The sequence below is a fragment of the Acinetobacter harbinensis genome (assembly GCF_000816495.1).
GTDB lineage: Bacteria > Pseudomonadota > Gammaproteobacteria > Pseudomonadales > Moraxellaceae > Acinetobacter > Acinetobacter harbinensis.
In genome coordinates, this window is the sequence record NZ_JXBK01000001.1 from 1,101,400 (window position 1) to 1,159,070 (window position 57,671).

General features: G+C 41.8%; 54 protein-coding genes, 8 tRNA genes and 1 other RNA gene (1 of these 63 running past the window's edge). 28 read left to right on the forward strand and 35 right to left on the reverse strand.

Going from position 1 to position 57,671, the window contains the following annotated elements; all coding sequences use genetic code 11:
- From SE27_RS05105 to sdsA, 5 genes are all read right to left on the reverse strand, one after another.
- On the reverse strand, nt 1–2,294 hold a 2,294-nt coding region (locus SE27_RS05105; protein WP_455549969.1), incomplete at its 3' end, for an efflux RND transporter permease subunit.
- A 12-nt stretch (nt 2,295–2,306) separates the two neighbouring features.
- Nucleotides 2,307–3,572: an efflux RND transporter periplasmic adaptor subunit gene (locus tag SE27_RS05110; RefSeq protein WP_039621451.1), complete on the reverse strand. Its 1,266-nt coding sequence runs from the start codon at nt 3,570–3,572 to the stop codon at nt 2,307–2,309.
- Nucleotides 3,573–3,604: 32 nt separating this feature from the next.
- Nucleotides 3,605–4,210, reverse strand: a complete 606-nt coding sequence (locus SE27_RS05115; RefSeq protein WP_039621453.1) for a phosphatase PAP2 family protein — start codon at nt 4,208–4,210, stop codon at nt 3,605–3,607.
- Nucleotides 4,211–4,370: 160 nt separating this feature from the next.
- Nucleotides 4,371–6,416 (reverse strand): site-specific recombinase, encoded by a 2,046-nt coding sequence (locus SE27_RS05120; RefSeq protein ID WP_039621455.1) that lies wholly within the window; start codon nt 6,414–6,416, stop codon nt 4,371–4,373.
- Between the two features lie 34 nt (nt 6,417–6,450).
- A complete protein-coding gene (sdsA, locus tag SE27_RS05125; protein ID WP_039621457.1) occupies nt 6,451–7,428 on the reverse strand; it encodes an All-trans-nonaprenyl-diphosphate synthase in 978 nt (325 codons plus the stop codon).
- A gap of 431 nt (nt 7,429–7,859) precedes the next feature.
- Here sdsA and rplU point away from each other — a divergent pair, with 431 nt between their 5' ends.
- From rplU to SE27_RS05160, 7 genes are all read left to right on the forward strand, one after another.
- Nucleotides 7,860–8,171 (forward strand): 50S ribosomal protein L21, encoded by a 312-nt coding sequence (gene rplU / locus SE27_RS05130; RefSeq protein ID WP_039621459.1) that lies wholly within the window; start codon nt 7,860–7,862, stop codon nt 8,169–8,171.
- A gap of 18 nt (nt 8,172–8,189) precedes the next feature.
- A complete protein-coding gene (gene rpmA / locus SE27_RS05135; protein ID WP_039621461.1) occupies nt 8,190–8,447 on the forward strand; it encodes a 50S ribosomal protein L27 in 258 nt (85 codons plus the stop codon).
- Between the two features lie 218 nt (nt 8,448–8,665).
- Nucleotides 8,666–9,364, forward strand: coding sequence for an outer membrane lipoprotein chaperone LolA (gene lolA / locus SE27_RS05140; protein ID WP_039621463.1), 699 nt, complete (start codon nt 8,666–8,668; stop codon nt 9,362–9,364).
- Nucleotides 9,365–9,634: 270 nt separating this feature from the next.
- Nucleotides 9,635–10,420: an RsiV family protein gene (locus SE27_RS05145; protein WP_052251707.1), complete on the forward strand. Its 786-nt coding sequence runs from the start codon at nt 9,635–9,637 to the stop codon at nt 10,418–10,420.
- Nucleotides 10,421–10,539: 119 nt separating this feature from the next.
- On the forward strand, nt 10,540–11,811 hold the full coding sequence (gene serS / locus SE27_RS05150) for a serine--tRNA ligase (protein ID WP_039621465.1): 1,272 nt from the start codon (nt 10,540–10,542) through the stop codon (nt 11,809–11,811).
- A gap of 85 nt (nt 11,812–11,896) precedes the next feature.
- Nucleotides 11,897–13,273, forward strand: coding sequence for a siroheme synthase CysG (gene cysG, locus SE27_RS05155; RefSeq protein WP_039621467.1), 1,377 nt, complete (start codon nt 11,897–11,899; stop codon nt 13,271–13,273).
- Between the two features lie 37 nt (nt 13,274–13,310).
- Nucleotides 13,311–13,790 (forward strand): tRNA (cytidine(34)-2'-O)-methyltransferase, encoded by a 480-nt coding sequence (locus SE27_RS05160; protein ID WP_039621468.1) that lies wholly within the window; start codon nt 13,311–13,313, stop codon nt 13,788–13,790.
- Nucleotides 13,791–13,991: 201 nt separating this feature from the next.
- On the opposite strand, the gene SE27_RS05165 is transcribed toward SE27_RS05160, so the two are convergent.
- The 6 genes from SE27_RS05165 to rpoD all read right to left on the reverse strand — a co-directional run bounded on the left by SE27_RS05165 (nt 13,992) and on the right by rpoD (nt 20,543).
- Nucleotides 13,992–15,389, reverse strand: coding sequence for an APC family permease (locus SE27_RS05165; RefSeq protein ID WP_039621470.1), 1,398 nt, complete (start codon nt 15,387–15,389; stop codon nt 13,992–13,994).
- A gap of 261 nt (nt 15,390–15,650) precedes the next feature.
- On the reverse strand, nt 15,651–16,835 hold the full coding sequence (locus SE27_RS05170) for an iron-containing alcohol dehydrogenase (protein ID WP_039621472.1): 1,185 nt from the start codon (nt 16,833–16,835) through the stop codon (nt 15,651–15,653).
- Between the two features lies 1 nt (nt 16,836).
- The gene (locus SE27_RS05175) at nt 16,837–17,370 is read right to left on the reverse strand and encodes a hypothetical protein (RefSeq protein ID WP_039621474.1); all 534 of its coding nucleotides are present in this window, start codon (nt 17,368–17,370) and stop codon (nt 16,837–16,839) included.
- A gap of 76 nt (nt 17,371–17,446) precedes the next feature.
- Nucleotides 17,447–18,106: a lipoyl(octanoyl) transferase LipB gene (gene lipB, locus SE27_RS05180; RefSeq protein ID WP_039621476.1), complete on the reverse strand. Its 660-nt coding sequence runs from the start codon at nt 18,104–18,106 to the stop codon at nt 17,447–17,449.
- A gap of 158 nt (nt 18,107–18,264) precedes the next feature.
- Nucleotides 18,265–18,552, reverse strand: coding sequence for a YbeD family protein (locus SE27_RS05185; protein WP_039623820.1), 288 nt, complete (start codon nt 18,550–18,552; stop codon nt 18,265–18,267).
- A 113-nt stretch (nt 18,553–18,665) separates the two neighbouring features.
- Nucleotides 18,666–20,543, reverse strand: coding sequence for an RNA polymerase sigma factor RpoD (rpoD, locus tag SE27_RS05190; RefSeq protein WP_039621478.1), 1,878 nt, complete (start codon nt 20,541–20,543; stop codon nt 18,666–18,668).
- 360 nt (nt 20,544–20,903) lie between these two features.
- Here rpoD and SE27_RS05195 point away from each other — a divergent pair, with 360 nt between their 5' ends.
- Together SE27_RS05195 and SE27_RS05200 are read left to right on the forward strand one after the other, a co-directional pair.
- Nucleotides 20,904–21,110, forward strand: a complete 207-nt coding sequence (locus SE27_RS05195; protein WP_039621480.1) for a PA3496 family putative envelope integrity protein — start codon at nt 20,904–20,906, stop codon at nt 21,108–21,110.
- Nucleotides 21,111–21,179: 69 nt separating this feature from the next.
- A complete protein-coding gene (locus SE27_RS05200; protein WP_039621482.1) occupies nt 21,180–21,704 on the forward strand; it encodes a YecA/YgfB family protein in 525 nt (174 codons plus the stop codon).
- 50 nt (nt 21,705–21,754) lie between these two features.
- Here the strand turns inward: SE27_RS05200 and SE27_RS05205 are convergent, their stop codons facing one another.
- The 4 genes from SE27_RS05205 to trhO all read right to left on the reverse strand — a co-directional run bounded on the left by SE27_RS05205 (nt 21,755) and on the right by trhO (nt 24,319).
- On the reverse strand, nt 21,755–22,168 hold the full coding sequence (locus SE27_RS05205; RefSeq protein ID WP_039621483.1) for an ABZJ_00895 family protein: 414 nt from the start codon (nt 22,166–22,168) through the stop codon (nt 21,755–21,757).
- A gap of 35 nt (nt 22,169–22,203) precedes the next feature.
- Entirely contained in the window at nt 22,204–22,821 is a 618-nt protein-coding gene (locus tag SE27_RS05210; protein ID WP_039621485.1) for a DedA family protein, read from the reverse strand.
- Nucleotides 22,822–22,903: 82 nt separating this feature from the next.
- Nucleotides 22,904–23,191 carry a hypothetical protein gene (locus tag SE27_RS05215; protein WP_039621488.1) on the reverse strand — a complete coding sequence of 96 codons (288 nt, stop codon included), beginning with the start codon at nt 23,189–23,191 and terminating at the stop codon, nt 22,904–22,906.
- A 195-nt stretch (nt 23,192–23,386) separates the two neighbouring features.
- On the reverse strand, nt 23,387–24,319 hold the full coding sequence (gene trhO / locus SE27_RS05220; RefSeq protein WP_039621490.1) for an oxygen-dependent tRNA uridine(34) hydroxylase TrhO: 933 nt from the start codon (nt 24,317–24,319) through the stop codon (nt 23,387–23,389).
- Between the two features lie 197 nt (nt 24,320–24,516).
- Between trhO and SE27_RS05225 the strand changes: the two genes are divergently transcribed.
- Nucleotides 24,517–25,002, forward strand: a complete 486-nt coding sequence (locus SE27_RS05225; protein ID WP_039621491.1) for a DUF1289 domain-containing protein — start codon at nt 24,517–24,519, stop codon at nt 25,000–25,002.
- A gap of 207 nt (nt 25,003–25,209) precedes the next feature.
- Here the strand turns inward: SE27_RS05225 and panD are convergent, their stop codons facing one another.
- The 13 genes from panD to SE27_RS05290 all read right to left on the reverse strand — a co-directional run bounded on the left by panD (nt 25,210) and on the right by SE27_RS05290 (nt 31,612).
- Nucleotides 25,210–25,590 carry an aspartate 1-decarboxylase gene (panD, locus tag SE27_RS05230; RefSeq protein ID WP_039621494.1) on the reverse strand — a complete coding sequence of 127 codons (381 nt, stop codon included), beginning with the start codon at nt 25,588–25,590 and terminating at the stop codon, nt 25,210–25,212.
- A 143-nt stretch (nt 25,591–25,733) separates the two neighbouring features.
- Nucleotides 25,734–26,315, reverse strand: a complete 582-nt coding sequence (gene pth, locus SE27_RS05235) for an aminoacyl-tRNA hydrolase (RefSeq protein ID WP_039621496.1) — start codon at nt 26,313–26,315, stop codon at nt 25,734–25,736.
- 18 nt (nt 26,316–26,333) lie between these two features.
- Complete coding sequence (rplY, locus tag SE27_RS05240) at nt 26,334–26,630, reverse strand: 50S ribosomal protein L25 (RefSeq protein ID WP_039621497.1); 297 nt, start codon at nt 26,628–26,630, stop codon at nt 26,334–26,336.
- Nucleotides 26,631–26,727: 97 nt separating this feature from the next.
- Entirely contained in the window at nt 26,728–27,681 is a 954-nt protein-coding gene (locus SE27_RS05245) for a ribose-phosphate pyrophosphokinase (protein ID WP_039621499.1), read from the reverse strand.
- Between the two features lie 35 nt (nt 27,682–27,716).
- Nucleotides 27,717–27,791 (reverse strand) — tRNA-Gln (locus SE27_RS05250).
- Nucleotides 27,792–27,882: 91 nt separating this feature from the next.
- Nucleotides 27,883–27,957 (reverse strand) — tRNA-Gln (locus tag SE27_RS05255).
- Between the two features lie 41 nt (nt 27,958–27,998).
- A tRNA-Gln gene (locus SE27_RS05260) sits at nt 27,999–28,073 on the reverse strand.
- 41 nt (nt 28,074–28,114) lie between these two features.
- A tRNA-Gln gene (locus tag SE27_RS05265) sits at nt 28,115–28,189 on the reverse strand.
- Between the two features lie 91 nt (nt 28,190–28,280).
- Nucleotides 28,281–28,355 (reverse strand) — tRNA-Gln (locus SE27_RS05270).
- 26 nt (nt 28,356–28,381) lie between these two features.
- Nucleotides 28,382–28,456 (reverse strand) — tRNA-Gln (locus tag SE27_RS05275).
- Between the two features lies 1 nt (nt 28,457).
- A complete protein-coding gene (gene ispE / locus SE27_RS05280) occupies nt 28,458–29,288 on the reverse strand; it encodes a 4-(cytidine 5'-diphospho)-2-C-methyl-D-erythritol kinase (RefSeq protein WP_039621501.1) in 831 nt (276 codons plus the stop codon).
- 21 nt (nt 29,289–29,309) lie between these two features.
- On the reverse strand, nt 29,310–29,891 hold the full coding sequence (lolB, locus tag SE27_RS05285) for a lipoprotein insertase outer membrane protein LolB (RefSeq protein WP_039621503.1): 582 nt from the start codon (nt 29,889–29,891) through the stop codon (nt 29,310–29,312).
- Nucleotides 29,892–29,896: 5 nt separating this feature from the next.
- Complete coding sequence (locus tag SE27_RS05290) at nt 29,897–31,612, reverse strand: tetratricopeptide repeat protein (protein WP_039623822.1); 1,716 nt, start codon at nt 31,610–31,612, stop codon at nt 29,897–29,899.
- A gap of 78 nt (nt 31,613–31,690) precedes the next feature.
- Between SE27_RS05290 and hemA the strand changes: the two genes are divergently transcribed.
- Nucleotides 31,691–32,986, forward strand: coding sequence for a glutamyl-tRNA reductase (gene hemA, locus SE27_RS05295; protein ID WP_039621505.1), 1,296 nt, complete (start codon nt 31,691–31,693; stop codon nt 32,984–32,986).
- Nucleotides 32,987–33,024: 38 nt separating this feature from the next.
- Here hemA and SE27_RS05300 read toward each other — a convergent pair whose 3' ends face one another.
- Entirely contained in the window at nt 33,025–34,938 is a 1,914-nt protein-coding gene (locus tag SE27_RS05300; protein ID WP_039621508.1) for a DNA primase, read from the reverse strand.
- Between the two features lie 200 nt (nt 34,939–35,138).
- Nucleotides 35,139–36,152 carry an outer membrane protein assembly factor BamD gene (locus SE27_RS05305; protein ID WP_039621509.1) on the reverse strand — a complete coding sequence of 338 codons (1,014 nt, stop codon included), beginning with the start codon at nt 36,150–36,152 and terminating at the stop codon, nt 35,139–35,141.
- Between the two features lie 71 nt (nt 36,153–36,223).
- On the opposite strand from SE27_RS05305, the gene rluD reads away from it, so the two are divergent.
- Genes rluD through SE27_RS05320 form a run of 3 tightly spaced genes read left to right on the forward strand, consistent with a single transcriptional unit; the run spans nt 36,224 to nt 38,644 of the window.
- Nucleotides 36,224–37,276: a 23S rRNA pseudouridine(1911/1915/1917) synthase RluD gene (rluD, locus tag SE27_RS05310; protein ID WP_039621511.1), complete on the forward strand. Its 1,053-nt coding sequence runs from the start codon at nt 36,224–36,226 to the stop codon at nt 37,274–37,276.
- 37 nt (nt 37,277–37,313) lie between these two features.
- Entirely contained in the window at nt 37,314–38,054 is a 741-nt protein-coding gene (gene pgeF / locus SE27_RS05315) for a peptidoglycan editing factor PgeF (protein ID WP_039621514.1), read from the forward strand.
- A gap of 38 nt (nt 38,055–38,092) precedes the next feature.
- Nucleotides 38,093–38,644 carry a flavodoxin family protein gene (locus SE27_RS05320; protein ID WP_039621515.1) on the forward strand — a complete coding sequence of 184 codons (552 nt, stop codon included), beginning with the start codon at nt 38,093–38,095 and terminating at the stop codon, nt 38,642–38,644.
- 69 nt (nt 38,645–38,713) lie between these two features.
- Here SE27_RS05320 and smpB read toward each other — a convergent pair whose 3' ends face one another.
- On the reverse strand, nt 38,714–39,190 hold the full coding sequence (gene smpB, locus SE27_RS05325; RefSeq protein WP_039621517.1) for an SsrA-binding protein SmpB: 477 nt from the start codon (nt 39,188–39,190) through the stop codon (nt 38,714–38,716).
- A 142-nt stretch (nt 39,191–39,332) separates the two neighbouring features.
- On the opposite strand from smpB, the gene coaD reads away from it, so the two are divergent.
- From coaD to SE27_RS05345, 4 genes are all read left to right on the forward strand, one after another.
- Complete coding sequence (gene coaD, locus SE27_RS05330) at nt 39,333–39,824, forward strand: pantetheine-phosphate adenylyltransferase (protein WP_039621519.1); 492 nt, start codon at nt 39,333–39,335, stop codon at nt 39,822–39,824.
- 1 nt (nt 39,825) lies between these two features.
- Nucleotides 39,826–40,089: a YfhL family 4Fe-4S dicluster ferredoxin gene (locus SE27_RS05335; RefSeq protein ID WP_039621521.1), complete on the forward strand. Its 264-nt coding sequence runs from the start codon at nt 39,826–39,828 to the stop codon at nt 40,087–40,089.
- Between the two features lie 26 nt (nt 40,090–40,115).
- An RNA gene (gene rnpB, locus SE27_RS13555) (RNase P RNA component class A) lies at nt 40,116–40,499 on the forward strand.
- Nucleotides 40,500–40,570: 71 nt separating this feature from the next.
- Nucleotides 40,571–40,647: transfer RNA gene (locus SE27_RS05345), tRNA-Met, on the forward strand.
- 68 nt (nt 40,648–40,715) lie between these two features.
- Here SE27_RS05345 and SE27_RS05350 read toward each other — a convergent pair.
- Complete coding sequence (locus SE27_RS05350; RefSeq protein WP_039621524.1) at nt 40,716–41,123, reverse strand: hypothetical protein; 408 nt, start codon at nt 41,121–41,123, stop codon at nt 40,716–40,718.
- Nucleotides 41,124–41,621: 498 nt separating this feature from the next.
- On the opposite strand from SE27_RS05350, the gene SE27_RS05355 reads away from it, so the two are divergent.
- A tRNA-Met gene (locus SE27_RS05355) sits at nt 41,622–41,698 on the forward strand.
- A gap of 81 nt (nt 41,699–41,779) precedes the next feature.
- Here SE27_RS05355 and SE27_RS05360 read toward each other — a convergent pair.
- Both SE27_RS05360 and SE27_RS05365 read right to left on the reverse strand, forming a co-directional pair.
- Nucleotides 41,780–42,802, reverse strand: coding sequence for a hypothetical protein (locus SE27_RS05360; protein WP_227504627.1), 1,023 nt, complete (start codon nt 42,800–42,802; stop codon nt 41,780–41,782).
- Nucleotides 42,795–44,420, reverse strand: a complete 1,626-nt coding sequence (locus SE27_RS05365; protein ID WP_039621528.1) for an NAD+ synthase — start codon at nt 44,418–44,420, stop codon at nt 42,795–42,797. The genes SE27_RS05360 and SE27_RS05365 overlap by 8 nt, the downstream gene beginning before the upstream one ends.
- Nucleotides 44,421–44,686: 266 nt before the next feature.
- Here SE27_RS05365 and SE27_RS05370 point away from each other — a divergent pair, with 266 nt between their 5' ends.
- The gene (locus tag SE27_RS05370; protein WP_039621530.1) at nt 44,687–45,169 is read left to right on the forward strand and encodes a hypothetical protein; all 483 of its coding nucleotides are present in this window, start codon (nt 44,687–44,689) and stop codon (nt 45,167–45,169) included.
- A gap of 89 nt (nt 45,170–45,258) precedes the next feature.
- Here SE27_RS05370 and gltA read toward each other — a convergent pair whose 3' ends face one another.
- Nucleotides 45,259–46,536 carry a citrate synthase gene (gltA, locus tag SE27_RS05375; protein ID WP_039621531.1) on the reverse strand — a complete coding sequence of 426 codons (1,278 nt, stop codon included), beginning with the start codon at nt 46,534–46,536 and terminating at the stop codon, nt 45,259–45,261.
- A 1,023-nt stretch (nt 46,537–47,559) separates the two neighbouring features.
- On the opposite strand from gltA, the gene sdhC reads away from it, so the two are divergent.
- From sdhC to sucC, 8 genes are all read left to right on the forward strand, one after another.
- Nucleotides 47,560–47,958 carry a succinate dehydrogenase, cytochrome b556 subunit gene (gene sdhC / locus SE27_RS05380; protein WP_039621533.1) on the forward strand — a complete coding sequence of 133 codons (399 nt, stop codon included), beginning with the start codon at nt 47,560–47,562 and terminating at the stop codon, nt 47,956–47,958.
- Nucleotides 47,958–48,323: a succinate dehydrogenase, hydrophobic membrane anchor protein gene (gene sdhD, locus SE27_RS05385; RefSeq protein ID WP_039621535.1), complete on the forward strand. Its 366-nt coding sequence runs from the start codon at nt 47,958–47,960 to the stop codon at nt 48,321–48,323. The genes sdhC and sdhD overlap by 1 nt, the downstream gene beginning before the upstream one ends.
- A 12-nt stretch (nt 48,324–48,335) precedes the next feature.
- The gene (locus tag SE27_RS05390) at nt 48,336–50,234 is read left to right on the forward strand and encodes an FAD-binding protein (RefSeq protein ID WP_039621537.1); all 1,899 of its coding nucleotides are present in this window, start codon (nt 48,336–48,338) and stop codon (nt 50,232–50,234) included.
- Nucleotides 50,235–50,248: 14 nt separating this feature from the next.
- Nucleotides 50,249–50,959, forward strand: a complete 711-nt coding sequence (locus SE27_RS05395; RefSeq protein ID WP_039621539.1) for a succinate dehydrogenase iron-sulfur subunit — start codon at nt 50,249–50,251, stop codon at nt 50,957–50,959.
- 819 nt (nt 50,960–51,778) lie between these two features.
- On the forward strand, nt 51,779–54,622 hold the full coding sequence (locus SE27_RS05400) for a 2-oxoglutarate dehydrogenase E1 component (RefSeq protein ID WP_039623824.1): 2,844 nt from the start codon (nt 51,779–51,781) through the stop codon (nt 54,620–54,622).
- The gene (odhB, locus tag SE27_RS05405) at nt 54,622–55,839 is read left to right on the forward strand and encodes a 2-oxoglutarate dehydrogenase complex dihydrolipoyllysine-residue succinyltransferase (RefSeq protein ID WP_039621540.1); all 1,218 of its coding nucleotides are present in this window, start codon (nt 54,622–54,624) and stop codon (nt 55,837–55,839) included. Before SE27_RS05400 ends, odhB begins: the two co-directional genes overlap by 1 nt.
- A 62-nt stretch (nt 55,840–55,901) precedes the next feature.
- Nucleotides 55,902–57,335 carry a dihydrolipoyl dehydrogenase gene (gene lpdA / locus SE27_RS05410; RefSeq protein WP_039621542.1) on the forward strand — a complete coding sequence of 478 codons (1,434 nt, stop codon included), beginning with the start codon at nt 55,902–55,904 and terminating at the stop codon, nt 57,333–57,335.
- Between the two features lie 168 nt (nt 57,336–57,503).
- On the forward strand, nt 57,504–57,671 hold the start of the coding sequence (gene sucC / locus SE27_RS05415; RefSeq protein WP_039621544.1) for an ADP-forming succinate--CoA ligase subunit beta. 999 nt of this gene lie beyond the right edge of the window; only the first 168 of its 1,167 coding nucleotides appear in the window; the start codon lies at nt 57,504–57,506; its stop codon lies off the right edge, out of view.

The window sequence follows — 57,671 nt, forward strand, 5'->3', positions numbered from 1 at the left end:
ATGAAGTCATTAATATATGAACCACCCCAAGCAATACTCATGGTGCTGTTAATTTCAGCAATGCTCACGCCCATCGCCGTGGCTTTTTCATTATCAATATAAACTTTATATTGCGGTGTATCTTCTTGACCATTCGGACGAACGCCTGCAAGACGTTTATCTTGAGCAGCCAAACCTAAAATGGTATTACGTGCAGCAATCAGTTTTTCATGACCATTTCCTGCCGCATCTTTAAGCATAAAGTTAAAGCCTGCCGACACACCTAGTTCTGGCATTGCTGGAAGCTGTAAAGGCATCACATAAGAGGCATCTTTAGCAATCACATTGAGGGCCATACCACGTTGTATCACCGCACCAATTTGCGATTCAGGACTCGTACGCTCGCTCCAGTCTTTTAACTGAATAAACGCCAGACCTGCATTTTGACCGACGCCTGTAAATGAGAAACCTGAAACACTGAAGATCGATTCAACGTTGGCTTTTTCATTTTCCATAAAGAAACCTGTCATTTGGTCAATGACTTTATCAGTACGGTCAAGTGTGGCATTCGGTGGAAGTTGAACCAAAGTCATCACTACACCCTGATCTTCATCAGGTAGGAAAGAACTTGGTAAGTTTTTAAACAGGAATAACAAGCCCACAATCACCACGGCATAAATTGCGCCTGCGATTAATTTATGAACTAAAAGTTTACCCACCCATTTCTGATAGCCTTCAGCCATACGATCGAAACGCGTATTAAATCCACGAAAGAAACGAGCAAAGAAGCCGTTATTCTGTTCTTTGTTTTTATCATGCTGTTTCAACAAGGTTGCACAAAGCGCAGGTGTAAAAGTCAAGGCCACAATCAAGGACAAAACCATGGCCGTGACAAGCGTAATGGAGAACTGGCGGTAAATTACGCCTGTGGTTCCACTAAAAAATGCCATCGGAACAAATACTGCGGTTAAGACCGTCGTGATACCGATCAACGCACCTGAAATCTGTTTCATAGATTTTTCGGTTGCTTCGACAGGTTCAAGATGTTCTTCTACCATCACCCGTTCAACGTTTTCGACCACGACAATCGCATCATCGACCAAAAGACCAATCGCAAGCACCATGGCAAACATAGTGAGGGTATTGATTGAGAAGCCGAAAACATTAATTACCGCAAATGTACCCAACACGACAACAGGAACTGCCAATGTTGGAATAATGGTTGCACGCCAGTTCTGTAAGAATAAGAACATGACAATGAAAACCAAAATAACTGCTTCAACTAAGGTGTGAACAACGCTTTCAATTGAAAGTTTGATAAATGGCGTAGTATCAAATGCTAATTTGTCTTTTAAACCGGCTGGATAGTTTTTACGTAATTGTTCTAAACGCTCTTCAACCGCAGTTGCTGTATCTAAAGCATTCGCACCTGTTGCAAGTTTAATTGCTACACCACCAGCAGGCTTACCATTAAATTTAGAGGTAAACTGATAATTGTCCGAGCCTAACTCAACCTTGGCAACATCTTTTAAGGTTACTTTTGCTCCAGAACCCATACTTTTTAGAAAAATATTTTGGAACTGCTCAGGTGTTTGTAGAAGGCTTTGTGCATTTACCGTTGCATTCAGAACTTGACCTTCAACTGATGGTGCACCACCCAATTGACCCACTGCAACTTGTGCATTTTGGGTACGTAACGCAGCGACAACATCACTTGGTGTAAGTTGGTAGCTGCTTAATTTCGCAGGGTCCAACCAAATACGCATGGCATATGAACCACCAAAGACTTGAACTTCACCTACACCTGCAACACGACTAAGCGGTTCAGAAATGTTTGAGTTTACATAATCTTTAATGTCGGCATCGGTTAACTCACCATTCGGTGAATAAAACGCCAAAACTTGCAAGAAGCTTGCACCAGATTTAGTGACTCTTAACCCTTGACGTTGTACATCTTCAGGTAAAAGCGCCGTGGCCGATTGCAATTTGTTTTGTACTTGAACTTGGGCAATATCAGGATCAATCCCTTGTTCAAAGTTTAAAGCAATAGAAGCCTGTCCGTTACCTGCACTATTTGAAGAAATATAGCGCAAGCCATCTAGGCCATTCATTTGTTGTTCGATAATTTGCGTGACTGTATTTTCTACAGTTTCAGCAGATGCACCAGGATAAGTCGCAGAAATGCTGACCGTGGGCGGTGCAATGGTTGGATATTGTGCAATCGGCATTTTGCTGAGGGTTAAAATACCCGCCAGCATAATCACCAATGCAATCACCCAAGCGAAAATGGGGCGATGAATAAAAAAATGAGCCATTAAATCTACCCCTTATACACTTGAAGTAGCTTTTTGTTCGGTTTTAGCAGCTGCCGGTGCAGCAGGTTTCTCTGCTGTATTGGCATTGCTAGCGGGTGCTGCACCTTGTGGTGTTGCAGCTTGTGGCTGGTAAGGCTTGGCTTTGACAGTCGCGCCATCTTTCACTTTAGCCACACCTTCAACAATCACTTTATCGCCAGTTTTTAAACCGCTGGTGACAATCCAGTCTTTTCCTTCAACACCGGCAGTATCAACCTGACGGGTTTCTACTACACCTTTTTCGTTTACGATCATGGCCACAGCCTGACCGGTCGGAGTGCGGGTAATGGCTGCTTGTGGAATCAAGATGGCATTTGGAATGATGGCTTGCACAATTTGCGCCGTAGCATACATGCCCGGTAACAACAAATGATTCGGGTTAGGGAAGACTGCACGTAAAGTGACTGTGCCGGTGTCTGGATTCACGCTGGCATCCGAGAACGCCAAACGACCTTCAACCGGATAATAACTGCCATCTTCAAGTTTGATTTTGACTTTGGTGTTGTTGCTGCTGTCTAAACTACCTTGGCTTAATTTTTGACGTAAACGTAATAATTCAGCACTAGATTGATTCATATCTACATAAATCGGATCTAAACGTTGAACCGTCACCAATGGATCAGCTTGACTGGCCGTAACTAAAGCACCAACCGTAACCGTTGAACGGTTGGTTTGCCCAGAGATGGGTGCGCGAACGGTTGAATAGCCCAAGTTAATTTGGGTATTTTTAAGTTCAGCTTGGGTTGCCGCTAAATCAGCCTCAGCCAATTTTACTTGTGCATTGATGTCGTCATATTCTTGCTTGGAAATGGCGTTGCTGCCGACCAGTTGACGATAACGGCCTTCTTTCACGCGTAATACATTTAAGTTGGCTTGTTGGCGTGTGAGTGCAGCACGTGCGCTATCAACGCTGGCACGATTCGTACGATCGTCAATTTCATACAACGCCTGACCTTTACGTACATAACTGCCTTCGGTAAAGAGTCGTTTTAAAATCACACCACTGGTTTGGGGGCGGACTTCGGAAATCTCAAAGGCCGTGGCACGACCTGAAAGTTCTACCGATTGCTCAACACTTTGCGGTTGGGCAACAATAATACCTACTTCTGTCGGCGGCATTTTTTGGGCTGCTGCAGCTTGCTGCGCATCCTTTGGATCTTTGCTACAACCAACAAGAGCAATACTTGTTGCTAATGCGCAAGCGGTTAGGGCGGGAGCCCATAGCTTTGCAGACATCATTATTCCACCTCGATTAGATTCTTATCTAAAAATTAATTTGTCTTCGCTCTACTGAACTTGGCATACCCTAAATACAGCAGCGAGATCCAAATAAAACTTATGCTCCAACCTGCTAATACATCAGAGGGAAAATGTACGCCAAGATAGACTCTTGACAGTCCCATGATCACTAGCCACAGCACAGCACAAAACCAGATGATGTGATGCTGGGGATGTTTTTGACTAAGATAAATAGCAAGACAACCCAAAGTAGCTGCATACATACTGTGCGCACTAGGAAATGAAGCACCATAGCTTTCAACCAGATGATACATTTCAGGGGGACGAGGTCTTGAAACTAGATATTTAAGTAGCCAAACAATGGCAATACTCCCTACCAGCCCTAAAGCAATAAAAACCACACGCTGATATTTTTTATACCAAACTTGATATAAACACCAGATTGTGGTTAAAAATAGCACAAATAGCATGCCACCTACAGTAGATAAGGTACTAGAAATTATATTTAAAGTGCTACTGCGTTGCTGACTCATCCAAACCACAATCTGTAGATCGAGTTGACTTAAGGCCGGAACAAAAAGCATTAATACACTGAAAATAAATAATAAAAATCCTATACCAAGCAAGAAGTAGGGCATGTCATAGACCTGTATAATATGAGCAGATTAGAGCATATGACTCATGATTGGGTAAAGTGTACTCATCAGTACACTTTAATTCAAGTCTGTGAAATAACGCTCATTTCCTTTTGTACTGAGTTTTTAAGCACAAGTAAAACAAAATAACCCACTCTTTAGATCAAGATTTTGGCGATGAAGAACCATCTTCAACTTCCAATGGGGTTTTGGGTGGCCAAAAAAAGTCGCTGGGACGGGTTAAAAAATGTGTGAGTACCAGTTTGGCCAGCGGTTTCCATTGTTCAAAGCGAACGCGCCGTGCGCGTAAAGCCACAATAATGGTTAAAGTGAAACTTACAAATAAGTTGGTTAAACCAATTAACAACACCCCAAGAAAGGAGACAAAAATCAGACCAAGCTCAGGCGTATCATTGAGATTGATTAAACCTTGAATAAAGTTGGCCGAGGCAAAAGCAATATGGCGAATATCCAGCGGTAAACCTAAAATAAAGCCAATCGTGCCCATACTGCCCAGCATAATACCGAATAAGAAATTCCCTGCCAGTGCCCCTAAATTACCTTCAATATAAACCGCAAATCGGTTCAGTCGCTCTTGACCTAAAACCTGTTTAAGTTTGGCATGCGCTTTTAAGCGTAAGCCAACTTTGCGATAAATGGCCATATTGTCAAAATAACCAGCAATTAAGCCGGAAAAAAACAAACAGATGCCTGCAATCGCGGCATGCGGAATGGCCAATGAAGTAAAAGGATTTAGAGAGTGTAGCGTGTGACTGGCTTTGGTGTGAGTCAGTAATGGCTCGTGCAGACCGTATTCCCACAATAAAGTAATAATAGCCGCCACTGGAATGGCAATTGAGATGTTGCCTAAAATAGCAATAAATTGGGTACGAATAATATTAATAATCAATGCCGCAAGTTCAGCAATTTGTGCCGTTTTAGAGCCTTTACGCTGCTGTACCGTGGCTGCCAATGCTGCAGCCGTCATGGCCGGTTGTTTGGTGGCTACGGTAAAATGTAGCACATGAATCAGCATAAAACCAAAAGAGTAATTCATGCTAAAGACAAATGCCTGCATCATCGGTGCCAGCACCAACCGTGCAGATAAAATCTTTAAGGTGGCCATAATGGCAATAATCACCCCAGCACCCGCCGCCGATTTGTACATCGACCAAAAACCTTGCTTATCGGTACTTACATAATGACCACCGGTTTTACTGGCATTTTCAGTCACTTGTAGAGCAATTAATTCACTGTTGGTAGCCAGTAGTGAACGCACGCTACGTTCGCTATAAATGGCCGTGGTGATATCCACCATCAGTAAGCCTAACGATTCATAACGAACTTGATCTTCATCGACAATCAGGCTGAGCAATAACTCAATCCGATCAAGACACTGTTCCAGTAAAGACAATAAATAGGTCAGACTTAAACTCACACCAATTCTTTTGGTGGCACGGCGGATTTTTAACACCACATCGCGGCACTGTTCCATCATCACCAAAGCTTGTGCAGCATCAGGCGGGACAATCACAGCCATCGGGTCAGTATTGTGTTCGAGTTTTTTGTGCGCTTGAATAAATTCGACAATTTCGCGATTCTGCACCAAAAATGGCGATTCATATTCAGTTAAATTGGGCTGAGCATCAATAAATTCAGGATGCAGACCAATGCCACTAATGCGATAAGACAAGACCGTGATGGCTTTAATCAGCTCACTTTTGATTTTTTGTTTTTCGTTTTGATTGCTGTGACCTTGGTTGATTAAAGCAAATAATTTTTGCCAATCCGCTTCATCAATGCTGTCGAGCCAATATTTATCACTACGTTGATGAAACACGCGCCGTACTAAATCTTGCAGTTGGCTTTCATCATTAATCAGTGGCAAAAAATGTGCGCCGAGACGCTGCGAAAGCTGATTCCAAAAACCATCGAGCGATAAAATGCCCGTATCGGCATATAAACTGGTTTGTTTGTACTGATTGATGAGCTTTAACACGAAATTTTGCAAAGTAATTGCAGCGTTTGGTGTGATCAGTAAAGATTGCACGAAAGCTTGAAATTTTTGATCAATTTCTTCGTTATTACTGGCATCTTCAGGACGAATGCGCTGTACCAATTCAATCAGTAATGCACCTTCTAAAACAGCCTGATCTGCATCAAGCTGTTGCTGCATACGCAAAAATAGATCGTTAAAATTTATATACATAAGAGCGTGATGAAGCTATTTGCGGAGGCTTTCATTATTGAATCCGGTTTAAGGCAAGTTGGGTTAAATTAATCAAGGCTTGGCGATATTCACTCTCAGGCAGATGTGCTAAAGCCTGTAAGGCTGCTTCAGTTTCTTGCAAGGCGCGTTGGCGACAATAATCCAGTGCACCACAGTTTTGTACAATACTGACCACACGATCCAGCTGTGCTGTACCGCCAGTGGCAATACTGGAGCGAACAATTTGATGCTCTTCACCTGAGGTTTTTTGCAAGGCTGAAATTAACGGTAAGGTCGGTTTGCCTTCCATCAGGTCATCGCCAATATTTTTGCCTAAGGTTTCAGCATCCGAGGTGTAATCTAAAATATCATCAATAATTTGAAAGGCATTCCCAAAATGACCGGCAAAGGTGCGCAGTGGTTCGCGGTACTGCGGTGTACCGGCTAAAATGGCTGCACCTTCGGTTGCCAGTTCAAACAAGCGTGAGGTTTTGCCGTGAATAATATCGAGATAGGTTTGTTCTGTAGTATCGGGTTGATGCTGTGCTTGTAATTGCAGTACTTCACCTTCAGCAATTTCACAAGTGCCGGTGGAGAAGTCTTTGAGCAAGGTCATGTTGTTTAAATCAACCAGCAAGTCGAAGGCACGAGAAATTAAAAAGTCTCCGACCAAAACAGCGGTTTGGTTATTCCATGTGGCGTTGGCCGTTGGACGACCACGGCGTAAGCCAGATTCATCCACCACATCATCATGCACCAAAGTGGCGGTATGTAGCATTTCAATGATCGCGGCAAGCTTACGATGAGACTCTAAGTCGGTTGCACCGCAAGCCTTGGCAGCCAATAAACACATAATCGGACGCATCCGTTTGCCGCCAGCTTCAACCACATGCTTACTAACAGCCATGACTAAGGCAATTTTTGAGGTAATGCCTTCATTAATAAATGTGTCCATCGCAGCAAAATCTGAAGCAACAGGAGCGAGAATGTCTTGCTTAAAGTCGATGGCCATACCCAGAGGAACCCTTATAAAATTGAATTGCTTATTATATCGTGGCGCAATTATAGCAAGTGATAAAGCCAAGATCTGAATTTGGCTGGTTAAATCTATACTCAGCAGAAATTTATCAGCAGTGTATCCATCTATAATTCGCTAAATAGCTGATTGCGCGAGCATTGCCAGTCTATACTAGCGAATTGATTTTAAAAATCTATTTCATTTTATAAAATTAAGAACTCAAGATGTATAAAATATTTATTTTTTGAACATTTAAGTGAAGATAAAATAAACAATATTGAAAAGCGAAAAAACACTAAAATGGCTTGTTGTTTGATTTATTATCACTTAATATGTTTGCCCTTATAGATACCCCAGTGGCGTCCGTCTTAAGAGCGGTATATTCCAGTACCGACACGACGACACGGGCATGTTTGGAGTACATTATGTACGCAGTAATCCAAAGCGGTGGTAAACAGCACCGTGTGATCGAGGGTGAAACCCTTAAAGTAGAATTGTTGAAAGCTGAAACTGGCGCAACCATTACGTTTGATGACGTATTGATGCTTGTAAACGGCGACAGCATTCAAATTGGTGCTCCAGTTGTTGCTGGTGCTACAGTAACTGCTGAAGTAGTTAGCCACGGTCGTCACGACAAAATTCGTATTATCAAAATGCGTCGTCGTAAACATTACCGTAAACAACAAGGTCACCGTCAATGGTTTACCGAGTTGAAAATTACTGCTATTTCAGGCTAATTACGAGGAGTAATAAACATGGCTCACAAAAAAGCCGGTGGTTCGACACGTAACGGTCGTGATTCAAACCCTAAAATGTTAGGCGTTAAAATGTTTGGTGGTCAATCTGTGACTGCAGGTAACATCATCGTTCGTCAACGTGGTACAGAATTCCACGCGGGTACAAACGTTGGTATGGGTCGTGACCATACTTTATTTGCAACCGCTGATGGCGTGATCAAATTTGAAGTGAAAGGTCAGTTTGGCCGTCGCTACGTAAGAGTTGAAGCTGTATAAGCTTTAATTTTTAAGAAAAAACCCACATTTAATGTGGGTTTTTTTATGCCAATTGTTTGATTAACACAATGATTCAATCTTCATCATGATGAAGAAATCCCTACAATCCATATTAATAACCATACAAAACTTCTTATTTTCTCAATTATTAGCGCTAAAAATTGGTTTAAGATAAAAGCTTAAAGAAATTGCGCTCTAGCAAATAAAAAGGTGATGATATGAAAATGCTTCGTAAAACTCTATGTGCGATAACCTTTGGGGCAGCCACACTGGCACCCGTCATCAGTACTACTGTTTTCGCTGCGCCTGTTGCAGCATCGGAGCAACAAGCCACCACGAATTTGGTTAAACAGCTGAGTGATATTCGTAGTTTGTCAGCAAATTTTGAACAAACCACCAAAGCCACTTCGGGTGCAAAAGCGCCACAGAAAAAAGGACTGACTGGACAACATATGAATCAGACCTTTACTGGAGTGATGAAAGTTGCACGTCCGGGGAAATTCTTCTGGGAAACCAGCAGTCCATCGAAACAGACCATTGTTGCTTCAGGCAAAACCGTCTGGATTTATGATCCAGATTTACAACAAGCCGTTCGTCAAAGTTTAGATGATCAAGTTGCCAATACACCGGCACTGTTGTTGTCGGGTGACACCAGTCAGATTATGAAAGCTTATCGTGTTACGCAGCCCGATAAAGGCAAAACCTATTACACCTTGCTGCCTAAAGATCAAGATGGTGCATTTCAAAGTTTAACCATTAGTTTTGGTGCCAATAAAGCCCCGACTTTAATGATTTTACAAGATTCCTTGGGTCAAACCACGCATGTGAAGTTTAACAATGTCAAAGTAAATCCAAGTATTCCGGCCTCAACCTTTAATTTTACCCCGCCAAAAGGCACCGATATTATTGACCAATAAGCTGTACCTATTCAAACCACCTTCGGGTGGTTTTTTTATTGTTTTTTTACGATCACATGCATAAATCGACAAAAGATAAAATGCAGAGTCTTGGTTTAATTGATGCTTTAGGCTGATGATTGTACGGCTTTATTTTTGAATAAAGTCATCTCATTTAAAGCGCTACACAACACGACTGAATATTAGGTTGCTACATTTCTGTAATTTTATCGCGATCGCATTATTCGTATAGTGGCAGTATTCATTTTAAGTACAGGATACGGTCGCCGGATGAAATCCACTGCATTAAAATCTTGGTTAATCAGCAGTTCACTGCTGCTGAGCGCCGTAGCACTCAGCGCATGTCAGCCCAAAGGTGAAGGGACTGCCGATAGCGCCAAGCCACAACAGGTTCAAGAAAATACGATAATGGCCATTCAAGCCAAAGTGGTTCCGGTAAAATTGACCAAGTCTGAAGCCTGTGATGCTGAAGGTTGTATGCAATATGATATACAGACCATTCAAAGTAACCTGAAATGGATTGATGATTATTTTATCGACCGGATTCAAAAAGCCGATCCGATTGCTTTTTCAACCGCGCCAAACGAAAAAATAAATACTGCTGAAGGTGCGGTGCCGAATTTAAGTCAAAGTTCCACTTATGTGCGCTTTGTGGATCAAAATTATAATCGAGCGACTTTTGCGCTGCAAAGTTACAGCTATTCAGCAGGTGCTGCGCATGGGATGCATCACCAAGAATTCGTTAATTTTGATTTAAAAAGTAAAAAACGCTTGGCTTTACAGGATGTCTTGGTTAAAGGTGCCGAGCAATCTGTATTGGATGCTGTATATGATGCCAATACAATTTGGTTAGAGGAACATAAGATTGAGCGCAGTAAGCTGAACTTAAGTGATAATTTCTATTATGGGGCCAATGGTATTGTCTTTGTTTATCCATTGTATGAGCTAGCCTCTTATGCAGAAGGCATGAGTGAATTGACCTTGCCGTATGTGGCGGCGCAAAAATTGATTAAAGCTGAATATCTGCCCAGTTTACCCAGCTATCCCAACTCTTAAGTTTAAATAAATGCGAGGAAATTTGCGCTAATAAGCCGCAGCTAGACAGGTGATTACTGTCTTTTTTGCGCTTTAGCGCTTACACTATAGCCAGTTTTTTTCTTTGTAAAAGATTGGCGATGATCGACCCAAAATTAATCCGAAATAATATTGAGGCTGTAAATTTAGCCTTAGCAAAACGTGGTGTTCAGCTGAATGTAGCGGAGTGGGCTTCACTCGAAGCGCGGCGTAAAGAGCTTCAGTCTAGAACTGAAGCTTTACAAGCTGAACGTAATGCAGGTGCTAAGCAAGTCGGCCAAATTAAAAAATCCGGTGGTGATGCCACTGAAATTATGGCGCGTATGTCTGCCATTGGCGATGAAATTAAAGCTGCTGAAGTTGCACTGACTGAGCTACAAGCCGAAATTGAAAACAAATCTTTAACCATTCCCAATATGCCGCATGAGTCTGTACCTGAAGGGAAAGATGAAGATGACAATGTTGAAGTTTTAACTTGGGGCACACCGCGCCAGTTTGATTTTGAAATTAAAGATCATACTGACTTAGGTGAATGGATGGGCGGTTTGGAGTTTGAAACTGCGACTAAATTGACCGGCACGCGCTTTAGTGTGCTGAAAGGGCCATTGGCGCGTCTACAACGTGCGCTCACCCAATTTATGCTTGATACTCACACGCTCAAAAATGGCTATACCGAAGCCTATGTGCCGTATTTGGTGAATGCGGAATCTTTGCGCGGTACAGGTCAACTGCCTAAATTTGAAGAAGATTTATTTAAACTGCAAGGTGAAAAAGAATATTATCTAATTCCAACTGCTGAAGTGCCAGTGACCAATTTTGTACGTGATGAAATTGTTGATCCAGAGCGTCTACCGCTTAAATATGCTGCGCATACGCCTTGTTTTCGCAGTGAAGCAGGTTCTTACGGCCGTGATACGCGTGGTTTAATTCGTCAACACCAATTTGATAAAGTTGAAATGGTGCAAATTGTTAAACCTGAAGATTCAATGCAGGCGTTAGAAGAATTAACCGGTCACGCTGAAGGCATCTTACAAGCACTGGGTCTGCCATATCGTAAAATTATTCTCTGTGGTGGTGATATGGGTTTTGGCGCGATTAAAACCTATGACTTAGAAGTTTGGGTGCCGAGTCAAAATAGCTATCGTGAAATTTCAAGTTGTTCATGTATGGGCGACTTCCAAGCACGTCGCATGAAAGCACGTTATCGTGTCGATCAAAAGAAAACTGAATTTTTGCATACCTTAAATGGTTCGGGTTTAGCGGTTGGACGTACTTTACTGGCGGTGATGGAAAACTATCAACGTGCCGATGGTTCTATTGAAATTCCAGTGGCACTGCGTCCGTATATGGGCGGTACAGAATTCATTAATTAATGAATCGATTAAGCGTAAAACTTATGCTGTACAGCACGCTTATTTCAGCCTGAAGACCATCAGATTTAAACTATTGAGGTAGTGTGTGGATATTTTTCCAATCTCTTTGAAGTTGCAACAGCAACCGTGTCTGATTGTCGGAGGCGGTGCGATTGCCTATCGTAAAGCGGTACTTTTGGCCAAAGCCGGCGCAATTATTCATGTGGTTGCACCTGCGATTGAAGCCAAGTTATTGCAGTTGGTACACAGCACGCAAGGGCAGTATCTGCAAGCGCCGTTTAGCCTAGATATGCCGCTGCGGCATTATCGATTGGTTATTGCGGCCACCAACGACAAAATGGTCAATATCCAAGTCTTTGAATGCTGCGAAGCGGAAAATATTTTGGTCAATAGTGTGGATGATCTGCCGCATTGCCGTTTTATGGTGCCTGCGATTGTGGATCGTTCTCCGTTGGTGCTGTCGATTGCCAGTAATGGCACATCGCCAGTGTTATCGCGGCAAATCCGAACCCAGCTCGAATCTATTATTCCGCATGGCATGGGCAAACTGGCAGAATTTTCCGGTAAATGGCGCGCTGCGGTGAAAGTTAAAATTGTTAATCCGGATGAGCGCCGTATTTTTTGGGAAGATTTATACGCCAGTCCGTTAAAAGAGCAAGTGTTTAATGACAATATGGCAGAAGCTGATCGTCTTATTGAACAGGCTCTAATGCAGTGGCAAAAGCCCAAAGGTGAAGTGTATTTGGTGGGTGCAGGGCCGGGTGATCCGGAATTACTTACCTTAAAAGCATTACGCTTGATGCAACAGGCCGATGTGGTGATTTATGATCGTTTGGTTTCGCCTGCAATTTTAGAGTTGTGCCGCCGTGATGCCGATAAAGTTTATGTTGGCAAAGCGCGTTCCAATCATAGTGTGCCACAAGAGGGCATTAACGCATTATTGGTTGAATATGCCGGAAAAGGTAAACGTGTTTGCCGCTTAAAAGGCGGTGATCCATTTATTTTTGGGCGGGGTGGTGAAGAAATTCAAGAACTGTTTGCTGCTGGCGTGACTTTTCAAGTGGTGCCGGGCATTACCGCAGCGTCGGGTTGTGCTGCATATGCCGGTATTCCTTTAACGCATCGTGACTATGCACAAAGTGTGCGTTTTCTAACCGGTCATTTAAAAGAAGGTTCACCCGAGTTGCCGTGGCAGGAATTGGTTTATCCCAATCAAACCTTGGTGTTGTATATGGGTCTAGTGGGTTTAGAAAAAATTTGCGCCCAGTTAATTGCCCATGGTCAACGCTCAGATATGCCCGTGGCACTGATTTCTAAAGGCACCACCCCTGAGCAAAAAGTGGTGGTTGGAACCTTGGCGGATATAGCTGACAAAGTGACTCAGCATCATATTCAAGCGCCGACTTTAACCATTATTGGTGAAGTGGTCAGTTTGCGCGATCAATTACAATGGCAAGGCTAAGACTGGCCTTGTACTATTCATCCAGTCGAGAAAATTTGTGATTCATGTTGTTTTGTATGAGCCTGAAATTCCAAGTAACACTGGGAATATCATTCGTTTATGTGCCAATACTGGTGCGCAATTACATTTGGTTAAACCGCTCGGTTTTGAACTGGATGATAAAAAGCTCAGACGTGCGGGTTTAGATTATCATGAATGGGCGCATATGAAAGTGTGGGAAAACCTTGCAGAATGTCTGGCTTATTTACAAGAACAGGGCATTGACAGTGATGCGATTTATCCGCTTACCACCAAAGGTGCCCAAACACCGCATACCTCTGATTTAAATCGTCCAGTGGCCTTGTTAATGGGGCCAGAGACGCGCGGTTTGCCTGAATCGGTACGTATGCTGTTTCCAGAACAACATTGGATTCGTTTACCGATGGCGCCGACGTCACGCAGTTTGAATCTCTCCAATGCAACGGCTGTGATTTTATATGAAGCATGGCGTCAGCAAGATTTTAAAGTCTTGCTCTAAAATTTAAGCCTAAAAAAGGCTGCCTTAAAGTGGTCTTTTTTAGGCTTAAAATGTTTTGGCATCATAAATATTTGGCTATTTTAACTTGTATGATTTGATACTTTAGCTTTATGTTTGAGTTGCATGCTGAGTCAAAAATAGGCATTTAAGATATAAAAAAGACGCAATTGAGCGTCTTTTTTATATGCATGAATCGACAGATTAATGAGAGTCATCAAACTCATTGTGTTGTGGTGCAGGATGTTTAAAGCCTTTGGTTTTATAACCCAAGTATAAAACACCAAACATGGCCCACCATAAACCAAATTTAAGTGAGGTTTCTTCAATTTCTAGCCACAGTGCAAATACACTAATGAAACCGAGAAGCGGTACAACCACAAAGTTTACAATGTCTTTAACGTTTTTGGTGCGTCCATCACGTAATGCATAACGTGAAATGACCGACAGGTTAACAAAGGTAAAGGCCGTGAGTGCACCAAAACTAATCAATGAAATTACCGTGTCTAAACTCATAAAGCCAGCAGTTAAAGCCACCAAGCCCACAATTAAAATATTGTAAGATGGGGTTAAACTTTTCGGACTAATATGACCAAAAATTTTCTTATTAATTACGCCATCACGGCCCATTGCAAACATTAAGCGTGAGACACCAGCGTGTGCTGAAATTCCAGACGCCATCACTGTCACAATTGCAAAAGCCAATACATAAGATTGGAACAGCGAACCACCAACCAACATTAAAATATCTGGTTGTGTTGCAGCGACATCGGCAAAGTAACTTTTTGGATCATTTGGAAAGTAGATTTGCATGAAGTAGGCACTGATAATAAAGATCACACCGGCAATTAAAGCAGTCAGAAAAATTGCTTTAGGCAAGGTCTTTTCAGTGTCTTTAGTTTCTTCAGCCAATGAGCTTAATGAATCAAAACCGGTGAAAGAGAAACACAGTAAAGTGGCACCCGTCACCAATGCACCCACTGAGGTGATCTCATTCCAAAAAGGCTCAAGACTCCACAATTGATAACGCTGATCTGCTGAAATCGGACCATCAGCATTAAAGCCCGCTTGTAATTTGCTGTAGACCAAATAGGTGAATACTGCAATCACAATCAATTGAATCAGTACAATTAAACTATTAAAGTTGGCAACGAAGCGCGCCCCTTTTAAGTTTACCGCGGTCATAAATGCGGTCAGAATCACCACCCACATCCAGTGATTAACCCCTGGAAATAAAGCTTCAAGGTAAATCACAGCCAAAATAATATTGACCATTGGCGACAATAAATAATCGAGCCAAGAGGACCAACCGACCATAAAGCCGATATTGGGATGAATTGATTTTTGCGCATAAGTATAGGCCGAACCCGAAGACGGATAGCGGCGAATCATATGACCGTAACTCAAGGAGGTTAATAAAATTGCAATCAGTGCAAATATATAGGATGTCGGTACGTGAAAATGACTTTCTTCTGATACTAAACCGAAAGTATCAAACAACGTCATCGGCTGTATATAGGCTAAACCGATAATAATAATGTGCCAGAGTCCCAGCGTTTTTTGCAGTTTAGCTGCCGATGGAGTCCCAGAGATATTTGTCAACGGCGTTATCCTCTTAATCGTTGATCAAGGATCAGTCATATTTATAAGGATCGTTTGAGACCAACGATCCTCCCGAGATGAATAAAATAAAAGTGCGCCAATCTACCCCAGTTTGAGCGCTTTTGCCAATCCCTTTCGCATTTTTATGGTGAAAAGTCACGTATCGAGTAAAAATGCTGTATTTCATGGCTGCAAACAAAAGCCCGATGTTTTTAAAACATCAGGCTAATGGGTGAGCAAGAGCAAGCTATTGATTAAGCATTACCATGCTTGTTTTAAGATCGCCTTTAAATCATTTAGATTGGCTTCTTTTGGATTATAAATAATAGAGCCATCATTTAAGGCCTTTTCCGCCACTTCATCGAGTTGTGCTTCGGAGACCTTGCCCGTTTCACGCAAGGTGCGCGGCAATTTCGTTAATACATATAAACGATCACGCATGGTTAGAATGGTCGCAATGGCTTTATCGGCACGTAAATGAGCAGGAGTCTGCGCGTAAATATCGGCACCAGCTAAAGGCAGCAACAGTTCCGCAATTTTATCGCCATTCACTTCTTTGTTGTATTCCAGCACATAAGGCAAGAACAGGTTCATGCATAAGCCATGCGGCAAGTGTGCTACTGCACCTAAAGCGTGGCCCAATGAATGTACTAAGCCGACCATTGAGTTAGAAAAGGCAATACCGGCCATGGTCGAGGCTTGCGCCAATTCCAGACGACCAAATTCTTCGCTCGGGTTATCGAGCACATTAAATAAGCTGGTGCTGACTTTTTTAATGGCCGCTGTAGCATAGGCATCACTAATCGGATTGGCCGCCATACAAGTATAGGCTTCGACTGCATGTGTCAGTGCGTCCATTGCGGTCATTGCGGTTAAGTGTGGCGGTAAGGTTTGCGTCATGCGTGGATCAAGAATGGCAGCATGCGGCATTAAATAATAAGAGGCAAAAGCCATTTTGACATTTTTTTCAAGGTCAGACACCACCGCAACCATGGTCACTTCAGAGCCGGTGCCTGATGTCGTGGGAATCACAAAAAATGGTTTGAGTGGTTTTGGCAGGTTATGCGCGCCTGAGAATTTCAGTAAGTCATCGCCGCCTTCGCTCACCAAAATATTGGTGGCTTTGGAGGTGTCAATCACAGAACCACCACCGACAGCAATAATGGCATCACAGTTATGCTCGCGATAAGCTTTTGCCGCCAGACGAACGGTTTCGACACTGGAGTCAGGTGGAACATCATCAAAGATATAACCAATCACCGCATCGGTAGATTCAAATGCAGCTTCAATTGGATTTAATAAGTTGTTAGCGCGCACGCCTTTATCGGTAATAATCAGCGGACGTTTGGCACCTAATGTGGCAAGTTCAAACGGAATGTGTTCTAACGCGGCATGACCTGCGATGATTTTTACTGGACAGAAAAATTCGTAATAAGGCTTAGCCATGTTATGCACTCCGTTTAAAATATGATTGGGCGAGTTTTAAATAAATGTGGGCAGCGCCAGTAAGTTTTTCTTTTAGGCCCAATTCATGTGGATATTGTTTAACAGCCAGTTCAGCAAGCAGTTTAGGTAAAATCAGCGCTTCCATTTTATTTAAGCAACGTACCAAACGAATGGCATAGCCGACATCGCCATCTGCAATCATACGGTCATGGGCAAAAGCTTGCGCAGTACTTTCTTGAAATGAAAATACTAAAAATGCATGACTGAGATGCTTAAAGGTAATGGTCAGGTCAGGCTTATTTTCGACACTGTGCAACAGTTCTAATTGATGATCGGGCGTGACTTTGGCAATAAAAGCGGGCCCATGTGGAAATACATTCATCGACAGAACGAATCCTACAGGAAATTTAGCCACTTCTTGTTTTACTTCTTCATCGACTTGACTCGCCATGACTAAGCCTCTGCCAATCACATCCATCATGAGTTTGACATAGACCAGTTGTAAAGCGGGCTTGACGGATTTGGTTGAAATCACTCGCGCATCCCTTATCTAAAAATATTCTATTAATTTAGAGTAAATACTCTAATTTATTTTAATGTTAAAAGCAAAGTTATTGTTGCTTAACTTGAACTTCATTAAAGTAACCGCTGTGATTTAAAGTTTCAATCATATCGCAACATAAATCCTTAAACTGTGGATAGGGGTGTACCAAGTCCATCATGCGAATCATTTCCAGTCCTGCATAGCCACACGGGTTAATGGTGTGAAAGCCGGAGAGGTCACAATCAATATTCAGTGCAAAGCCGTGATAGCTGCGTCCTTTACGAATTTTAAAACCGAGTGAACCAATTTTTCGATCCGCAACATATACCCCCGGTGCATCGGGCTTTGCATAGGCGTCAATGTCATACTTTTTTAAAAGTTCAATCATTAAATTTTCAGTATACGACACTAAGCTGCGCACATTCCAACCTAAGCGGTTCAAATCAAACATAAAGTAGGCCACAAGCTGTCCTGGGCCATGCCAAGTGACTTGACCGCCGCGATCGGTTTGCACCACCGGAATATCACTGGGCAGTAAGATGTGTTCAGCTTTCCCGGCTTGTCCTTGCGTCAGTACCTCAAGATGCTGCAAAATCCACAGCTCATCAGCCGTATTTTCATCGCGGTTTTCAGTGAAACTTTTCATGTGCTGAAAACGATCGAGATAGGGCGTAAGTTGATTAAATTGGCGAATAATTAAACTGGGTTTGAGAACAGCATCCGTCATGTGCAGCGCGTCCTTAAATTTGAGTAAGATGAGTAATTATAATCAAGTCAGCACTAGATGGCAGTCAAAAGTATTATTAGAATTCATTTTTATTTTTAAAGATACAATCATGTGGTTATAAAAGAAAAAACACGCCAATCAGCGTGTTTTTTATACTATTAAAGTGCGGTCTTAATCAAAGGACAGGCCGCTAAATCGGCATACAACGCATGCACTTGTTCAAGTTCAATAAACACAAGTTGCGCAGTCAAAGAGTGATATTTACCAGTGCGCGATGGCTGCACTTTCAGGCTTGAGCGATCAAATTCAGGGAAATGTTTCACTAAAATTTCGACCACTGCAACGTGTAAATCGTCGCCTGCTTCGCCAATCAGTTTAATAGGATAATCCATTGGGAAAACCCAAAGATCTTCTCGTAGTTCACGAGACGGTGTACGGTCTAACATGGTCATAGTCGACCCCTTTATCTGAAACGCCTGCTGATGCAGGCGTTGTGTGTCTTGAATAATAAATGGGGTTCATGAATAACTTTTCAAGTCCCCATGGCTATTCTTAAAAATTAGTCATTTTCTAAGAATGAGCGTAAATGCTCCGAACGCGATGGATGACGCAATTTACGTAATGCTTTGGCTTCAATTTGACGAATACGTTCACGCGTTACATCAAATTGTTTACCGACTTCTTCCAAGGTATGATCGGTTGGCATATCAATACCAAAACGCATTTTCAATACTTTGGCTTCACGTTCAGTTAAGTTTTCAAGCACTTCACGTGTGGCTTCTTTTAAGCCTTCTGAGGTCGCTGCATCAATTGGAGAGGTGATATTACCATCTTCAATAAAGTCACCCAAATGCGAATCTTCATCATCACCAATTGGAGTTTCCATCGAAATCGGTTCTTTGGCAATTTTAAGTACTTTACGTACTTTAACTTCATCCATTTCCAGACGTTCGCCTAATTCTTCAGGGGTTGGCTCACGGCCCATTTCTTGAAGAAGTTGACGTGACACACGGTTGATTTTGTTAATGGTCTCAATCATGTGTACTGGAATACGAATGGTGCGTGCTTGGTCGGCGATTGAACGGGTAATTGCCTGACGAATCCACCATGTCGCATAGGTTGAGAATTTATAACCACGACGGTATTCAAACTTATCCACGGCTTTCATCAAACCGATGTTGCCTTCTTGAATCAAGTCGAGGAACTGTAAACCACGGTTGGTGTATTTTTTCGCAATTGAAATGACCAAACGTAAGTTGGCTTCCACCATCTCTTTCTTCGCACGACGCGCTTTGGCTTCACCGACTGCCATACGTTTCGAGATTTCTTTAATATCTTTAACGGTTAGACCCAAGTCTTTTTCAATATCGGCAATCTTTTGTTGGAACGCCAAGACATCAGGACGTACTTTTTCTAAATAAACTTTTTGCTCAGCAGGTGCTTTGGCAATTTGTTCGTCTAACCATGCTGGGTTGGATTCTTGATCGGGGAACGAGGTACGGAATTGGGTGCGATCCATACGACCACGACGTACAGCATAACGCATCACTTCACGTTCAGAAGTACGAATTTGTTCGTGCGTGCCGCGAATCATTTCAGCCACAATATCAAATAAACGTGGGGTAAATTTAAACATCATAAACACAGATGCCATTGCTTCAAGTGCTTCTTCTGCTTGCTTGCTGTTGCGACCATGTTTTTCAATCGCGGCTTTGGTGACTTTCCAGGTATCTTCTAACTGGGTAAAACGCATACGGGCAATTTCTGGATCAGGACCTGATTCGCCTTCCGTTTCATCTTCCGTTTCAGCTTCTTCTTCTTCGTCATCATCGAGTTTAACGTCTTTGGTGGCTTTTTCGTCTTTTTTGACGATTTCAACTTCTTCTTCGATAACTTCTGGAATAACTTCATCAGATTCTGGGTCTAAATAACCCGATAAGATATCAGCAAGACGACGCTCACCTAGGCTGACATCATTATATTCTTTAAGCACCACTTCAACCGCATTCGGCCAATAGGCAATAGAATGCAGAACGTCACGAATACCTTCTTCAATACGTTTGGCAATACTAATTTCGCCTTCACGTGTTAAAAGTTCGACCGTACCCATTTCACGCATATACATGCGCACAGGATCGGTTGTACGACCTGGCTCACTTTCAACAGAGGCAAGAACAGCAGCAGCTTCTTCTTCAGCAACTTCATCAGTGGCTTCGGTATTGTTACCGTCGAACATGGTGTCATCAGCTTCTGGTGCACGTTCGTGTACCGGAATGCCGACGTCTTGAAGCATTTGAATAATGTCTTCAATCTGTTCGCTTTCAGTGATCGAGGCTGGGAGATGATCGTTAACCTCAGCGTAAGTTAAGTAACCTTGCTCTTTGCCTCGGCTAATCAGAGCCGCTACTTGCGAAGTAGGGGAAGTTTTATCGCTCATCTTTGCTTACTCTTCGTTGAATCTGGGGCAGTGAAAAACCGTGCATGATAGCACAATCCGCTTAAAATAGTCTTGGCCATTGCTTGCTCAAGTGTCGTATTGAAAATATGACTTTGATTTAATAGCTATTCTCGATATTGGGTTGGATTTTTCTTTTTCAAGCCCTATCCGCACAATCTCTTTAAAATACAATTAATTTAAAGCAATTTTGAACACTTATCAATACAGCATATTCCGGGCTTAAAACCGGCATAAATTGAATTTATAGGCTAAAAAATTAAAAAAAACTTGACAAGAATTCCGAACAGAGATAAATAGCGCCTAGACCCATTTACTTTTTTTCACCATGAGGTGGTTTTAGTGTCTTCTACAGATTTTGAACTAGAGGAAAGCTTCAGTGAAGATGAAGTTAGCTTTGATGAAGTTTCGAGCAAAATTACAGCCAAAGAGTCTTTAGAGAAGCGTCGACTGATTGACGATCTACTTGCACAACGTCGTTTAGAGCGCCAACTGAAAGATTTTGATTACGATTTAGATGATGACGATTTTGACGATGAAGAAGACTAAATTGTGATTTAGCATAGCCCGTTAAAATGTTATGCTAGGCGCAGTTATTTTATTGAATTTGGATTTTAAATGAGTGCTTTAAATTTAGACCTATTGAGCGAATATCTAGATGGCGACCAAAATGAGCATGGTCTAGATTTTGCAGCCACTCATGGTTTTTTATGTGCAATTGCCGTTGGCCCAACTTTTGATAAATGGCTCGATGAACTTTTCGATAATAATCAAAAGAAAGTTCCTGCAGAGATGTTGGCACAAGTGCACGCATGGTTAGAGGCTATTCGTCAAAATTTAGCCAATGAAGAAGGCATTGCTTTTCCTTTTGAAATTGAAGAAGCATCTGTTGAATCAAGCTTAGGTGATTGGAGTGTTGGCTTTGTTGACGCAATGTTCCTAAACGAAGATGCATGGTTCACGCCTGAATATGAAGAACAGTTGGTTGATTTAACCCTGCCAATGATGGTCTTTAGTGGTGTAGATGATGAAGATCCACAAATGGAATCTTTCCGTCGCAATGGCGAATTGATGGATGAAATTGCTGAAGAAATTCCAGACAATTTAAATGAAATTTATTTGATGTATCACACACCTGCTTAATTTATTGCCATAAAAAAACACCTCAATCGAGGTGTTTTTTTATGGCTTATTTATACATTTAGCTTTTGTGCACAGCGATTGGCATACCAACCAAAGCTGACAAAAAATACCGCTGCATGAACCAAAATAAGCAGCAGCATCATTATGGCAATCAAAATAATATTGGTGCTTTTAACCACATTTAGAATATTGGAGGTAGCAGGACTCAGTAAGCTGTAGAAGAACAATACCAGACTGGTAATAATCAAAGACGTGATAGTACAACTCCAAATCAGTTGAATTCTTTCATCATCACTTGGACGTCGTTGTTCGCGTTTAACAAAATGGCCGGCCGTGATAAATCCAGCAGCAATCAGCGTGGGTATACTGATTGAGGTATTTAAGTTTAATAAGCTAAATAAAATACCCAGCAGCAGCAATGCAAAACTGTAAACAGCAGCAAAATAAACCAGATAATGTTTCATGAATCTAAAGCCCCAAACCAAATTTAATGAAAATATTAAAACGACTTTCTTTTATGACGATATCGGCGATAAGCAAGCCACAGTAGAAAAATTGCCAAAAGGCTCAAGATGATATAGCTGGCTTGACTAAAAATTTGCTGCATCAGAATTTGGTTTTCACCAAAATAAAAACCTACGCTGGCCAAGAATGTGGTCCAAATAATGGTACCTAAACTGCTATAGAACATGAATTTCCAAAAAGGCATGTGGCTCATGCCGGCAGGAATACTAATCAAGGAGCGTACAGCAGGAATCATGCGTCCAAAAAATACAATCCGATGGCCGTACTGTTCAAACCAGTCGAGTGATTTTTTGACATCCACCGATTTTAAAAATAAGAATTTTCCATAGCGATCTACAAAACGAAAAATACGCTCATGATTGAAGGTATAACCCACCCAATACAACAATGCAGCAGCAATAAGTGAGCCGATGCAACCGGCAATCACGACACCCACCAACAATAACTGGCCTTGTGAGGCAGTGTATCCGGCCGATGGCATAATAATTTCAGATGGAATGGGAGGGAAGATATTATCCAGAAACATCAACAGGGCAATCCCGAAGTAGCCCAATTGTTCCATAATGGATGTAATCCACTGGGTTAGATTCATGTGGTTATACAATGATAAAGGTATCTAACCTATCCTAAAGACTATTTAGAGTGTGGTAAACGTCAATCTAAAATTAAACCGTTTATTCTTGGCTATGTACCAACGTATGGATATAGACTTTTCTTAAGCTATAAGACAACGCCAAAGGAATAATGCTGAGTAAAGCATAAATTCCTAGATTAATTTCTGTCAGATGATAGGCAATAAACAAAGAAAAAATTGTGCCAATTATTGCACCTAAAGTCACAATAAATAAATGTGATTCTTGATTTAAACTATTTTTGAGTTGTTGTATTTTTTGATTATTTTCATCATGTACACGCGAGGACGATCTCATATTCTCAGCTGAATTAGATATTGTTTTGAGCATGATTTAATTCCTTTTTCACGTTATATATTAATAAGTTAGTTTTTATTTGTGATTTAAGTCACACATTAGCAAATTATTAAGCGCTTGGTATACATTAATAGTGAGAATTGGTAATATTTTTTATCTATTGTTGTTTTTAGGTAAACAAAAAAAGCCCTCTATAAGGGCTTTGTTAGCAAGAGCGAATTTCGAGGCTTAGAGACGTTTACGTTTAGCCGCAGTAATTTGCGACTGACGCATGCGAAAACCTTCTTTTTGTTTCTCGCTGGTTTTTTCAATACAGTGCTTGCACGAAACTCCATGCTCATAGCTGGTAAGCTGTACTTCTTCAGGCAATAAAGGCCAACCACAGGCATGACATTTAATGTTTTGACCTTCTTCAACCCCGTGAGTGACCGCAGTACGACCATCAAACACGAAACATTCACCTTCCCACATACTCTCAGCGGCTGGTGTTTCTTCTAAGTATTTTAAAATCCCACCTTTTAAGTGATAGACCTCTTCAAAACCTTCTTGTAACAGCAATGAGGTCGATTTTTCACAGCGGATGCCACCGGTACAAAACATGGCAATCTTTTTATCTTTATGTTGCTCAAGATTTTGTTTTACATATTCAGGGAATTCACGAAAGCTTTCTGTTTTAGGATCGAGCGCACCTTTAAAGGTGCCGGCTTTATATTCGTAATCGTTGCGCGTATCAATTAAAATCACATCATCGCGGGCAATTAAATCATTCCACTCTTTGGCATCTAAATAGTGACCGACCAAATCGCGTGGTTTAACTTCAACGCCTAAAGTGACAATTTCACTTTTAAGCTTAATTTTCATTTTACGAAAAGGCTTTTCATCACTATGAGATTCTTTGTACTCTAGGCTATTAAAGCCTTCATTGAGCAAAAATTGATGAATTTGATCGATTGCATCGCGATCACCCGCCACAGTACCATTAATGCCTTCACCGGCTACAATCAGAGTTCCACACAAATTAATGCTGTTGACCAAGTCTAAAAGACGTTGTTGAAGATCGGTAGGATCTTGAACTTCTTTAAATTGATATAGCGCGGCAACAACCCAACTTGTGGTCGCTTGCTGTTCTACAGGTGCAAGCTGTTCTACAGTAGCGTTCATGGAGACTCCAAATGTATTATGATAGGACAAAATTCAAGGCGCGTATTTTAACGTGAATTGTATGAATAAGCGAGAAAACCATAACGAATATATGGTTTTTAAGTCCGACATAAACATGAGCGATTCGTGGTGAATTTTAGCTTTAATCTGATTTGATAGGATGATTTTGGTCATGGTGTACATAATGGGAGCGCAAGGTGAGTACTGAGCGTCGAATTGCCTCGTTAACCCCTTGTGTCGGACGCTGTTCGACAGTCTTTGGTGATGCTGTTTGTCGTGGCTGCCGGCGTTTTAATCATGAAGTGATTCAGTGGAATACCTATACCATAGAGCAGCACAGCGTGGTGTGGCTGCGGTTAGATGCACAGCTTGATCAAATTTTAATCCCGATGTTGCCTTTGGCTGATTTGCGTCATGTACACGGTTTTATTTTATCAAAGCGGGTTCGTTTTCGTGAGGATGCATCGAAGGGGCGTAAGCTCTATCATGCGCTTAAACTGTGTGAAAAGAATAAACATCTTGCCGAAGAAAGTGGCTTGGGTATTCATAGTCAGCAAGTAAAAGGCATTTGGCAAGAGTTCGAGCGCCGCGTACTGGCCTTGGCGACAGCAAGTTACGATTTCGCTTTTTTACGTGCAGATGGCATTCATCATAATCTACGGCATATGCTCGAAGAGGATTAAAATACTTTATGCTGTTTTTGAGCTATTACGCTAAATAAAGCACTGAACTGGGTATGTGAATCGCATGAAAAGCAGATAAAGACCCAATGCTGTTAAAGCAAGAAGAATGAATTATCTTAATTTTTATGTTCTTTGCAGCATATTTTAATGATTTAACCTACATAAAAAAGCCCGCCAAGTGCGAGCTTTTTGAATCTGTTGATTGCTTTAAGCGACTTGAACCGGAATACAGTTTGCGGTATGGCTGACGGTATTGTTCGGGTTGGCATAGACCAAACGTGGTTTATGCGCATCTGCTTCAGCTGGGGTAAAATCACCAAAAGTCGCAATAATTAATAAGTCATTTACATCAGCTTGATGAGCTGCGCCACCATTCACTGAAATAATACCGGATTTTTCTTCACCACGAATGGCGTAGGTGGTAAAACGTTTACCATTGGTGACATTCCAAACATGAATTTCTTCGTATTCACGGATACCAGCTAAATCCAATAAAACGCCATCAATAGCACATGAACCTTCATAATGAAGTTCTGCATGGGTCACTACTGCACGGTGAATTTTTGCTTTTAATAAACGAGATAGCATAGCTGGCGTCTCCTTAGTCGACCTAAGATTTTATCTTATGGTTAAATCAATTACTTATTACGGGGTAGCTAATCCACAGAAAACGCATTTTGCTCTGAAAAAAGCAGCATGGCAAGTAGGATTATTGAATAATTGTAGAATGATCAGTTTGGTTTGTAGGCGTTGATTTGATTCATAGCCTGTTGTATTTCACCGCTAACCAGTAATTTAATGCGCGATAAAGCGTGATGAATCGCATCATCCATTAAATTTTGTTCACTGCTTGGGGCTTTGCTGAGCACATGACCGGACACGCGTTCTTTTGAACCAGGATGACCAATACCAACACGTAGGCGATGGAAGTTGGCACCCAGATGCGGCACAATATCGCGTAAACCGTTATGTCCACCGTGACCACCGCCTGTTTTTAGGCGAATGACACCTGGATCCATATCCAGTTCATCGTGTGCAATTAACATGGCTTCAGGGTTAACTTGATAGAATTTTGCGAAGGGGACAACACTTTTACCAGAGGCATTCATAAAGGTTGTAGGTAACAAAAGACGAACGTCTTGACCTTCAATATTACCTCGACCACTGATTCCGTAGAATTTAGGATCGGCTTTAAGGGCAATGCCATATTGTTCTGCTAGGCGTTCAACGAACCAAGCGCCTGCATTATGGCGGGTCTGGGCATATTCCTTACCAGGATTGCCCAAACCAACAATTAGCGAAAGTTTTGACACTAATTATACCGTCAACACTTATGCGCGTTTAAAGTCAGCGTGCATAGGCGTATTTTTAGCTGGGTGACGTTGTAAAGCTTGGATTTTAACGCTTTCAACTTTGTCGCCCACTTGGATTTCGATAACTTCTTCAAAGAATTTGTTATCTTCAAGTGCTTTAACAAGTTGACGAAGTTCTAAAGTTACAGTTACTGGAGCAGCTTCGCCGCCATAGATGATTGCTGGAACTTTAGCTTGAAGACGAAGGCGGCGGCTCGAACCTTTCCCTTGTACTGATTCGTCACGAGCTACTGCATTTAATACGAAGTTTGCCATGATGACATTTCCTCATTGAGTTTAATTGACTGAACCTTCGACCAGTTCAGTGATAGAAAGCTCTGCGTTTAACGGCAGAGCTTTAAAAATTTTGCGCTTATAGATAACTATCGAACATTGCGCTAATAGATTCTTCGTTGTTAATACGACGAATTGTTTCGGCAACCATACTGGCCACTGAAACTTGGCGAATCTTGCCAATTTCTAATGCTTCTTGAGAAAGTGGAATAGTATCTGTCACGACCAATTCATCGAGTACAGAATTTTTCAAATTCTCTAGTGCTTTACCAGAAAGTACAGGGTGTGTTGCATAAGCAACGACACGGCGAGCACCGAATTGTTTCAATGCTTCAGCAGCTTTACACAAAGTACCGGCAGTATCGACCATGTCATCCACAATCACACAATCACGATCTTTGACATCACCAATCAAATGCATCACTTGTGATTCATTCGCTTTTTGACGACGTTTATCAATGATTGCAAGATCGATATCACCCATTTGTTTAGCCACAGCGCGCGCACGTACTACACCGCCAACGTCAGGAGAAACAACCATAAGATTATGGTGTTGCTGTTGACGTAAATCAGCAAGTAACGCAGGAGTACCGTAGATATTGTCTACAGGAATATCGAAGAAACCTTGGATTTGGTCAGCATGAAGGTCGATCATCACAACGCGGTCAATTCCTACCGTTGTAAGCATATCTGCTACAACTTTGGCAGTAATGGGCACGCGGCTTGAACGAGGACGACGATCTTGACGAGCATATCCGAAGTAAGGGATGACAGCAGTAATACGACCTGCACTTGCACGACGTAATGCATCAGCCATAACGAGGACTTCCATAAGGTTGTCATTCGTTGGTGCACAAGTTGGCTGAACAAGAAATACGTCTTTACCACGAACATTTTCAGTAATTTCGACAGCAATTTCACCGTCAGAAAAATGACCTACAGATGCTGCACCTAAAGGAATGTGCAGGTGGCTTACAACTTTTTGAGCGAATTGTGGATGTGCGGTTCCACTAAAAACGACAAGATTGGGCATGAAGCACCCTTGGCGGTTGGAATGTTTGGAATAGATGGTAGGGGCGGCTGGATTCGAACCAACGGATGCCGAGATCAAAACCCGGTGCCTTACCACTTGGCGACGCCCCTAATGCGGCAGAACTTTAATATTTTTAATGCTCTATGTCAAGGTATATTAACAAATCAAGCCTTAAAATTTGTTCTATCTTTTTTGAGAAAATGGCAGGGGTAGCTGGATTCGAACCAACGGATGCCGAGATCAAAACCCGGTGCCTTACCACTTGGCGATACCCCTAAATTTGATCACTGTAATTTTTACTTAAACACTTGTTTAAATGGCAGGGGTAGCTGGATTCGAACCAACGGATGCCGAGATCAAAACCCGGTGCCTTACCACTTGGCGATACCCCTAAATTTGATCACTGTAATTTTTACTTAAACTCTTGTTTAAATGGCAGGGGAAGCTGGATTCGAACCAACGGATGCCGGGATCAAAACCCGGTGCCTTGCCACTTGGCGACGCCCCTAATGCGGCAGAACTTTAATATTTTTAATGCTCTATGTCAGGGTATATTAACAAATCAAGCCTTAAAATTTGTTCTATCTTTTTTGAGAAAATGGCAGGGGTAGCTGGATTCGAACCAACGGATGCCGAGATCAAAACCCGGTGCCTTACCACTTGGCGATACCCCTAATACAGTAATCTACAGATGTAATAATGGTAGGGGCGGCTGGATTCGAACCAACGGATGCCGAGATCAAAACCCGGTGCCTTACCACTTGGCGACGCCCCTATCACATAACTTGTAAATGACGTAATGGTGATTCATCTAGACTATTAACCAAGTAAGCTTTACAAGGTGAATGGGCTAAAATCTCATCAATTTTCATATTACGCGTTACTTCAGCAAAAACACAAGCACCTGTACCTGTAAGTTTTGCAGTCCCAAATTGATTGAGATACTGCAGAGCTTCATTTACTTCTGGATATAAACTTGCCGCCAAAGCGGTAAAATTATTTCCAAAGTTAAAAGGCTTTAACTGATAGGCGCAAAATGTAGATGGCTTCGTGTTTCTTGTCAATGTTTTTTGTGAAAAAAGCAATTGAGTGCTGATAAAACAGTCAGGTTTTAGCACAATGTATTGTTTTTGATCTAAGTCTATGAATGTTAATTGTTCACCAATGCCTTCTGCCCATGCATTGCGGCCATATACAAAAACCGGCACATCCGCGCCAAGTTGTAGCCCTAATACTGCCAACTGTTCAGTAGTTAACCCACATTGCCACAGTTGATTGACCACAATTAAGGTACTGGCGGCATTAGATGAGCCGCCGCCGAGTCCTGCACCCATTGGAATATTCTTTTCTATAGCAATGAGCAGTCCGCTTATTTTCTGTGCGTAGGGCTTTAACAGGTTGATGGCTTTGTAGATCAGATTGTGCTCTAAATCGACGCTGTCTAACCCCGCAATTGAAATATCTAAATCTACTGTTTGGGTGAATTGCAACCAGTCGGTTAAATCAATCAATTGAAAGATACTTTGCAATTCATGGTAGCCGTCCTCACGACGACCAGTGATATGCAAAAACAGATTAAGCTTGGCAGGAGAGGGAACACGGATCATAGGATTTTAAACTTTTAAAAATTAACGATTTTGGATCACCATGGTAATACGGTTTTCCTGACCTGATTCAAGCGCTTGCTTTAAAATTAGCTTATTGGGTAATTTCGCTTGATCGTTATAACTTAAATCCACCGTCCAGCCTGCTTCTAAAAACTGAGTGGGACGATTATGGGTATCTTTACTAATTTTCGCCTGACTTGTCGCGGGTTTGGCCTGAATCCAGTCGACTAAATGGGTAATGGGTGCTTGCCAGCCGGTTGCACGTTCTAATAGTTCTTCTGGCGTGGTTGCTTCAATTAAGCCAGTTTTGGCACTGTTTAAGCTGACTTCGCCGGGTTTGCCGGTAATTTGCGTTTTACCGACGCCTAAAATGCCACTTAACTCAATATCAAATTCTTGTTGTTGCTGTACCCAAGTAAAAAAAGCGCTACCAGATTGCGCCGGCGTTTTAACTCCAATTTTACCTTGAAGATTAAAACTATTCGGCGCTTCTGGAATCTGAGCGATATTTTGAGATTGTGGCTGAGTATACGGCTGACAGCCACTTAAGATCAGGGTGCTGGTTGCAATTACAGTTAAACTGATTTTTGAAAAAATACGCATAAAGGTCAGGAGTTCTTTTTTAGGTGAGGGGTTAACAATAATGATTTTAATTGCTCTAATTGCGGATCATTGGGATGTTTTGTTTGCAATTGTTGTAACACCGTACTGAATTTGGTTAAATCACCTTGCATATACAGCGCTTTGGCATAGCGCACGCCAATTTGAATACTGTGACTACTGTCATAGGCTTTTTCCAATACCCGTGCTGCGGTTTTAAAATCATTTTGTAAAAAGCTAATATAGCCCAAAGTATCTAAAATAGAAGCTTGTTCAGGTGCCAGTTCTAAAGCATGTTCCACGTATTGCCGCGCTTCATCTAAACGTCTATTTTGCAAGGCCAAGGTATAGGCATAGGCATTGAGATAAGTGGGGCTGTTCGGTTCAATCTCGAGAAGTTTTTTTAATAATTTATCCAGTTTATCTCTGTCTTGATAAGCATCCAGCAATAAAACTTCTGAGTAAATTAGCTCGGGATCATCTGAAATATTTTTAATGGCTTCATCTAATAGGCGCATAGCAGCTTTTTTATTGCCCATTCGCTTTAAAATATCGGCTTGCGCTTGATACAGAAAACTGGCCTGTTGCGGATAATTAACACGTTCTTGGGTTAAAAAACGCAGGGCATCACTGAGTTTATCTTGTTCTGCAAAAATATTAATCATATTGCGGCGCGAGACCGTATATAAGCTGCCATCCACCAAACGATAATAGGCTTTTGCAGTTTCAAAGTGCTGCTTTCGCTCTGCATTGACTGCTAGATAATAATAAGCTTCGTTCTGATATTGATTTGAGTAACGCAGTTCAACTAAAAAGCGTTCTGCCTTTTCATATTCTTCTAAGTCAATACTGGTTAGACCGGCAATAAATAGCGCTTCATCTTCTTGTGGCCATTTTTTTAAAATATCTTCTAGTTTATCTAATGCGAGTTTGGACTGATTGATTTTAATTAAATATTTAACCTCAGCTAAACGCACCTCTAAGTTACTCTTGTGCTTATAGCTGGATCTTGCATACCATTTTAAGGTGTCTTTTTCATTGCCCATGGCGGCCAATAAGTTGGCTTTCATGAGGATGAAACCTGTAACTTTTGGCCGTTTTTTCAGTGCACGATTGACTGTGACAAGTGCTTGCTCGAATTGTCCATTTTGCGCCTCTATCCCCGCAATAAGTAACAATACCGAAGGATTATTCCGCTGCTTGCTGGCGTGTAAGGCGGCAAGCAAAAAATCACGGTCATCCGCTTGTTCAGGGGTAATTCCTGCCAGAATTTTTTCTAAATCTGCATCAGGATCAATTTTTAAAATTTTATCTAAAGTCTCTGAGGCCAGTTCATATTCATGGGCTTTTAAGGCAATATGCGATAGATAAAATAAAGCCGGTACATCGGTAGGTTCTTGCACCACCCAATGGGTGGCAATGTCGAGCGCCGCTTTTAAGTCATTTTGTTCTAAGGCAATATTGAGTGCGCGCTGCTTGACCATGGTGGAGTTGCTTTTAATTGCCAGCACGGTGTAGTTGTGTAATGCTGTAGCAACATCATGGTTGGTCAGGGCAAATTCTGCGACCATGCTTTGCTGTATAGCATTATAGTTTGAATTGGCATGGTAAATATCTCCAGATGCTCTAATATGAACACTAGTAGCCATGCTCCCCACAAGTAAGAATGTGGTAGAATATTGCTTAATTGTCGCGCCGCTTATTCGGCTATTTGTTTGACGCAATTTTTCTTGATCCAAGTAATGCTTTTTATGACACCAATATTGCACAATAGCATAAATTTAGCGAAATGATGATCTGATATGTCTTTCTTTGCATTGGGTGTCAACCATCAAACCGCTTCTGTAGAACTACGTGAGCAAATTGCCTTTAACCCTGAAAAGTTAACGCAACTGCTTGCCAAGCAAAGCCAGCATCATGAATTGAATGATATGGTCGTGGTCTCTACATGTAACCGAACTGAAGTCTATGCCATATCTGATGATGCAGACATGGTAATGAATTGGCTCGCCCAAGCAAATGGTTTAGATGTTAAACAATTGTTTAATCATGTATATCGTTATGAAAATGCACAGGCCATGACGCATCTGATGCGTGTGGCCAGTGGATTGGATTCACTGATGTTAGGTGAGCCGCAAATTTTAGGGCAAGTTAAATCTGCGTTGGTGCTGGCCAAAGAGGCACAGACGGTGTCGAGTGATTTAAACCGCATTTTTGAATATGCTTTTTATGCCGCCAAACGGGTGCGCTCTGAAACGGCAGTGGGTAGTCATGCCGTTTCCATGGGGTATGCTGTGGCACAGCTTGCGCTACAAGTGTTTAGTCAACCTGAAAAATTGACGGTCATGGTGGTGGCTGCAGGCGAGATGAATAGCCTCGTAGCCAAACATTTGGCTGAAATGGGTGTGGGCAAGGTGCTGATTTGTAACCGTACTTCTGCACGTGCCGAGCGTTTAGCCGCTGATATTGCCCATCAAGTGGATGTCGAAATTATTCCATTTGCAGCGTTGGCCGAAAATTTATATCGCGCCGATGTGATTTGTAGCTGTACCGGAAGTTTGCATCAAGTTATTTCGTATGTAGATGTTAAAAAGGCTTTAAAAAAACGCCGCTACCAACAAATGTTATTGGTGGATTTGGCTGTACCGCGTGATATTGAACCTAAAGTTGAATCACTCGATGGCGTCTATTTGTATGGCGTGGATGATTTACAAAGTGTCATTAACGATAACTTGGCGCAGCGTCGTCAGGCAGCGGTTGAAGCTGAAGTCATGGTCAATCAATTGGCCACTGAATTGGTGACGCAGCAAAAAGTCAAACATGCCGGCAGCACCATCCATGCCTATCGTGAACAAGGCGAAGCCTTACGCCAAGAAGAACAGCAATTGGCTATGCAGCGAATGAGTCAGGGTGAAGATCCGCAACAAGTGCTACAAGAATTTTCCTATCGTTTAACACAAAAATTATTGCATCCCACCTCGATTTTACTGCGCCAAGCGGCTAAAGCTGAAGACCCGAGTTATTTTGAATCGATGCGCGATGATTTGGGTGAAATATTGACTAAGCGCCGTAAAATCAAACATGGCCATAATGACTAAGGTTTAAAGCAGAAGATTTTTTTCTAGCAAGCTTTTGATTATTCTTCTAATAAGCTGAGTGAACGTTTACAGTCAATTTCATAAATACGTTGTTTCAGATTGCGCATTTCAGCAATGCTGGTAAATTTCTTCGATTTAATTTTTTGCTGTAAACACTGGTATTGCAATTTAATTGAAAAATCTTCTGCCAGTTTGTCTGCTTGTTCAGGTGATGCTGTGTAATCACTGATTTGCGTATTTAATAAAATATGCTGTAAGTCATGATGATGATTGGCACAAGCGCCCAAAATATAATATTGAGAAAGCTCTGGATCATCCGGTAAGTCATCAAAAATACAATTAAAAATATTTAGAATCTTAAACAACAATTGATCGTGAGAAATTAAGGCGCGTAGCGGTTCAAAATGAATATATAGATACGGATGATTCATTAAAATGGCAATCACGTATTGTTCGGCATCAATTTTGGTGCTGAAACTTAAAGAGGCATCATTGTTGACTTGCGGTTGCCATTTGCGATTAAACCCTAATTTTTCCCTAAAAAATTGCTGCAATAAGTAGCGATATGAGCCGTGTTTTGGTAGCAACTCTGTCAATTGGCGTAATTCGCCCATCACCTGACTTTTACCTTCGGGCTTGCTGACATCATGATTTTGACTGAGGTGAGCAAAAACAAAGTCGGACAACAGCGGTGCTTGTTGTAGCAGGCGATTAAAATTTTCAAGCCCTTCACGGCGGATTAAAGAGTCTGGATCTTGATCATCCGGCAGGACAAAAAACTTCAACTCACGGCCATCACTGAGTAACGGCAGTGCAATCTCTAAGGTACGTCTGGCGGCTTTTTGTCCAGCGGCATCGCCATCAAAGGCAATGGTAATTCGGCTATTTTGTTTAAATAAAATGGTTAAATGATCGGTGTTACTGGCTGTGCCCAATGTTGCGACAGCCCCATAGATGCCGGCTTGCTGTAATGCAATCACATCCATATAGCCTTCGACCATTAACCAGTCTTGTGCTTTTTGCTTGCGACCTTCATAGAGTCCATACAACAATTGATTCTTATGGAAAACTTCAGAATCGGGCGAGTTAATATATTTGGGTTTAATCTCGTCATTGAGCGCACGTCCACCAAAACCGACTACACGACCTTTGGCATCGCGAATAGGGAAAATGACCCGATCTCGCAGCAAGTTAAAATCACGGCCATTGTCACTGGTGCGAATTAAGCCCAGTTGTCTGAGGCCTTCAATATCGTAGGGAAACGCTTTTTCTAGATGCTGCCAATCTTCCGGCGCATAGCCTAAACGCCAGTATTGAATGGTCTCAATGCTTAAACCACGTTGTCTAAAATACTGCTGCGCCGTTTGGCTGCGTGGTAATTGCTGCTGATAATACAGTGCAATATTTTCCAGTAAGTCGTATAGATTGCCGTCTTGTGTACTGTTTTGCTCAGCTTGTTCAAAGGCAATAAATGGATCGTGAGGATTAAATTCACTGTCTAGATGACTATTGTGTTGAAGCTCTTCAAACGGATCATGTTGGGCCACTATCGGCGGCTGATCGCTGCTGTTGTTTTCAGGCGCCGTGGCTGTCTTTTTAGGCGCTATAGCCGTCGGTTTAATTTCACGCTTATAAGAGAGGCGCTTGGTGTCTTGATTGTCTTTGGGAAGTTCAATACCACTTTGACTGGACAAGTCTTTCATCACATCGACAAAATTACGCCCATCAATGTCCATTAAAAAGCGAATGGCGTTACCGTTGGCTTGGCAGCCAAAGCAATGAAAATATTGTTTATCCCGATAAACATGAAACGAAGGTGACTTTTCCTGATGAAACGGACAGCAGCCAGAATAGGTGCGACCCGTTTTCTTAAGTTTCACGCGTTGACCAATCACATCGACAATATCGGTGCGATCTAATATTTGATCAATCGTGTGTTGAGGAATAGCCATACGTATGTTATCGAGTCGTGATTGATGGGATAAATAACTGACCTAAACTTAAATCAGGATTATATTTTAGCTAAAAGCAGGAAGATGTTTAAAATGAACTTGTATACCTTTTAGACACAAGGGTCAAGTTGAGCACTTAAAACAATAAAAGGGCAAGTATGATAACTTGCCCTTCATGAAAATGCGACTGCTAAGCGTGTTTATTCAGCGTTTGCTTTGGACTCATTTTCGGCTTTTGGTGCAGGAATATTGCTTTGACTTTCTGGGCGATCCAGCAATCCAAAACTTAAACGATTGGTCAGACTGCGTTTTTCAGTGGTCTGCATCTCTTGCTCTTGGTCCATGCTATTCGAGGTCTGTGCTTCGCGGCCTAAAATACCCAAGGTGGCGCGGTTAATCCAACTGCCTTCACTGCGTGCTGCACGTAGGTTGACGCTGCCATCGGCTTTCACTAAATTTGGATAATTCAGTTTAAGCACGTCAATATACTGTTGAGCGGTTTGCGTGTCACCGAGTTTTTCATAGCCATAGGCAATGGTTGCCAGTGCTTCAGGAACTTGTGGGGTTTGTGGGAAGTGCTCAACCACCCAATGCGAACGCTCAATAGCAGCCAACCATGCTTTACGTTTAATATTAAAACGTGCCGCATTCATTTCACTTTCAGCCAATTCATTGCCAATAAACTTCATGCGCTGCGCAGCATCTACTGCATAGGTACTAGAGGGGAAACGGCGGATGAAATCGACAAAATTTTGATAGGCAACTTTTAAATAACTAACATCACGGTGCGATTGTTTTAATGAGGTATAACGCAGTAAACCATCATAATTTTGTTCCATATTGGCCACACCACGAACATAGTAGGCGTAGTCCACATTTGGATGTTGCGGATTTAAACGGATAAAACGCTCAGCTAGGGTAATGGCTGTTTCATAATCTTTTTGTTGGAACTTCACATACAACAACTCTAATTGCGCTTGCTGCGTATAGTCACCGGTAGGATAGTAGGTGTCTAGGGCTTCAAGCTGCTTGGCTGCTTCAGTATATTGGCCACGTTCAAGGGCTTTTTCCGCTTTTTGAATATAAACTTGCTCGCTAGATTGCGGTCCTGTATCGACCACTTCTTTCTTTGGATTACTGCTACAGCCCACGATTGCCGTTGCAACGCCTAAAGATAAAGCAAGCATTGTCATTTTATAACGTGGTAACGACATAAAAATTCCTCTGTTAGTACTGGCAATGAGCTACAATTGCACCATTAAACCACTTTTGTCTGAATGAGCAAATGAGTCAAGCACAATCTTCTAATCCTGATTTACCTGAAACTGATTTTAATTTACTTGATGATTCTGAGGATGCAGATAACCATACTTCAGACTCAACTGCAACACGTTTATCGTTGCAATTTCAACTGGATGAAAGCTATTTAGGGCAACGTATTGATCAAGTCGCCGCACTGGTTTGGAATGATTTTTCACGTGAAAAACTGAAACAGTGGCTCAAAGACGGCCATTTGTTGGTAAATGGTAACGTTGTCAAGCCAAAATATAAATGTGAAGGCAATGAGTTACTTAGCCTTGATGTTGAGCTTGAGGTGCAAACCAAAAGTCTGCCAGAAAATATTCCATTAAATATTGTCTACGAAGATGACGACATTATCGTGGTGAACAAACCCGTCGGTATGGTTGTCCATCCGGGTGCGGGCAATGGTTCGGGCACATTGGTCAATGCTTTACTGTATCACTATCCAAAATCGGCAGAGCTGACGCGTGCTGGTTTGGTGCATCGTATTGATAAAGACACCAGTGGCTTACTGGTCATCGCTAAAAATCTTGAATCGCAGTTTGCTTTAAGTAAGCAATTGGCTAAGAAAACCGTGTACCGCGTTTATGATTTAGTGGTCTACGGTAATATTATTGCCGGCGGTACTATTGATGAGCCGATTAAACGCCATCCGGTCGATCGTATTAAAATGAGTATTTTACCGGGTGGTAAAAATGCAGTTACGCATTACAACGTGAAAGAGCGCTTCCAGAACTTCACACGCGTACAAGCTCGTTTAGAAACAGGACGTACCCATCAAATTCGTGTGCACTTTAGTTATCTAGGTTTTGGCTTAGTGGGTGATCCGGTGTATATGAATCGCGTTCGTGTCCCTGCAGGTGCATCTGAACTATTGACCGATACCTTGCGTGGTTTTAAGCGTCAAGCCTTACATGCGGTGAAACTCGGTTTGGTTCATCCACGTTCAGGTGAAGAAATGATGTTTGAAGCGCCATGGGCGGAAGACTTTAACCAATTGGTTGAAGTGTTGCGTAGCGAAAATAAAGCCTATTAAGTTATTTTTGCTTACTGCTTAAAATAAGGACACAGACATGCAATTTGTTCAAGGGCTTCCATTGGGTGTATATGTTGGGCAGACGCAAGTTGAGCATGCGCAGACTCAGCCAACTGCGCGCGTTGAACTGACTGGATTTAACTTGGCCTTGCATGTCGGCGATGATGTAAAGCGCGTGCAACAGCACCGCATGGCATTGTTGCAACAGTTCGCTGTATTTGGTGTTGATAAGCTTACATGGTTGAGTCAAACCCACAGTACGCTGTGTCACAGGATTGACGATGTGCTTTGTTTTGATGCATTAGAAGGCGATGGTTTAATTACCCAGCGTAAAGCTCATGCCTTAATGATGATGACCGCAGATTGCTTGCCAATCGTCTTGGGCAATGCCGCAGGCACAGAAGTGGCGAATGTGCATGCGGGTTGGCGCGGGCTAGCACAAGGCATTGTTGAACAGACCATTTCGGATATGCACACTCAGCCGACGTGGGCATGGTTGGGTGCAGCCATTAGCGAAGCGCATTTTGAAGTGGGTACAGAGGTTAAACTGGCTTTTTGTACTCAATATCCTGCACTACAATCGGCTTTTAAAGCAGGTATTACAGACAGTAAATTTTATGCAGATCTATATGCCATCGCACGCTATATCTTGCAGCAACATGGGGTTGAAACGGTGTTGGGCGGTGAGCAATGTACTTATTTACAAGTAGACGATTATTTTTCTTATCGCCGAACAGCGCAAACAGGACGTATGGCAACATTCGTGTTTATGACTTGAAACTGTTAAACTGAACGAAAATTTACTGCCCTTATTCTATGTCCTTATCTTCGAAATCTCTCGCAATCGTTTATCACAGTGCCTATGGGCATACTGCAAAGGTTGCCTCTGTTATTGCTCAGGGTGCCCAAAAAACGGGTATTCAAGTGCATCTTATGGATGTTGAACACGTAGATTGGGATGTGCTAGATCAAGCGGATGCACTTATTTTTGGCTGTCCGACCTATATGGGCAGCATAAGCTCTGCTTTAAAGCTATTTATGGAGCAATCCTCTAAGCGTTGGTTGGCGCGTACTTGGCAAGGGAAATTGGCTGCCGGCTTTACCAATGGCGGTGGGCTCAGTGGCGATAAACTTGCGGTATTACAGCAAATTAATTTATTCGCGATGCAACATGGCATGCTCTGGTCAGGCTTACCTTTTATGCCGACAGGACGCAGTTCACAAGATATTAATCGTATGTCGAGTTTTTTGGGTTTGATGACGCAGTCTGATAATGCCTCGGCTGAAATCACCCCACCGGAAGGTGATTTGGAAACAGCGGCTAAATTTGGTGCGCATGTGGCCTTGTTGGTGGCGCGTTTAAACTGATTTTAAACTATCTAGATGTATATTAAAAAACCTCCAAATGGAGGTTTTTTGTTTGTTATGGCTTAAAAATTATTTATGGAAAATACGCGCCTTATCACGTTGCCAATCGCGATCTTTTTCTGTGGCCCGTTTGTCATGCATTTGCTTACCTTTTACCAAAGCAATTTCAATTTTGGCTAAGCGACCTTTCCAATAACAAGCAAGGGGTACGCAGGAATAACCTTTTTGATTGATTGCACCCATGAGCTTTTCAAGTTCACGCCGTGACAAAAGCAACTTACGTGTACGCGTCGCTTCAGCCACCACATGCGTGGATGCAGACAATAGCGGTTGAATCTGTGCGCCAAACAAAAAGGCTTCATTGTCTCTAAACAGAATATAGCTTTCTGTAATGGTCATACGACCCGCGCGTAAAGATTTGACTTCCCAGCCTTGTAATGAAAGACCCGCCTCGAACTTCTCTTCAATAAAATAATCGTGACGTGCGCGTTTATTCTGCGCGATCGTGCCACCATTATTTTTTTTAACTACGATTGATTTCGACATAATACTAATATTCCAAGATTAACCACATTTTGCCTTAAACTGGCCCTAAGGTGAAGTTTTTTCAAATTTAAGGAGATTCTTCACTAAAAAAACAAGTTTTTGTTAAAATGAACATCTACCTAATAAACTAGAGTACAAATGGATGTCTAAAACTCGCGTCATTTATCCGGGCACCTTCGATCCTATCACCAATGGTCACATTGATTTGGTGTCACGTGCAGCGAAAATGTTTGATGAAGTGGTGGTGGCCATTGCCATTGGTCATCATAAAAATCCAGTCTTTAGTTTAGAAGAGCGCGTCGATTTAGCCCAGCACTCATTAAGTCATTTGGCCAATGTCGAGTTCGTTGGTTTTGATGGTTTGTTGGTGAATTTTTTTCATGAACAAAAAGCAACAGCTGTATTACGCGGTTTACGTGCAGTATCGGACTTTGAATATGAGTTTCAATTGGCCAATATGAATCGTCGACTTGATTCAAGTTTTGAAGCGGTGTTCTTAACTCCTTCAGAACAATATTCCTTTATTTCATCGACCTTGGTCCGTGAAATAGCCCGTTTAAATGGTGATGTGACCCAGTTTGTACCTCAAGCCGTGGTTGAAGCCTTTAAGCGTAAAAAACAGCAAGGTTGGTAACGTGTCGTTATATATCACCGATGAATGCATCAATTGCGATGTATGCGAGCCGGTCTGTCCCAATGAGGCCATTTATATGGGGGAATTGATTTATGAGATTCACCCCAATTTATGTACCGAATGTGTCGGACATTTTGATGAGCCGCAGTGTCAATTATTCTGTCCAGTGGATTGTATTCCTCTTGATCCTGCGCATGCAGAATCACAAGAACAATTGCTGGAAAAATATAAAAAACTAATTGCGCAAAAAAACCTCAGCAATTAGTGCAGAACTTTGATAAGATTCGCCCCGAAGTGAGCTAGACGATCGCTGCTGTGTAGATCTTCGTGATTGAAACAGGGGAGGAAAGTCCGGGCTTCATAGGGCAGGGTGCCAGGTAACGCCTGGGCGGCGAAAGCCGACGGCAAGTGCAGCAGAGAGTAGACCGCCATCTTTGCAATCTCCTTTTTAAGGAGACCTAGAGAGATGGTAAGGGTGAAAGGGTGCGGTAAGAGCGCACCGCGTGTCTGGCAACAGTTCACGGCAAGGTAAACCCCACCAGAAGCAAGACCAAATAGGAATCCTGAGGCACGGCCCGTGCTGGATTCGGGTAGGTCGCTTGAGCGTACGAGTGATTGTACGCCTAGAGGAATGATCGTTCACGACAGAACCCGGCTTATCGGCTCACTTCACTAATTTTTTACAATTATTGTGTGATAATACTTGACTTGCTACTTGTTAGTGAAGATAATACGCGCACAGTTTTGGCTATGTAGCTCAGCTGGTTAGAGCACAGCACTCATAATGCTGGGGTCACAGGTTCAAATCCCGTCATAGCCACCATTTTCATAGGCCACGTTTTCTAAAAGACGTGGCCTTTTTTTATCTTTAGAATTTGTGGTGCTGCTAATTTATTCACATTGAATTGCACTGGCGGCTAATTTTACTTTGGGAAATTGCTGATCATACTGCTGTAAAATAGTGTGCTTTTTATCTGCACCAAAGATCAGCTCTTGCAATTGATTGATCTTATTTTCGCTGAGGTATTGGTGTGCGCAGTGCAGCGCAATTTGGTTTTGTGTGGCAAGCGCTAATTTTTGCTCTACTGGGATTTTGTCGATGTAATACAGTTGTTGTTGGGCTTTGCTGAGTTGCACCAAGCTTCTTTTTTGTTGCATGCTCAGCAGTTGCTGATGATTGATCCATTTGGCCACATCACGACGTACACCATTGTAATCGACAAACAGTGGTGAGATGACTTGACAGCCTGCACTGATACTTATAATTAGTCCCAGTGTGATTAATTTAAATGAGTTCATATTTGCTCGATTTCTTAAGATTTTTATGACTGCGATATTTAGAAAATATCATAGAGAGTAAATGCTGCAGTTAGGCTTGTGTTAATGCTTGTGTTAATGCTTGTGTTAATGCTTGTGCTATGGCGCTTGATAAAAGCAAAAGCAAAAGCAAAAGCAAAAGCAAAGCAAAAGTGGTTGTGGTGTGGTCTATTGTGGATTGTCATCAATTTTTAATTGAGTATAGCCAATGATAAAGCCATGAGCGTGAGACTCTTTATCAGCTCGTTTTTTTAAAATAAGATTAATGATCTCAATCATTTGAAATTTTGTTTTAAAAGTGGTTTATGTGAGTTTTTTATCCAGATCCTAATCAGTACCAAGACTTAATTTGCTGTGGTTGTTGCTAGATAAATCTTAAATATTCGGTAAAATCTTTATAATTGCTTAAACTCTGAACGTTCGACAGCCAAAGGGCTTGACGCTACGGGGTTAAATTTAGATAATGCGCACACTGTTTATGGCTATGTAGCTCAGCTGGTTAGAGCACAGCACTCATAATGCTGGGGTCACAGGTTCAAATCCCGTCATAGCCACCATTTTTATAGACCACGTTTTCTAAAAGACGTGGTCTTTTTTTTATGCTTTATATTTTATTAAATGAAAAACTTTAGGAATCACTATTGATCTTGCATGTATTGAGCGATGAATTGGTGGGTGCTAGCGCTGTAATAAAAAGGTGCGATGAGTCGTTTGAGAATATCATCTAATACACCCTGTTTTTCTAAGCTCTGTAAGGTATACGGTAAAAAACGCTGTGCTTCTTGTTGCAGGTCTTGTTCAGTAAGTCCGACTGATTGCAATAATTCTTGTAGTGGATAATCAGCAAAATAAGCATAAAACTCTGCTGCTACATCTAAAATTAGTTGCTGTAAATATTCACCTTGTCTTAACTGGCGCCATGTTTCATAGACCAGTACAAAGAATTCTTCAAAATCGATGGCTTGAAACTGAGAAAATATTTCTTGAAGTGTTTTGTGTTTAATATCGAGCCAAAGCTGCAGGATAATTTCAGTTAATTCAAGGTTGGGAAGTAAAATCAGTTGACCCAATTGTTTAATGAGGGCGTGCGCCAGTTGTTGTTCAAGTTTAAGTTCAATATTTTGCTGTTGATCTTGAATGAAGCTCAAAATTTGAGCCGCTATTCCACTGTGCGGTGTTTTTAATTTACGTAAGTGATCCAGCCAAGGCGTGTTGCTTTCTAGAATTTGATTGGCCAGTTGTAAGCTTATATAGTTAATGTGCGGATTGTGCGCTAAATTGGTTTGAATATAATGACGTAATTGATCTAATTCAACAATCTTGGAGAGCCATAATTCAAAAGACTCATCCGAGAACACTTGATTGATTTGCGTATCACTATTCACCGTGAGCTGATGAATCTTTTGTGCGCTCACGCCGATAAACTCTAAAAGTCCTGCACCTAGGTTTAATTCAAAAGCATATTTTTGAATGACTTGTTGTAATGCTGGAAGCTGAATAAAGTCTTTAAGTAAAATTTGATCTGAATAGAGATAAAGTTGATGAATAAACTGGTGTAAATAAGGATTGTTTGGCTCTGCCAATAATTGTTGTTTGATAAAGCGAGTTTGCTCAAGCATAAGCGCTTGAGCAAACTGTTGAGCAAGCTCGGCTTTAGACACCTGCAATCCAACCATTCATGATTGGGTAGCGACGTTCACGGGTAAAGGCGCGTGAACTAATACGTGGGCCAATGGCACCTTGACGACGTTTATATTCGTTGCGGTCTACCAGTTGAATCACTTTGGTTACCACATCTTTATCAAAGCCTTTGGCGATGATGTCATCTTGGCTCAGTTCTTCTTCAATATACAAATAAAGAATACCATCCAATACATCATACGCAGGTAAAGAGTCTTGGTCTTTCTGATCTGGACGCAGTTCAGCCGAAGGTGGGCGCGTAATCACACGTTCAGGAATGACAGGTGTTTCTGAGATGCTGTTACGATATTTTGCCAATTCAAAAACAATGGTTTTATACACATCTTTTAAGACGGCATAGCCACCAACCATATCGCCATACAGGGTGCAATAACCCACAGAAAGCTCTGATTTATTACCGGTTGAGAGAACCAAATTGCCAAATTTATTGGATAAGCCCATTAAAAGCGTACCGCGTGTGCGCGCTTGTAAGTTTTCTTCTGTGCTGTCTGCTGGACTATTGCCAAAGAAGGGATATAGGGTTTGCATGAAGCTGTTAACAATAGGATTAATTTCAGCAATACCAAAAGTGACGCCCATATTCTTGGCTTGAGCGGCAGCATCTTCAACACTGATTTGTGCAGTATAGGTATACGGCATCATGACAGCTTGAACTTTGTCTGCACCAATGGCATCTACCGCAATGGCCAGTGTTAATGCAGAGTCGATTCCACCGGATAAACCCAAAATCACGCCAGGGAAACCACAACCTTGGATGTAATCACGTGTCGCCATAACCAAAGCTTGATAAATTTCAGCCATGGTGTCTAATACTGGTGTAATTTCAGCCGTTTTATAATGCTTTTGAGTGGCATCATAATCGACGTAGTAGCTGCCTTCTTTAAAGCTGGGTGCTTGCAGGGCAACTTGGCCATCATTATTAATAACGAAACTGGTGCCATCAAAAATCAAATCATCTTGACCGCCGACTTGATTGACATACACCAAGCTGATATTAAGTTGCTTAGCTAGCTCGCTCATGGTGGTTACGCGGTGCTGCGGTTTGCCGACTTCGTAAGGCGAAGCGTTTAATACTAAAATAGTTTCAACATTAAGTTGAGAGAGCTGCTGTGCTGTGCTTAATGACCAGACATCTTCACAGATCAGTACACCAAATTTATGCCCTAAATATTCAAAAATCAGATGTTGATGACCTTCGCTAAAGTAGCGTTTTTCATCAAACACACTGTGATTAGGCAGGTTTTGTTTGTTATAAATACCCAGTACTTGTCCGTCTTTCATGACTGCTGCGGAGTTGTAGCGCTGAGCATCTTCAGTTTGATGAACAAAGCCAAAAACCAAAACAATATCTTTAACCGCGCTTAGGGCTTTAAAGGCTTGTTCCATGCGTTTGTTGAGGCTTGGGCGCAACAACAAATCTTCTGCAGGGTAGCCTAAAGTTGAAAGCTCGGGGAAGATAATTAAATCAGCTTTTTGTTGTTTAGCTTGATTGATTTGCTCAAGCATTTTTTGCACATTTACTTCGATATTGCCAATCTGCGGAGAGAGCTGCGCAAGAGCAATTTTAAAACTTTTCATTCCAACTTAATCCTATACCTATAGGGACATACACAGACTTCTGATTTATTATGGCTATCGGCTCAACGCTGTGTACGTAACGACAAACAAATAGAAATATTAATAAATAATTAGCAATTCAGTACTATATACGAATTGCAGCATCTGTTGAGAGAAAAACAGAAAAAAATCCAGATTTAGGCAAGACTTAAGCAAGAGCACAATGGAAATCGAGACCAATAAATGCTAAAAATAAAGCGTGCTTGCAGCGTAACAGGACAGGGTTAATGAAGTGGATTGCTCGGAGTTTAAGTCATGTATTTGAAGTACACAGTCGCCAATTAACTTTGGGCGAAAAGCAGCTGGCTGAGTCTGTTTTTGGTACCCATTTGCAACTGGATAAGATTAAAATTATTGCGCATCGTTTGGTGCTTAAAAATTATGCCATTAGTCCAAACGGTAATATTTATTTTCATCCTGCCAGTTGGAGCAAGGATTTTTCAAAACTGTCTTTGGTTAAGCAAGCTTGGTTGATTCACGAGTTGACCCATGTCTGGCAACTTCAGCAAGGATTGGCTGTGGTGCGTAAAGCATTGTTTGATCGTCAATATCATTACGTGATGCAGCAAGGCAAGTTATTTTTGCATTATGGCATTGAGCAGCAGGCACAAATGGTACAAGACTATTTTATTAGGAAGTCACAGGGTCAGCAGTGTCAGGCCTATGAAGCCTGTATTCCATTTTTAGCTCAAAAACAGCAGCGAACGTAGAATAATTATGCATACTAAGCCTTACTTGTTTTAAGAATAAAAAACCACCTTAAAAGGTGGTTTTTTTATTGACGTTATTGCGTGAGCAATTAACGACCTTGGATGTCACGTTGCACTTCACCTGTGTAAAGTTGGCGTGGACGACCAATTTTGTAAGGACCGCTGTGCATTTCTAACCAATGGCTGATCCAGCCCACGGTACGTGCAAGTGCGAAAATTACAGTAAACATTTCAGTCGGAATACCAATCGCTTTAAGAATGATACCTGAGTAGAAATCTACGTTTGGATAAAGATTGCGCTTAATGAAGTATTCGTCAGACAACGCAATACGTTCAAGTTCCATCGCCAATGCAAGTTGTGGATCGTCGATGCCAAGTGCAGCAAGAACTTCATCACAGGTTTCTTTCATGACTTTAGCGCGTGGATCGAAGTTTTTATAAACACGATGACCGAAGCCCATCAGTTTAACTTCTTTAGTTTTTACTTTTTCCATGAACTCAGCAACATTTTCTACAGAGCCGATTTCATCGAGCATCTTCAGAACAGCTTCGTTCGCGCCGCCGTGAGCAGGGCCCCAAAGTGCAGAAATACCCGCAGCAATACATGCATAAGGATTTGCACCAGTAGAACCCGCTAAGCGTACTGTTGACGTAGACGCATTTTGTTCATGGTCAGCATGTAGCGTAAAGATACGATCCATTGCTTTAGCAAGAATTGGGTCAACTTTATAATCTTTGTCTGCAGGAGTTGCAAACATCATATATAGGAAGTTTTCAGCGTAGCTTAAATCGTTACGTGGATAAACGAAAGGTTGACCCACGGTGTATTTATAGCTCCACGCAGCAAGCGTAGGAACTTTAGCAATTAAGCGAATTGCTGTAATTTCACGATGATTGACATCTTCGATATCAAGATTGTTGTGATAGAACGCAGAAAGTGCGCCAACCACACCCACCATGATGGCCATTGGATGCGCATCACGACGGAAACCATTAAAGAAGCGACTGACTTGATCGTGAACCATGGTGTGGTTACGAACTTTAGCATCAAATTCTGTTTTTTGTTCAGCAGTTGGAAGTTCGCCATTTAGCAATAAATAGCAAGTTTCTAAATAATCTGCTTTGGTTGCAAGTTGGTCGATCGGATAACCGCGATGTAAAAGAACACCTTTATTACCATCGATGAATGTGATTTTTGATTCACATGCAGCCGTTGCCATAAAACCCGGATCAAAAGTAAAGTGACCTGCGGCCAATATATCTTTAACGTCGATTACATCTGGGCCCAATGTGCCGCTGTGAATTGGTAATTCAATTTCTTTGCCATCAAGCTGTAAAACGGCTTTTTTGCCAGTTGCTTCAGACATTCAATAGATCTCCTGTCCCGGTGAATGTTTTATCCGACTCGTGGTACTCATCTTTTAAGCGCGAATCAGACAGATCAAAAATTTGCTATAAGATTAGTAAGTACTGAAATTTTGTCAATTATACTTATGGATAAAATGACACTTGCGCAGAGCTTGGGTCAAGAATACTCCAATATGTAAGTTAAGGATAATTGCAGCACCGACACCGTATAATAAGACATATTGTTGTGAAGTGGCAGAAAAAAATATACCTACGCTTATAATTATAAGCAAACTTTAACGGTTAAAAGCTCTGTCACTTGCGTATTTCTTAATTGAGCGGGTGCAGTAAATTATTATAATCGCTATGGCTTGTAAGGGTTCTATTTTTTATCTGCGACTTTGGTATTCAGGATTAAAAGCAAAAACCCGATCATAAAAGTAGTGCTGTTTGGTTAAAAATTAATTCATTCATCTGAGCTGCGGTGTTGGTTTTTTAAGCTTTTTGCCATGAGAGGGTAGTGTTTAAGGTTATTAATTTTCCTGAGTGATTTTTCTCAAAGCGTTTTTTGTTCGCTAAGTGGTTATTTCATTTCATGATATTGGTCTGATTTATCTTGAATAAATACTGTATATTTATTTAAAAAATAATGAATCATATTTTTGTTTGTACTAAATCAAGAAAATCAATAATTAACAGTTAATAAAGCAGAATTATTTATCTTTAGTCTAAATAAATAAATTTAATTATTGCGATGGAAAAAAGCCCATCTGATTCTCTTTTTATCAATATAAAACAAGGTGCTGTGCTGCTTTATTACAATGCCTTTTAAGTGTTAAAACCTGTGCTTTTGCTTGAATGATTCTCATTTGATGGTTTTTTATTAAAAAGCTAAATGTGATTGTTTGTGTTTTAATAATTAGCGTTTTATAATTCATTGTCGTTTTAATTTTAGACAGTGCTAGATATAGCAACGGCCTAAAAATGCTAGCTTTCCTTCGAATTAATTCCAACAAACTCCGGATGGAGTTTTTACTTACAGGATGCCCGCTGTGAAAAGCAACAGACCTGTCAATTTGTCCATGGGTCAAGTTTTAGAAGTAAACTTAAAATCCCCTGTGGCTATTGCATCAATTCTACACCGTCTATCTGGTGTCATCGTATTTTTACTCGTACCGGTACTTTTGTGGCTTTTAGACAAATCCTTGTCTTCTGCGGAAGGTTTTGCACAAGTGCAAGCCATCTTTGGTAGCTTCATCGTGCGCTTTATCGTATGGGTATTTGTAGCTGGCTTAATTTTCCACTTTATCGCAGGTGTTAGACATTTAATTGCTGACATGGGCGTGGCAGAAGAGCTACAAAGTGGTCGAATCGCAGCTACTATTTCATTGATCTTGTCTGCAATCGGTATTATTGCAGCATTTGTATGGATTGTTCTCTAATGAAAAGTGCTACAGGTTTAACGGGTTCAGGTACTCGCGATTGGTTCCTCCAACGCGTGAGCGCTGTGATCCTTGCTGTTTATACTGTTGTGGTCTTTGGTTGGATTCTTCTTAATGGTGGATTTAACTATGAACAGTGGTTTGGCTTTATGATGACATTACCAATGAAGGTTTTATCTTTATTGGCGGTCTTATCTCTTGTTGCACACGCGTGGATTGGCATGTGGCAAGTATTCACAGATTATGTGACTACACGTCAAATGGGTCCTTCGGCTTCAGGCTTACGTTTGGTGCTAACATCAGCAGTCATTATTGCTGTATTTGCATATGCAATCTGGGCAATCCAGATTTTTTGGGCGAATTGATAGGAAAATATCATGGGCGCAATAACCCCTAAAGAAGATTATACAAACATTGAACACCTCACTTTTGATGCAGTTATCGTCGGTGGTGGTGGTTCGGGTATGCGTGCTTCATATCAACTTGCTCAAGCAGGTTTGAATGTTGCAGTGCTTACCAAAGTATTTCCAACACGTTCGCACACTGTGGCGGCGCAAGGTGGTATCGGTGCATCGCTTGGTAATATGCAAGAAGATAACTGGCACTACCATTTTTATGACACAGTAAAAGGCGGTGACTGGTTAAGTGATCAGGACGCTTGTGAATTTATGTGTCGTGAAGCACCAAAAGTGGTGTATGAATTAGAACACATGGGTATGCCGTTTGACCGTAACGCCGATGGTACAATTTACCAACGTCCGTTTGGTGGTCACTCTGCAAACTATGGTGAAAAACCAGTTCCACGTGCATGTGCTGCAGCCGACCGTACAGGTCATGCTTTACTGCATACGCTATATCAAAGTAACGTGAAAATGGGTACCCAGTTTTACGTAGAATGGATCGCACTTGATCTTATTCGTGACGAAAATGGTGATGTGCTGGGTGTAACCGCAATTGACCAAGAAACCGGTAAAATTGCAGTATTCCAAGCCAAAGCAACTTTGTTTGCAACTGGCGGTGCGGGTCGTGTTTACCGTGCATCAACCAATGCCTATATCAATACTGGTGACGGTTTGGGTATGGCGGCGCGTTCAGGTATTCCATTACAAGATATGGAATTCTGGCAGTTCCACCCAACAGGTGTGGCTGGCGCTGGAGTATTGTTAACCGAAGGTTGTCGTGGTGAGGGTGCAATCCTTCGCAACAAAGATGGCGAACCATTCATGGAACGCTATGCACCAACCTTAAAAGACTTGGCGCCACGTGATTTCGTATCACGTTCAATGGACCAAGAAATTAAAGAAGGTCGTGGTTGTGGCCCTAAAGGTGATCATATCTTATTAGATATGACGCATTTGGGTGCAGATACCATTATGAAGCGTTTGCCTTCAGTGTTTGAAATTGGTAAAAAATTCGCCAACGTCGATATCACCAAAGAGCCAATTCCAGTGGTACCAACCATTCATTATCAAATGGGTGGTATTCCGACCAATATTCATGGTCAAGTGGTTGTGCCTGCAACAGCAGAAACCATTCCTTTACAAGCAGGTTATGATCCAGTAACGGATACGTATACCACCAACAATACCGATCGTGATTATGTAAAACCAGTTAAAGGGTTTTATGCAATTGGCGAGTGTTCTTGTGTATCTGTTCATGGTGCAAACCGTTTAGGGACCAACTCCTTGCTTGACTTGGTGGTATTTGGTAAAGCTGCCGGTGAACACATCATTGATTATGTGACTAAACATCACGGTGATGACTATACCCCAGTTCCACATAATGCCTTGGTCAACACCATGAAGCGTATGAATCATTTAGATGATTCAACTTCGGGTGAAAATGCACAAGATGTTGCTGATGCCATTCGTGACATCGTTCAAGACCATGCGGGTGTATTCCGTACACAAGCATTGTTGGATGAAGGTGTAAAACAAATTCTTGCCATTGAACCGCGTGTTCGTAACATTCATTTAAAAGACAAATCTAAAGTCTTTAATACCGCGCGTATTGAAGCGTTAGAAGTAGAAAATCTATATGAAGTGGCTAAAGCGACTTTGATTTCTGCTGCTGCACGTAAAGAATGTCGTGGTGCGCATACTGTAGTTGACTATGAGTTGCCTGCAGATCATCCGACATACTCGTATGGTCGTCGTGATGATGAATGGATGAAGCATACGTTGTGGTATTCATCAGACAATCGTCTTGAATATAAGCCAGTACGTTACAGACCATTGACTGTAGACGCTATTGAACCTAAACCACGCACATTCTAATTGGGAGACTTAAGATGAGTAGAGGTATCCGTACATTTCATATCTACCGCTATGATCCTGATAAGGATAAAGCACCGTACATGCAGACGTTTAAACTAGAGTTAAACGATAAGCATCGTATGTTGCTTGATGCGTTGTTGGCATTAAAACTTCAAGATGAAACTTTGACGTTCCGCCGTTCATGTCGTGAAGGGATTTGTGGTTCGGATGGGGTGAACATTAACGGTAAAAATGGTTTGGCATGTTTGTGGAATCTCAACGATTTACCAAACGAGATTACCATTCGTCCGTTACCTGGTTTACCTGTGGTCAGAGACTTGGTTGTAGATATGAATCAGTTCTACGATCAATACTATAAAATTCAACCATTCTTGATTAATAATCAGCCAGCGCCTGCTAAGGAACGTTTACAGTCTCCTGAAGAGCGTGAGCACTTAAATGGTCTGTATGAGTGTATTTTATGTGCATGTTGTTCAACATCATGCCCATCATTTTGGTGGAATCCAGATAAATTCTTGGGTCCAGCGGCATTGTTAAACTCATATCGCTTTATTATTGACTCGCGTGACACCGCCACACAAGATCGTTTATCACGTTTAGATGATCCGTTCTCCTTATTCCGTTGTAAAGGAATTATGAACTGTGTTGCAGTATGTCCTAAAGGTCTTAATCCAACAAAAGCAATCGGTCACATCCGTAATTTGTTGTTAGATCAAGCTGGTTAATCTTATTTTTTCAAAAAAAGCCTGCCAAATGTGGTGGGCTTTTTTTATGCCTTAGTTTATTGGATGGTGATTTTTAACCATAAAGCCGAGTATAGCGTAACGAGATAAATTTGAATTTTTGATCAAAAGTAGAAAAAGTGTGCGAGTGCAAATTGCAGAGCGCTTTATATTGTTGTGTTGTTGTTTTATTTCTTAAATTCAGCGGTTAATCAGCGGACTGAGTCTGCAAGGCTGGCATTAAAATGTTATCATGTAACACGAATGAAGGGGGCCAGTTTAAATATTGCGCTCTCTTTTATTGTATGTGCGGTGCAGGGTGTAGGACTATGGTCTACATTGAATCTGAATTGCAGATAAAGCACCATAGCTGAAGTGGAAATCTTATCTATGTATTTCGCTGGTTTATAGGAGGTATGTGTCAAAAAAATCAAGTGTAACAAAAGAACATGTTACGATTTAACACAGTGTTATATGTAGAAAAACTATTGGTTTGCGTACAATTTTTCAACATTTGGCTGCTGTAGAAGGTTTATAAATAGGAAAGAAGTCGTTTTAGTAAAATTAATGCATCGCGTTGTTTTTTCTAAGTCGATTTTGCAAAAAATTGCTCGATTTGGGTCGAGTATTTTAATGAATGGTGATGCCGCTGAGGGGCGTTATGATTCATTGTTCACATTGGGTTCGTCCTGATGTAGTGATAACGCCCGCTGGCTTATGCCTTATGGGGGATTAGTGTCATATTACCAATTTGACATTATTAATCATGGGTTCGCTTAACAAGCATCCTGAAATGTTTTGCAATAGGAAATGGGTCCACAAATGCAAGAAGTTGCTGACGCACTGCGTCTTGACACTGAACTTTCCGCTGACAGTGCAGCGTATATTGAAGAACTTTATGAGCATTATTTGACGTCACCAGATTCTGTAGGATCAGACTGGCGCGAATATTTCGATAAATTCCCTAAAGGTGATCAACCACATAGCAATGTACGTGAGCAATTCCTTTTATTAGGTCGCAATTCAAGCCGCGTTCAATCTGTTGTTCAAAGTAGCGTAAGTTCTGAACATGGACGTCGTCAAATTGGCGTTTTACAGCTGATTGCTGCTTATCGTAATCGTGGTCATCAAAAAGCAAAATTAGATCCATTGGGTTTGGCTAAACGTGAAGACGTGCCAGATTTAGATCTTGCTTCACACGGTTTGACCAAATCGGATTTAGACACGGTATTTAATGCCGGTAATCTAGCGCTGGGTAAAACGGATGCGACTTTAGGCGAAATGGTTGATGCCATGGAAGCAACGTATTGTGCTTCGATTGGTGTTGAGTACATGCATATTGTTGATACCAAAGAAAAACGTTGGATTCAGCAGCGCCTAGAAGGAACGCGTGGTCAGTTTGGCTTTACCGCTGAACAAAAGAAACATGTCTTAGAGCGCTTAACCGCAGCTGAAGGTCTAGAAAAATTCCTTGGCAATAAGTATGTAGGTGCAAAGCGTTTTGGTGTGGAAGGCGGTGAGTCTTTCATTCCAATGGTCAACGAACTGATTCAACGTGCAGGTTCTGTGGGTTGTAAAGAAGTTGTGATTGGCATGCCACACCGTGGCCGTTTAAATTTACTTGTAAACATTATGGGCAAAAACCCAGCTGATTTATTCGGTGAGTTTGAAGGTAAGTCAATTCATAAAAAAGGCTCTGGTGACGTTAAGTATCATCAAGGTTTTTCTTCAAACGTTATGACACCGGGTGGCGAAGTACACTTGGCATTGGCGTTTAATCCATCACATTTAGAAATTGTTGGACCGGTTGTTGAAGGTTCGGTACGTGCACGCCAAGTTCGTCGTAAAGACATCGGTGGTGATGACGTATTGCCAATTATCGTACATGGTGATGCCGCATTTGCAGGGCAAGGCGTAAACCAAGAAACCTTCCAAATGTCACAAACACGTGGTTATACGGTAGGTGGTACAGTTCATATTGTGGTGAATAACCAAGTTGGTTTTACCACTTCTGATCCGCGTGATGCGCGCTCTACTGAATACTGTACTGATATTGCAAAAATGATTCAGGCGCCTATCTTCCATGTCAATGGTGATGATCCTGAAGCGGTATTGTTTGTATCACAGTTGGCACATGATTTCCGCCATACCTTCCGTAAAGATGTCGTGATTGATATGTTCTGCTATCGTCGCCGTGGTCATAACGAAGCGGATGAGCCAGCAGCAACACAGCCTATGATGTATCAAGTGATCAACAAAAAAGCCACGACTCGTACGCTTTATGCCGATCAATTGATTCAACAGAAAGTATTAGATCGTTCTTCAGCTGATGCCATGGTTGAAAATTACCGTGCCGATCTAGAAGCCGGTAAACACGTGGCCAATGCTTTGGTGCTTGAACCAAACGAAAAAATGTTTGTCGATTGGAAGCCTTATTTAGGTCATGACTATACCGATATTTGGGATACTACTTTCCCGATTGAGCGCTTAAAAGAACTGGGCACGAAAATGCGTCAGCTTCCTGAAGGCTTTGTGATGCAGCGTCAGGTCTCTAAAGTGATTGATGATCGCTTGAAAATGCAGACTGGTGAAATGCCACTTAACTGGGGTGCTGCAGAAGTTTTAGCCTATGCCACCATTCTGGATGAGGGTTATTTGGTTCGCTTAACTGGTGAAGATGTCGGTCGTGGTACGTTCTCACATCGTCATGCCAAACTGCACAATCAAGTGGATGGTTCTGTTTATATTCCACTGTGTCATATTAAAGAAAATCAACCACGTACTGCAATTTATGACTCATTGTTGTCAGAGATGGCTGTGTTGGCCTTTGAATATGGTTATGCCACAACTTTACCAAAAAGCTTAATTATTTGGGAAGCTCAATTCGGTGATTTCGCCAACTGTGCGCAAGTGGTGATTGATCAGTTCATCGCATCAGGCGAAACCAAATGGGAGCGCGTATGTGGTTTAACCATGTTGCTTCCACATGGTTATGAAGGTCAAGGCCCTGAACATTCATCTGCACGTTTAGAACGTTTCTTACAGCTGTGTGCTGAAGACAATATGCAAGTGATTACACCGACCACGCCAGCGCAAATTTTCCATGCGATGCGTCGTCAAGCGATTCGTCCAATTCGTAAGCCAATGATCATCACTTCGCCGAAGTCGTTACTTCGTCACAAACTTGCAACCTCTACATTAGAAGAACTTGCAACCGGTACATTCCAGACCGTGATTGATGAAGTGGATCAAATCAACAAAGCTGACGTTACGCGTCTGGTGCTTTGTGGTGGTAAAGTTTATTACGATTTGCTTGAAAAACGTCGCGCAGAAGAACTCAATAACACTGCTGTAGTTCGTATTGAACAGTTATATCCGTACCCAGAACAACGTATTGCTGAAGTACTTGCTTCTTATCCAAATGTAAAAGAAATTGTTTGGGCACAAGAAGAGCCGAAAAACCAAGGGGCTTGGTTATTTATCGCACCACGTTTATATGACGATGTGATGAAAGCGGCGAAACAAGTTCGTATCAGTTACGCAGGTCGTCCAGCTTCTGCTGCACCGGCTTGTGGTTCACCTTATTTGCATGCAAAACAACAGGCTCAGCTCGTCAATGACGCATTAGCGATTGCAGCTGAACAATCATCAGGAGATTCTCAATAATGGCAACCGAAATTAAAGCACCGGTATTCCCAGAGTCAGTTGCTGACGGTACGATTGCAACTTGGCACAAACAACCGGGTGAAGCTGTATCACGCGACGAAGTGATCTGTGATATCGAAACCGACAAAGTTGTTTTAGAAGTTGTGGCTCCTGCTGACGGTACGATCGCATCAATCCTTAAAGGTGAAGGCGAAACTGTACTTTCTGATGAAGTGATTGCGCAATTTGAAGCGGGTGCTGTCTCTGGCGCCGCTCAAACGCAAGCCGTTCTGTCTGAAGAACAAGTTGAACAAGCATCCTCGCAAACTGAAGCAGGTGCTGCACCTGTGGTTGAGCGTGCACAAGCGGTATCTGATCAAGCGCCGGCAGTACGTAAAGCTTTAACTGAAACTGGCATTCCTGCTGGTGATGTTTCAGGTACTGGTCGTGGTGGTCGTATCACCAAAGAAGATGTGGTTAATCATCAAACTAAACCAGCTGCTCCTGCGGCTGCGCCATTGACTGCGACTGTGGGTGAGCGTATTGAAAAACGCGTTCCAATGACACGTCTACGTAAACGTGTTGCTGAACGTCTGCTTTCTGCGACACAAAATACAGCAATGTTGACGACGTTTAACGAAGTGAACATGAAACCTGTGATGGAGATGCGTAAGCAATTTAAAGACGCATTTGAAAAACGTCATGGCGCACGTTTAGGCTTTATGTCTTTCTTTGTGAAAGCTGTCACTGAAGCGCTTAAACGTTATCCTGCTGTAAATGCTTCTATCGATGGCGATGATATTGTTTATCATGGTTACTACGATATTGGTGTTGCAGTATCTTCTGAGCGTGGTTTAGTGGTGCCTGTTCTTCGTGATACAGACCGCATGAACTATGCTGAAGTTGAATCAGGTATTGGCGCATATGCTGCAAAAGCACGTGAAGGTAAATTATCGATTGAAGAGATGACTGGCGGTACGTTTACCATTACTAATGGTGGTACTTTTGGTTCATTGCTTTCAACGCCAATTTTGAACCAACCTCAAACAGCTATTTTGGGTATGCATAAAATCCAAGAACGCCCTATGGCGGTAAATGGTCAAGTTGTAATCTTGCCAATGATGTATTTAGCGCTGTCTTATGACCATCGTATGATTGATGGTAAAGAAGCGGTTGGTTTCTTGGTAACAGTGAAAGAGCTGTTAGAAGAACCAGCTAAACTCATTCTTGATCTTTAATACTTACCATTTAAATATACCAAGATAGAGCGATCCTCTATCTTGGAACTTGGAGATAAAAAATGTCTCAACAGTTCGATTTAGTTGTTATTGGCGGTGGACCAGGTGGTTATGAAGCGGCAATTCGTGCAGCTCAACTTGGTTTTAAAGTTGCGTGTATTGAAAAACGTATTCATAAGGGCGCACCTGCTTTAGGTGGAACTTGCTTAAACGTGGGTTGTATCCCATCAAAAGCTTTACTTGATTCTTCACATCGTTATGAAGATACCGTTCAGCACTTGGCTGTACATGGTATTTCAACCGGTGAAGTGTCTTTTGATTTGTCGACCATGCAAGCGCGTAAAGACAAAGTGGTTGAGCAGTTAACCGGTGGTGTCGCGCAGTTATTGAAAGGTAACGGCATTGAATGGTTACAAGGTACGGGTAAATTACTTGCGGGTAAAAAAGTTGAATTCACGCCATTTGAAGGTGAAGCACAAGTTTTAGAACCTAAATATGTGATTTTAGCCACCGGTTCTGTGCCAATCAATATTCCAGTAGCGCCAGTAGATCAGGACTTAATCGTCGATTCGACCGGTGCTCTTGAGTTTGCTGAAGTACCAAAGCGTTTAGGCGTGATTGGTGCCGGCGTGATTGGTCTTGAGTTAGGTTCAGTTTGGCGTCGTTTGGGTTCGGAAGTTGTCGTATTTGAAGCCATGGATGCATTCTTGCCGATGGCAGATAAAGCATTGGCCAAAGACTTTCAAAAACTATTAACCAAGCAAGGTATGGATATTCGTATCGGTGCAAAAGTTGCTGGTGCTGAAGTGAATGGTCGCGAAGTCAACGTTCAATACACGCAAGGTGGCGAAGACAAAACCGCAACTTTCGATAAATTGATTGTTTGTGTCGGTCGCCGTGCTTATGCTGAAGGCTTATTGAGCGATGATTCGGGCATTAAATTGACTGAACGTGGTTTGATTGACGTGAATGATTACTGTGCAACGTCTGTAGATGGTGTTTATGCCATTGGTGACTTGGTGCGCGGTCCAATGCTTGCGCATAAAGCAATGGAAGAAGGCGTGATGGCTGCTGAACGTATTCACGGGCATGCAGCACAAGTCAACTATGACACTATTATTAGTGTGATTTATACGCATCCTGAAGCAGCTTGGGTCGGTTTGACCGAACAGCAAGCCATTGATAAAGGTCATGAAGTAAAATCCGGTCAATTCGGTTTTGCTGTGAATGGTCGTGCTTTGGCAGCGGGTGAAGGTGCAGGTTTTGTGAAGTTTGTTGCTGATGCGAAAACTGATCGTTTACTTGGTATGCATGTGGTTGGACCTGCGGCATCTGACATCGTACATCAAGGAATGATTGCACTTGAGTTTGTATCTTCTATTGAAGATTTACAACTAATGACCTTTGCACATCCGACTTTCTCTGAAGTAGTCCACGAAGCTGCTCTGGCAGTAGATGGCCGAGCGATTCACGCGATACAGCGTAAACGTAAATAATACGAAAAGAGCGACTTAGGTCGCTCTTTTTACATTTGGTGGTTGTTTTTATTGGAATAATCATCTAAAAATAAAGATAACGATTTAAAAAAATATCAATACTGCTTTGACGGATGTCTGGGTATTGGGTGTTCATAACCAATTGAAGAAGTAAGAAAAGGTTATTCAATGAATTTACATGAGTATCAAGCAAAAGCGTTATTAAAAAAATATGGTATGCCGGTTCAAGAAGGTGTGCTTGCCACCAATGCTGAAGAAGCAGTATCTGCTTTTGAGCAACTGGGCGGTAAGTTTGCGGTGATGAAAGCACAGGTTCACGCCGGCGGCCGTGGTAAA

Coding starts and splice junctions, on each gene's coding strand:
- SE27_RS05110 (WP_039621451.1), bottom strand. CDS start 3,572: ATGATGTCTGCAAAGCTATGGGCTCCCGCCCTAACCGCTTGCGCATTA.
- SE27_RS05115 (WP_039621453.1), bottom strand. CDS start 4,210: ATGCCCTACTTCTTGCTTGGTATAGGATTTTTATTATTTATTTTCAGT.
- SE27_RS05120 (WP_039621455.1), bottom strand. CDS start 6,416: ATGTATATAAATTTTAACGATCTATTTTTGCGTATGCAGCAACAGCTT.
- sdsA (WP_039621457.1), bottom strand. CDS start 7,428: ATGGCCATCGACTTTAAGCAAGACATTCTCGCTCCTGTTGCTTCAGAT.
- rplU (WP_039621459.1), top strand. CDS start 7,860: ATGTACGCAGTAATCCAAAGCGGTGGTAAACAGCACCGTGTGATCGAG.
- rpmA (WP_039621461.1), top strand. CDS start 8,190: ATGGCTCACAAAAAAGCCGGTGGTTCGACACGTAACGGTCGTGATTCA.
- lolA (WP_039621463.1), top strand. CDS start 8,666: ATGAAAATGCTTCGTAAAACTCTATGTGCGATAACCTTTGGGGCAGCC.
- SE27_RS05145 (WP_052251707.1), top strand. CDS start 9,635: ATGAAATCCACTGCATTAAAATCTTGGTTAATCAGCAGTTCACTGCTG.
- serS (WP_039621465.1), top strand. CDS start 10,540: ATGATCGACCCAAAATTAATCCGAAATAATATTGAGGCTGTAAATTTA.
- SE27_RS05170 (WP_039621472.1), bottom strand. CDS start 16,835: ATGGCTAAGCCTTATTACGAATTTTTCTGTCCAGTAAAAATCATCGCA.
- lipB (WP_039621476.1), bottom strand. CDS start 18,106: ATGACGGATGCTGTTCTCAAACCCAGTTTAATTATTCGCCAATTTAAT.
- SE27_RS05185 (WP_039623820.1), bottom strand. CDS start 18,552: ATGTTAGACCGTACACCGTCTCGTGAACTACGAGAAGATCTTTGGGTT.
- rpoD (WP_039621478.1), bottom strand. CDS start 20,543: ATGAGCGATAAAACTTCCCCTACTTCGCAAGTAGCGGCTCTGATTAGC.
- SE27_RS05200 (WP_039621482.1), top strand. CDS start 21,180: ATGAGTGCTTTAAATTTAGACCTATTGAGCGAATATCTAGATGGCGAC.
- SE27_RS05205 (WP_039621483.1), bottom strand. CDS start 22,168: ATGAAACATTATCTGGTTTATTTTGCTGCTGTTTACAGTTTTGCATTG.
- SE27_RS05210 (WP_039621485.1), bottom strand. CDS start 22,821: ATGAATCTAACCCAGTGGATTACATCCATTATGGAACAATTGGGCTAC.
- SE27_RS05215 (WP_039621488.1), bottom strand. CDS start 23,191: ATGCTCAAAACAATATCTAATTCAGCTGAGAATATGAGATCGTCCTCG.
- trhO (WP_039621490.1), bottom strand. CDS start 24,319: ATGAACGCTACTGTAGAACAGCTTGCACCTGTAGAACAGCAAGCGACC.
- panD (WP_039621494.1), bottom strand. CDS start 25,590: ATGCTATCTCGTTTATTAAAAGCAAAAATTCACCGTGCAGTAGTGACC.
- rplY (WP_039621497.1), bottom strand. CDS start 26,630: ATGGCAAACTTCGTATTAAATGCAGTAGCTCGTGACGAATCAGTACAA.
- SE27_RS05245 (WP_039621499.1), bottom strand. CDS start 27,681: ATGCCCAATCTTGTCGTTTTTAGTGGAACCGCACATCCACAATTCGCT.
- ispE (WP_039621501.1), bottom strand. CDS start 29,288: ATGATCCGTGTTCCCTCTCCTGCCAAGCTTAATCTGTTTTTGCATATC.
- lolB (WP_039621503.1), bottom strand. CDS start 29,891: ATGCGTATTTTTTCAAAAATCAGTTTAACTGTAATTGCAACCAGCACC.
- hemA (WP_039621505.1), top strand. CDS start 31,691: ATGTCTTTCTTTGCATTGGGTGTCAACCATCAAACCGCTTCTGTAGAA.
- SE27_RS05300 (WP_039621508.1), bottom strand. CDS start 34,938: ATGGCTATTCCTCAACACACGATTGATCAAATATTAGATCGCACCGAT.
- SE27_RS05305 (WP_039621509.1), bottom strand. CDS start 36,152: ATGTCGTTACCACGTTATAAAATGACAATGCTTGCTTTATCTTTAGGC.
- rluD (WP_039621511.1), top strand. CDS start 36,224: ATGAGTCAAGCACAATCTTCTAATCCTGATTTACCTGAAACTGATTTT.
- pgeF (WP_039621514.1), top strand. CDS start 37,314: ATGCAATTTGTTCAAGGGCTTCCATTGGGTGTATATGTTGGGCAGACG.
- SE27_RS05320 (WP_039621515.1), top strand. CDS start 38,093: ATGTCCTTATCTTCGAAATCTCTCGCAATCGTTTATCACAGTGCCTAT.
- smpB (WP_039621517.1), bottom strand. CDS start 39,190: ATGTCGAAATCAATCGTAGTTAAAAAAAATAATGGTGGCACGATCGCG.
- coaD (WP_039621519.1), top strand. CDS start 39,333: ATGTCTAAAACTCGCGTCATTTATCCGGGCACCTTCGATCCTATCACC.
- SE27_RS05350 (WP_039621524.1), bottom strand. CDS start 41,123: ATGAACTCATTTAAATTAATCACACTGGGACTAATTATAAGTATCAGT.
- SE27_RS05365 (WP_039621528.1), bottom strand. CDS start 44,420: ATGAAAAGTTTTAAAATTGCTCTTGCGCAGCTCTCTCCGCAGATTGGC.
- SE27_RS05370 (WP_039621530.1), top strand. CDS start 44,687: ATGAAGTGGATTGCTCGGAGTTTAAGTCATGTATTTGAAGTACACAGT.
- gltA (WP_039621531.1), bottom strand. CDS start 46,536: ATGTCTGAAGCAACTGGCAAAAAAGCCGTTTTACAGCTTGATGGCAAA.
- sdhC (WP_039621533.1), top strand. CDS start 47,560: ATGCCCGCTGTGAAAAGCAACAGACCTGTCAATTTGTCCATGGGTCAA.
- sdhD (WP_039621535.1), top strand. CDS start 47,958: ATGAAAAGTGCTACAGGTTTAACGGGTTCAGGTACTCGCGATTGGTTC.
- SE27_RS05390 (WP_039621537.1), top strand. CDS start 48,336: ATGGGCGCAATAACCCCTAAAGAAGATTATACAAACATTGAACACCTC.
- SE27_RS05395 (WP_039621539.1), top strand. CDS start 50,249: ATGAGTAGAGGTATCCGTACATTTCATATCTACCGCTATGATCCTGAT.
- SE27_RS05400 (WP_039623824.1), top strand. CDS start 51,779: ATGCAAGAAGTTGCTGACGCACTGCGTCTTGACACTGAACTTTCCGCT.
- odhB (WP_039621540.1), top strand. CDS start 54,622: ATGGCAACCGAAATTAAAGCACCGGTATTCCCAGAGTCAGTTGCTGAC.
- lpdA (WP_039621542.1), top strand. CDS start 55,902: ATGTCTCAACAGTTCGATTTAGTTGTTATTGGCGGTGGACCAGGTGGT.